Here is a 56,879-nt window from a genome sequence, read left to right on the forward strand (position 1 = left end):
TCGCCGATTCGGAGCTGTTCTACGGGCACCTCGCCCGCTGGCGTGTCGATCAGCGTGCCCTCGGCAAAGCAGATGACCTCTTCCTTGCTCTCGGCGGAGGAATAGTCGACATAGAAGGTCTTGTTGCCATCCGTGACCGTCATCGTGCCGTCTGTGCCACCTTCATTGTTGTCGGTGATGGTGTAGCCTTCACCCTGCACGATGATGGTGTCACTGCCCGCTCCCCCGGAGGCGTGGATAGTGCTGCCGTCCGGTATGTCATCGGCGATGATCGTGATGGTGTCGTTGTCCTCTTCGCCATACAGGTAATCGATCTTGTCGACACCGGTATCGCCAGAGGCAATCAGCTGATCGTTGCCCGCGCCACCATGCACGGCATCCGTGCCATTGCCGCCCTTCAGGGTGTCGCTGCCATCTCCACCCCGCATGGTATCATTGCCATCTCCTCCCTCCAGGATGTCATCGCCGGCATCACCATGCATGGTATCCGCGCCGGGGCCACCTGCCAGGGTGTCGTTGCCGATGCCACCGTGCAGGGTATCACCGCCGTTCCCCCCCTCCAGGATGTCATCGCCACCTTCCCCCCACAGGGTATCGCCACCATCGCCACCTCTCAGGGTGTCATTGCCGTCTCTCCCCTCCAGGGTATCATCGCCACCGAGTCCCTCGATGATGTCGTCCTCGGGAGTACCGATGATGTGGTCGCTGTCGGGGGTACCGTTTATTACAGCCATTTCTTTATCCCTTCAGTGGATGTCAGTGATCTAGAAGAAGCCTTTTATTTTCAGCAACTTACAATAATAAAGCACTCTCGGAAGCATTACCGAGGAGGTTCTAAACTGTCAGCGAAGAGGGGAATAAGAATGAAGCGGCCGTCCACTAACCTCTTCTATTGGACGGCCAGATGTTATGGAAGGCATTTTATAAACTTCGGACAGGCCGTCAACAAAGTTTACAATAATTAATAATTAACGAGGCAGTAAAACGAAACTATAAACTATGACATCTAGGGGAAGCCACCAAGAAATTTAACAAAAGTTCATCATTTTTCAGCAACAACGGCTTTTTAAGATTGTCAAAAGCGAAGGCATTCATGTTTTAATTAACACTGAATTAGCTAATACTTATCAAGATTCAGAGTAACTTGAATGCCTCGGCAACAAAACTCCCGTCAACCAACCGGCAGGACCTTTCTCCAGTCCTCAAATTCCACCTGTCTGCTTCCTGCGGTCAGTAGTGCTTTCAAGTTCCTGAGGCATACCAGTTGAATGCCGTGTCATCAGCGTGACGCTGCTGTCGTCCTCGTCCAATAGCACCTCCACGGAAGGTGTCTGATGGTACGGAAAGCCCGCCACCGTATCGGTGACGGGCCGATCCGATGGGTCAATTCGCGTTCTTGAAGGCATCGGCGATACGGTCACCGACTTCCTGATCGATGTTTCGCCAGTACTCGAAGGCACGCTCCAGCACAGGTTGACTCACGCCACCCGACAGGTGCCCCACCACATTGGAAACCAGCCGATCGCGCTGGGCATCGTCCATCACATGGCGAACGAGTGCATGTGCCTGCCCCCAATCGTCATCATCCTGGCGCAATGTATAGGCCTCACGCACGAGCTCACCGCTGTTGCTCCAGGTAGCGGATTCCGGGAACGCCTCGCTGTCGGCTTGTGGCCCGCCCTTGGAATTGGGGGCATAGACCGGATCGGAGACGTTCTGAACCCGCATTGCGCCATCCTTGCTGTAACTATGTACCGGCACCTTGGGCGCATTGACCGGAATCTGCTTGTAATTCACTCCCAGGCGGGCTCGATGGGCATCGGCATAGGCGAACACTCGCGCCAGCAACATCTTGTCGGGGCTGAACCCGGTCCCCGGCACCATGTTGCTCGGCTCGAAGGCGGCCTGCTCGATCTCGGTGTGATAATCGGTGGGATTGCGATCCAGCGTCAGCCGGCCAACTTCGATCAATGGATAGTCCTCATGCGGCCAGACTTTGGTCAGATCGAACGGATTGAACCGATACGTTTCGGCATCCTCGAACGGCATGATCTGCATGTAGAGCGTCCAACTGGGATAGTCGCCACGCTCGATCGCGTTGTACAGATCACGCTGATGGTAGTCGCCATCTTCTCCGGCAAGTCGGTCAGCTTCTTCCTGGGTGAGACATTCAATGCCTTGATCAGTCTTGAAGTGGTACTTGACCCAGAAGCGTTCCCCCGCATCATTGACCCACATATAGGTATGACTGGAATAGCCATTCATGTGGCGCCAGCTCTTGGGGATGCCTCGATCGCCCATCAACCAGGCCACCTGGTGAGCGGATTCCGGAGACAAGGTCCAGAAGTCCCACTGCATGTCATGATCGCGCAAGTTGGTATCTGCCCGACGCTTCTGTGAGCGTATGAAATGCTGGAACTTCATGGGATCACGCAGGAAGAATACCGGCGTGTTGTTCCCTACGATGTCGAAGTTGCCTTCCGAGGTATAGAACTTCAGTGCGAAACCTCGCGGATCGCGCCAGGTGTCCGGGCTGCCCCGCTCACCAGCCACGGTGGAAAAGCGAATCAAGGTTTCCGTTCTGGTGTTCGGCTGGAATACGGCCGCCTTGGTATATTGGCTGACGTCGCAGGTGACCTCGAAGTGGCCGAAAGCGCCGCCCCCCTTGGCGTGCGGTTGACGCTCGGGGATCCGCTCACGGTTGAAGTTCGCCATCTGCTCGATGAGATAGTGATCATGGAGCACTATCGGACCATCTCGCCCCACGGTCAGCGAGTGCTCATCACTGGCGATGGGGTTCCCGGCATCATTCGTGGTGGGCTTGCGATTATCGTTCGTCACGGTCGTTCCTCCTGATTGCTGCGGTTGCGACATCGGCTCTACGTCTCGACGCTTCGCATATCGGCCAGATACGCATGAGCGAGACGATATCGCTCTCGGCGACCCATCCCATGGGTCCATTAGCAGGCTATGGGCCTGAATAACAGGTTATAGAAATAAACAGAAGTGTTGTCCAACCCGCTCATCGCGGGATGAGCGGGCCGGCAATGGCGATGCTGCGCGGACCAATCCGGCCCGACACCCAGGATTCGCCATCGAGATTGCAGGGTTATTGCTTTCCCCCGATGCCCTTGCAGGCTACTCTGCGATAAGCCATACGGCTCGACGTGGTCCGATTACAGGAAATGCAGGGAACCGACATGAAGCCATGGATGATTGGCACATTTTGTCTGGTGCTGGGGGCAGGCATGCATGCCAATGGACAAGGCATGGATCATGCGGGCCAGTGCGAGAGAGCGTCCGACGTCGCCGCACACATCATGCAGAACCGTCAAAAGGGAGGCGCCAAGGACAACCTGCTGGAACGCCTCGACCAGACGCCCGCCACTCGCCTCCTGATAGAAAAGGCATTCGAGCAGCCTCGCTATCACACAAGCGTGATGCAGGATCGAGCCCGACAGGAATTCGCTCTTTCCCATTATCGGGACTGCCTCCAGAATGCGGGGTCATGAGGCCAAAGGCTTGCCTCGATGAGGAGGATTGTCCGTCGGCATCCATGCTAGACTGACGCGCGACTCACCGACGTTATATCGTGATCCTGTGATTTTCGAGAAAGTTGCACAAGAGAGTTGCATGACAAGCGCAACCCCGCTCATCGGCCCTGAGCATCGTCACGCAACCATGCCAAAGGCCGTGCGCACGGCTTTTCACCTTGCTCGGCGCATCCCTCCCGTCTGGAAGTGCGACAGGGTGGCCGCCCCATGATCCTGGCGCGGCTGCGCGACCCCTACTTCACGCATCGTCACCACCGCATGTTCCACGTCATGCGCGTTGGTCTGGCACTTTGCATCACCTATGGCGTCATCCAGTTCTTCACCATCCCGCACAGCGGTTGGGCACTGGTCAGCACGGCGATGGTGATGGGCAACCTCCCCCATATTGGAGGCGTGCTCGACAAGGGGCGGCAGCGCCTGCTCGGCACCGTCCTGGGCGCCCTGTGGGGACTGCTGCTGATCCTGCTGCCCACCGCCCTGACCTGGCTGATCCCGATCGGCAGCCTGCTCGGTATTGTCATCGTCACCTGGATCACCTTCGGTAAACGCTACGGTTACGGCGGGTTGATGTTCACCATCACCCTGCTGCTGGTGGTCGGGGGTGGCTCCCACGACCTCGCCGTCGCCCTGTGGCGCAGTTTCGACGTCCTGCTGGGCACCCTGATCGGCATTGTCGTGACCATTCTGGTACTGCCTCACAAGGCGACCGACAATCTGCGCTTCATGCTGGCCGACAACCTGGACCGCATGGCACGACTGTTTCATGCCCATACGTCAGCCACATCGGCACCGGATCTCGATACACGCGAGCTGCTCAAGCACTGCAGCGGGCTATTGACCAAGCAACGCGGCCTGGTCGATGCCATTCATCGTGAACGTCGCCTGCGACGCGGCGAACTCGATGATCTCATTTCCCTGCAACGCCGCATGCTGTCCACCATCGAACTGCTGCTGGAAACCCACTGGAACACTCGAGCCGGCCATGAACGCATCGAGGCCATGCATGGACTGCGCGATCAGCAGCATACCCTGGCGCGCAACCTCGGCACCCTGGCCTTCCAGGTCCGCACCGGCCAGCCGATCGATGTCGACATTGCTCCCTTCGACCTGCAGCGTCACGCCGCCCTTGCTGGCGATGCCTACGGAGAGGACGGTCGCAAGCTGTTCAGTCCCAGCGGCTATCTGTGGCTCAATCGCGAATTGGCCCGCTTGAGCGGCGAATTGATCACACGGCTCGGTGGCCTGGAACGTCTTCCCAGCCGCCGTCTACGCAAGCGCGCCCGGCGCCATGGCCTGGAGGCTCCGCATCGGGACAAGGCCCCTACGCCCCATCAAGGAGAGTCGGATGACCGAGAGCCATCATGATGTGCTGATCATCGGCGGTGGCGCCGCCGGCCTGGCGCTGGCACTGGAGATCGCCGATCGACGCGCCGTGACCCTCTTGCAACCCAGCCCGGACGCACGAGGCGCCAGCCGCTGGGCCCAGGGCGGCATCGCCGCGGTCCTGTCGCCCTGCGACGATGTCGAGGCCCATGTTGCCGACACGCTGGTGGCCGGAGACGGGCTGTGCGACGAAGCCGCCGTACGCTTCACCGTGGATCAGGGGCCAGCCGCCATCGAATGGCTACTGTCGCTGGGCGTCCCCTTCACTCCCGACCCAGACCCGAAGGCCGGCTATCCCTATCACCTTACCCGGGAAGGCGGCCACGGCGCGCGACGCATCATTCACGCCGACGACGCCACCGGTCGAGCGGTGATCGAGACTCTGGAACGCCATGTCGGCGCACACGCCAACATCACGGTGCGCCACGACCTGAGCGCCATCGAGCTGATGGCCGATACCGCCGGCCATTGCCGGGGCGCCCGCTGTCTCGACGCCACCGGCCAGTTGCATGCCCTGCTGGCCCGGGACACCGTGCTGGCGACCGGCGGCGCCAGCGGCCTCTATCGGCATACCACCAGCCCTCACCCTGCCAGCGGCGAAGGCATGATGATGGCCGCCGAGCTCGGCGCAGAGTTGATGAACCTCGAATTCCAGCAGTTTCACCCCACCTGCCTCTACGATCCGGAGGGGACACCCTTCCTGATCAGCGAAGCGGTACGCGGCGAAGGCGGTTACCTGCTCGGCGCCGACGGCGAACGCTTCATGCCCACCATCGATCCCAGGGCCGAGCTTGCCCCGCGCGATATCGTGGCTCGAGCCATCGACACGGAAATGCAACGCAGCGGCCTGGCGCATGTCTGGCTGGATATCCGCCACCTCGGCGAGGAGGCGATTCGTCACCACTTCCCCACCATTCACGCCCACTGTGCCGCACGTGGCCTCGATCTCGCCCGCGAACCGATCCCGGTAGTGCCGGCCGCTCACTATAGCTGTGGCGGTGTCGGCACCGATCTCGCAGGTGCCACCACGGTTCCCCATCTCTACGCCATCGGCGAGGTCGCCTGTACGGGCCTTCATGGCGCCAACCGCATGGCCAGCAACTCCTTGCTGGAGTGCCTGGCCTTCGCCCGCGGCTGCGCCCGTCGCCTTGCCGAGGGATCGACCGCCAGCACGGCGCCGCTGGTCGAGCGCTCCTGGGGAACGCAGCGCCCCTCCCGCGAGCAGATCGGCGAACTGCGTGATGCCATGCGTGGCGTGATGAGTACCAGGGTCGCCATCGTGCGCAGCGACGCCGGCCTGGACGAAGCCGCCCACGCGCTGGCCGAGATCCACGAATGCCTCGCTCCCCATCTGGCCGAAGCGGCCCCGGATGCCGAGGCCGCCAGCCTCTGGCATGCCCTTCGCCTCGCACGGCTGACCGTGTCCAGCGCAAGGGCTCGTCGAGAATCACGCGGCTTGCATCACAACCCTGACTGCCCGCTGCACGCCGATACGCCTCCGTCACCCTCGCGCATTCACCTGAGCGCATTGCACGTGCCTGCGGAAACACCTATCGGCAACGGATAGTACAACACAACGACGGGCAATCGAGCGGCGATCAACCAAGCGACAGCAAGGCTCGGCGCAACGCCCTCAAGCGGGCCGGGGGCGCACTGTCCGGCCACAGCCAGAGGCGCCCCTGCTCACCACGCAGTCCGATCAGCCACGGGCCGAGATAGTCACAGCGAAGCTCGATATCACGCCAGTCATCCTGACGGCGGTCACGCCAGCTCCAGGTTGGCGGCGTGCCATCCCGTGGCGAGAGACGAAGCTCGCCACGGGGAGTGGCTCGCACGATACAGGCCAGCATGCCGGCAACGGCCAGTCCTCCTGTCACAGCCAGCCAGGCTGGCGCCCACCAGCCCAAGGCCCCGACCACACCAGCCCCCAGGGCAGCATGCAGCCCCAACGAGAGTCTAGAGGCCGTGATAGGCACTGTTATCGGTGGACTCGGCATGCTCGACGATCATCTTCACGATGCGACGACGCTCGGGCTCCTCGGGCCAGTCGCGGCGCATCAGCCAGAAGAACAAGTCCTGGTCCTCCTCGCCGATCAGGGCGCGGTAGGCCGCTTGGTCCCGCTCATCGAGCTCGTCATAACGTTGTTCCAGAAAGGGAACCAGCAGCAGATCGAGTTCCCACATACCACGCCGGGAGTGCCAGTAGAGACGCTTGCGCTGAGCGCTTGCGGCGGACGCATCATCGTTCAAGGTCGGCCTCGTTGCATCGAGTGAGTGTTGCATCAGTATACCCGAGGCTCAGCGACACGAGCAGTAGCGGAATGCCCCTCGCCAGGACGCTGCCAGGGTGCCATCCGGAACACACCCGCAGGGCGTCCCTCCCGCCTGGCCAAGGCCGATGCTTGTGGCTAAGGTTGTAGTGCGTTGTTTTATCGAGAATTGCACAGTATGCTGAAGCAAACAATCCACTCGGCACAAGCCGACCCCGCCGGGCATCACGGAGAGAGCCGATGACCAAGTCCGAATTGATCGAACAGATTGCCATGCGACAACCGGAGCTATCGGTCAAGGATGTGGAAACCGCCGTTCGCATGATACTCGACGATATCACCGATACCCTGGCCGATGGCGGCCGAGTGGAGATCCGTGGTTTCGGCAGCTTCTCGCTGCATTATCGGGAGCCTCGCATCGGGCGCAATCCCAAAACCGGCGATCCGGTCGCGCTGAACGGCAAGTTCGTGCCACACTTCAAGCCCGGCAAGGAGCTGCGCGAGCAGGTCGATGCCAGCCGCGCCCTGGGCTACTGAACACCAGCCTCCGCCCGGCTGACCACTCTCAACCATATGACACGGGAACAAGCACATGCGTTGGCTCAAAGGCCTGATCATGGCCATCATCCTGCTGGCGGTGTTGCTGGTCGGCATCCTGTTTGCCGTCAATAACCAGCAGGCCCTGCCCCTCAACCTGATCTGGGTCGAACTCCCCGAGGCCTCGCTATCCGTCTGGCTGCTGGCTTCGCTGGCCATCGGCGTGCTGCTCGGCATGCTGGCCATGAGTGGCGTCTACCTGCGCCTGCGCGCCCTTCTGACTCGCGCACAACGCCATAACCAGCAGCAACGCAAGGAACTCGACCGGCTGCGTATCCAGGAGATGAAGGAACTCCCCTGACATGCCCGACGTTCTGCTGCTAGCCCTGTTGTTGGCAGCGGTCGCCATCGGATGGTGGCTGGGCCGCCGCGAACGCCGAGGCACCAGCGCGACGGGAACGTCGCCCACTCTGGCCCGGGATTACTTCGTGGGGCTCAACTACCTGCTCAACGATCAGCAGGATCGGGCCATCGAGACCTTCATCGGTGCCCTCGAGGTCAACAGCGACACCATCGAGACCCACATCGCCCTGGGCAACCTTTTCCGCAGTCGCGGCGAGGCCGACCGTGCCGTGAAGGTCCACCAGAATCTTCTCGCGCGGCCGACGCTCTCCGGCGACCAGGGCGACCGTGTCCAGCTGGAACTTTCCCGCGACTTCCTCCACCTGGGGCTGCTGGATCGCGCCGAGCGCCTGCTGCAAGGACTCGTCAAGGACGCCCAGAGCGATGGGCTACGCCGGTCGGCAAAGCGACTGCTGGTCGACCTGCTGGAGCGCGAGGGAGAATGGCAAGCCGCCCTCGACGTTGCCCTGCCCTCCCTGGTCCGGCAAGACGAGGACATTCGTCGCGCCGCTGCCCACTGGTTGTGCGAGCTGGCCGACCAGGAGCGCCATTCGGCAAGCCCCGTGCTGGCCCGTCGCCATCTCAAGCAGGCCCTGTCCACCGATGGACGTTGCGTGCGCGCCAACCTGCTGCTCGCCGACATGGCCCTGGATACCGGCCAGTACCGCCAGGCCATCCGCCTGCTGAGCCGCATACCGGAGCAGGACAAGGCCTTCGTGCCCACCATGCTGGAACCCTTGAGTCATGCCTACCGGCTGCTGGACGACGAGACCGGCCTGATCCAGCATCTTGAATCACTGCTGGAGAAGACCCCTTACACCAGCGTGATCATCCTGCTGGCCGAAACTCTGCGCCGCCATCATGGCGATGCCAATGCCGCGCTCGAGTTGGTGGCCCGGCAGCTCAACCGCGAACCCAGCCTGGGTGCCGTCGACTACCTGATGCGACTCTACCGCCAGGACACCGCCACCCAGGATGAACGCATCGACCTCTTGCAGCATCACACCGGCACCCTGCTCAAGGCGCTTCCTCGCCATCGCTGTCGCCGCTGCGGTTTCAGCGGCGAGCAACTCCATTGGCAGTGCCCCCGGTGTCGTAGCTGGGGCACCACCAAGCCGATTACCGGCATCGAAGGGGAATAGCGCCGTCAGTCCAGGGCGAGCTCACGCTCGATGGCCAGCAGGGCCGCCATGGGATCGCTGGCCTGGGTGACAGGACGCCCCACCACAAGATGCGTGCTTCCCGCCGCCATGGCAGCACTCGGCGTCATGATGCGGCGCTGATCGTCGGCCGCTGCCGAAGCCGGTCGAATGCCCGGTGTCACCTTGAGAAAGGAGGGGCCACACGACTCGCGCAAGCGCTCAGCCTCCTGGGACGAACAGACCACGCCATCCAACCCGCAATCCTTCGCCAAAGTCGCCAGCCGCGTCACCTGCTGCTCCATCGAGGACGTAATGCCCACTTCGGCCAGGTCCTGTTCCTCCATGCTGGTCAGCACCGTCACCGCAATCAGGTGGGTCGACAGGGCATGCTGCTCGAGACGCTCGCGCGCGGCCTCCATCATCCGTCGCCCCCCGGCGGCATGCACATTGACCATCCACACGCCCTGCTCGGCGGCGGCCTGCACGGCCCCCGCCACGGTATTGGGAATGTCGTGAAACTTGAGGTCGAGAAACACCTCGAAGCCACGCCCATGCAACGCCTCCAGTACATCGGGGCCACTGCGAGTGAACAGCTCCTTGCCGACCTTGAGCCGGCAACGCGTCGGATCGAGCCGATCAGCCATGCACAGAGCGGCATCCAGCGACGTGTAATCGAGCGCGATGATCAAGGGAGAGGCAGTGGACACGAGCGGGCTCCTGGACAGTGAGATGATCCGGAACAGTATATCAGCCATGGACTTCGCCGCACTTGGCTGATCTCGCGCGCCGCGTGTCCTCGATCACCGCGCCGCCGCTTCCACTTTCGCCTACGCCGATGTCGACCAGCCGGCACTAGCTTGAAGCATGGGCATATCGCCTTTCCGCAACCTTCCTGATCCTGAACGCCACAAGGAGGCCGGCATGCATATCGACATCAAGGGACTGACCACCAGCCTGGGCCTGGCACTGCTGCTGGGCATCGCGCAGCCCACACTGGCCGAGGACAGCAGCGACACGTCGACAACCGACCCCGCATCGACAGCCGAGCCCGCATCAACCTCGGCGGAGCACCTCGGCATCGCGCCCATCGACATCAATACGGCCGATGCCACCCTGCTCACCGAGCTGCCCGGCATCGGCGAGGTCAAGGCCAGCGCCATCGTCGAGGACCGCGATGCCAACGGCCCCTTCGAGAACGCCGACGACCTGACCCGGGTCAAGGGAATCGGCGAGGCGACCGTCGAGGCCTTGAAAGATGAGGTGACATACTGACCCGTGCATCCTGACACCTGCGCATGACGTCGCCGGCCCAGCCGGTGGCGTCGACTCGACGCTCCAGGCGCGTCTGAAGCTCGACGCACGAAGGGCCGTCGCCACGACACCTGCCTACAGCCGCAAGCCCCCGTCGCACTCCAGAATCCTGCCGGTGAAGTAATCGTTCTCGAAGATGAAGGCCACGCTCTCGGCGATGTCTTCCGGTTGCCCCAGCCGCTTCAGGGGCACCCCGGCGGTGATGCGTTCGAGCATGTCCTCACGGATCGAGGCGGTCATCTCCGTCTCGATGAAACCAGGGGCAACGCCTCCGACGCGAATGTCATGGCGCGCCAGCTCGCCGGCCCAGGTCACAGTCAGCGCCGCCACTCCGGCCTTGGCGGCCGAATAGTTGCTCTGCCCTCGGTTGCCTGCTCGGGAGATGCTGGAGATATTGACGATCACACCTGCTCGCCCTGCCTCGATCATTCGAGCCGCCGCTTCACGCCCGCAAAGAAAGACGCCCGTCAGGTTCACGTCGATGACACTTTGCCATTGCGACAGCGACATGGTCGTCTCCACTCGACCATCCCGTACCTTGACCAGCATGCCATCGCGAACGATGCCGGCATTGTTGACCAGCCCGTCGAGAGGGCCAAGCGACGACTCGATCGCGGAGAACGCCTCACGAACCGAGCCTTCCTCGGCCACATCGACCCCGAAGCCCTGGGCCTGGATGCCCGCATGCTCCAGGTTGCCAAGCGCCTCGTCGAGGCGTTCGCCATCCCTGTCGAGCAATGCCAGGCTCGCGCCTCGACGCCCCAGCCGCTCGGCCATGGCCAGCCCCAGCCCCTGGGCACCACCGGTAATGGCGATGACCTTGTTATCGAGTTGCATGCGCGCCCTCCCAGGCATGAATAACTGGATAGTGAACAACGCTAGAGTCTACGTTGCCCATCGCACGACGACATCCTTCCTTGGCAGTACCCCGTCTTGATTTTTCCCCTCCCGCCCCCATGTCATGGGCAACCGTCATACTGGAGTCATCATGCCGTTTCTTGTCATCTTTACCCTTTTCGCCTTGCTCGACTTCATCCTGCTGTTCTCGGTCGGCAGTCAGATCGGGCTGCTGACCACCCTGGTCCTGGTACTGGGTACCGGCTTCATCGGCCTGCACCTCATCCGCCGCGAGGGTGTTGCCACCTTCGCTCGGGCGCAAGAGCGCATGGCACGAGGCGAGGTACCTTCCGGAGAGTTGCTGACCGGCGCGGCCCTGATCTTCGGCGGCGCCCTGCTGATGGCGCCGGGCTTTCTGTCCGACGCCCTGGGCTTCATGTGCTTGATTCCCGACGCCCGTCGCTTGATGGGCAAACTGCTCGGCTGGCTCGGCCTGCGCATGGGCCACCTGCATGTCCAGGGAGCAAGCTGGCGAACGGAAGCCGATGCCGACTGGCAACAGGCCGACGCCCGCCAGCGCGAGGCAGACGGCACAAGTCGCCACGACAACACCGAAGGCCCCTTGGAAGGGGATTTCATCGGTCGCGACGAACATCGTCGAGGCTGAAGAATTTTTTTGTCGCCGGGGACTTGAAAGCCGTTCAGCAAGCCCCACCTATCCGTCAGCAACGAGCTTCGACCCCGGCGAGCCGGGGTCATTCACACGGAAGGCGAAGGCCGCCTTCACCCGCGGGCCGATCCGCGGGTTGATGATGTCAACCGCCGTGGCAGCGACGCCCGGCACAGCAAACCATCAGGAGAACGTGAGCAATGAACATCCGTCCCTTGCACGATCGCGTCGTCATCCGTCGCGTTGAAGAAGAGCAAAAGACCGCAGGCGGCATCGTGCTCCCGGGCAGCGCCCAGGAAAAGCCGACACGGGGCGAAGTGCTCGCCGTCGGTAACGGCCGGATTCTGGAAAGCGGCGATGTCCGTCCGCTCGACGTCAAGGTCGGCGACACCGTGATCTTCAAGGAAGGCTTCGGCGTCGAGAAGCAGAAAGTCGACGGCGAAGAAGTCCTGATCATGAGTGAATCCGACATCCTGGCCGTCGTCGAGGGCTGAGCCGCGACGCCGTACACCGCTCGAATTCTGACGTTCACGAACTCACAGGAAGCATACGAAAATGGCAGCGAAACAAGTCAAGTTCTCCAGTGATGCACGCACTCGCATGGCGAAGGGCGTCGACACCCTGGCCAACGCCGTCAAGGCGACCCTGGGTCCGAAAGGCCGCAACGTGGTGCTGGAAAAGTCCTTCGGCGCGCCGACCGTGACCAAGGACGGCGTTTCCGTCGCCAAGGAGATCGAACTCAAGGACAAGTTCGAGAACATGGGCGCCCAGATGGTCAAGGAAGTCGCTTCCAAGACCTCCGACGTCGCCGGTGACGGCACCACCACCGCCACCGTGCTGGCTCAGTCCATCGTCACCGAGGGCCTGAAAGGCGTCATCGCCGGCATGAACCCGATGGACCTGAAGCGCGGCATCGACCAGGCCGTCGAGGCCGCCGTCAAGGAAATCGGCGAGCTGTCCGTGCCGTGCACCGACTCCAGCGCCATCGCTCAGGTCGGCACCATCTCCGCCAACGGCGACAAGCGCATCGGCCAGATCATCGCCGACGCCATGGAGAAGGTCGGCAAGGAAGGCGTCATCACCGTCGATGAAGGTCGTGGCTTCGACGACGAGCTGGATGTCGTGGAAGGCATGCAGTTCGACCGCGGCTACCTCTCGCCGTACTTCGTGACCAACCAGGACACCATGGCCGTGGAACTGGAAGACCCGTTCATCCTGCTGGTGGACAAGAAGGTCTCCAACATCCGCGAACTGCTGCCGACCCTGGAAGCCGTGGCCAAGGCAGGCAAGCCGCTGGTCATCATCGCCGAGGACATCGAGGGCGAAGCCCTGGCAACCCTGGTGGTGAACAACATGCGCGGCATCGTCAAGGTCGCCGCTGCCAAGGCACCCGGCTTCGGTGATCGTCGCAAGGCCATGCTGCAGGACATCGCCATCCTCACCGGCGGCACCGTGATCTCCGAGGAAGTGGGCCTGGATCTCGAGCAGACCACCCTGGACCACCTGGGCACCGCCAAGCGCGTGACCATGTCCAAGGAGAACACCACCATCATCGATGGCGCCGGCCAGGACAGCGACATCGAGGCTCGCGTCAGCCAGATCCGTGCCCAGATCGAGGAGACCTCCTCCGACTACGATCGTGAGAAGCTCCAGGAGCGCGTCGCCAAGCTGGCCGGCGGCGTGGCCGTGATCCGCGTCGGTGCCGCCACCGAAGTGGAGATGAAAGAGAAGAAGGCACGCGTCGAGGACGCCCTTCACTCCACTCGCGCCGCCGTCGAGGAAGGCGTGGTGCCCGGCGGTGGTACCGCCCTGATCCGTGTGCTGACCAAGATCGCCGACCTCAAGGGCGAGAACGAGGATCAGACCCACGGCATCGCCATCGCCGTGCGTGCCATGGAAGCCCCGCTGCGCCAGATCGTCACCAACGCCGGCCAGGAAGCGTCCGTGATCCTGAACCGCGTCAAGGACGGTGAAGGCAACTTCGGCTACAACGCTCAGACCGGCGAGTTCGGCGACCTGTTCGAAATGGGCGTGCTGGACCCGGCCAAGGTCACTCGCAGCGCCGTGCAGTCTGCTGGCTCCATCGCCGGCCTGATGATCACCACCGAGTGCATGATCGCCGACGATCCGGACGAGAAAGACTCCGGTGGCGGCGACATGGGTGGCATGGGCGGCATGGGAGGCATGGGCGGCATGATGTAAGCCGTCCCCCCTTCCCAGGCCCAGCCTGAGACAGACCCTCGCCGGGAAACCGGCGGGGGTTTCTTTTATGCGAGCAGAGAAGAAGTCAGAAGGACCATGTAGAATTCCTGCCCATACGGAGCATCCGGCCCGTCGCTCGCTTCTCTTTCCCCTTACCTCTTGCCTCCTTTGTCTATGCTGTCGAACATCCGCATCGTTCTCGTTCAGACCTATCATCCCGGTAACATCGGCGCCTCGGCGCGGGCCATGAAGACCATGGGCCTCACCGACCTGGTGCTGGTCAACCCGCGCTGCTATCCCGACCCCGAGGCCTCCCGGCTTGCTGCCGGAGCCGAGGATGTCGTCAACAACGCCACCGTCGTCTCGTCGCTGGCCGAGGCAGTGACCGACTGCGTGCAGGTGGTCGGCGCCAGTGCCCGACTGCGCAGTTATCCCCTGCCCCACTACGACGAGCCGTCGGAGATGGCCACAAGCCTGGTCGACAATGCCAGCGAAGCGCCCGTTGCCCTGGTCTTCGGACGCGAACGCTTCGGCCTGACCAACGACGAGATCCGCGACTGCAGCCACCAGGTCAGCATCCCTGCCAACCCGGACTATGGCGTGCTCAACCTGTCCCAGGCCGTGCAGGTGCTGGCCTACGAGACCTTCGGTGCCTGGCGGCGTCGTCCCGACAGCGATTATCAGGCGCCCCGGCATGCCTCAGCGCCCTTGCCGACCCGCCAGCAGATCGATCACTTCCATGAGCACCTCTCGCGGGTCATGCATGCCAGCGGTTTCATCACCCAGCCCCATGCCCGCACCGAGGAACAGTTGCGTGCCCTGTTCGACCGCGCCCAACCGACCCGACGTGACATTTCGTTGCTGCGCGGCCTGTTGAGTTCGCTGGAAGACGGCATTCGCGACACGTGACCCATCGTCAACGAAACGTCATTTACGCGACACACCACTGTCATCTCGATGCGTGATAGTGCACATGTCCGAGGATGGGACGGGGGCAAGGGACACTGCCATTATCGTTGCCAGGGACGCCAAGGGGCAGGACGCCCCTCAAGGAAATCGGCATCAGGACGATGCCCAGGGAGGACTGGAATCGCTCGCCACGGTGGGGGTCACCGTGGCGTTTTTCTTGGCTGATTAACAAGCATAATGGCAAAGTGCGATGCAGATCGGCCAGGAGAAATGCCATGAGCACGGACCCCGAAGCTCGCCAGGAGCCACACCATAGACTCGTCCACGACGAACTCCCCGAGGAACACGTCGATCCGTTGATCGGCATCCTGCATCGCGTCATCCGCATCGGCGTCAAGATACTGGCAGTGCTGATGGTGCTGGTGATCCTGTGGGGCATCTTCGACGTCATCTACGTCCTTTACCAACAGCTCGCCTCTCCGCCCTACCTGCTGCTGGAGGTCGGCGATATTTTCCGGCTGTTCGGCGCCTTCATGGTGGTGCTGATCGCCATCGAGATCTTTATCAACATTCGTCTCTATCTCGGCACCAGCGTCCTGCCGATCCAATTGGTCATCGCCACGGCGTTGATGGCCATCGCCCGGAAGGTGATCGTGCTGGACATCGAAACCGTCTCGGCCGAGTACGTCTTTGCCATCGCCACCGTGGTCCTGGCGCTGGGCGTCACCCACTGGCTCGTCGCCCGCAAGTACTGAGCCTCCGGCGAGCCTCGCAGCCCGACACCCTGCGCCGAACTCGCCGTGCGGCCCCGAGCTCGGCGATCTGCCAAGCGGGCGCTTCAAGCGCCGCCTGCTCTCCGGCGGCCTTCCCAGACCTCGATGGCCGCCGCCAGGTCCTCCAGCGACGCCCCCACCGACTTGAAGACCGTGATCGCCTCGGGACCACTGCGCCCGGGCTCGCTCCCCGAGAGCAACTCGGCGAGCTCGGCACGGATGTCCTCGAACGCGAAGGCGCCCTCGTCGATGGCCTGATGGATATCTCCAGCTTCGCCCCGTGCGCCGGCATAGGTATCCACGAAGACTTCGCCGCGCCGCAGGCACTCGCCATCACTCTCGCGCATGTCTGGCTTGAAGGCACCGATCAGGTCAAGATGCGCTCCCGGCGCCAGCCACGCGCCACGCACCAGCGGCTCGGTGGAAAGCGTCACGCAGCTGACCAGATCGGCCTCGCCACACGCCCCTTGCAGGTCGCTTACCACCGCGGTATCGAAGCGCTCGGCGTATTCGTCGGCCAGCCGGCGAGCCTTGTCCGGGTGGCGCCCCCAGATACGGACGCGACGAATCGGCCGCACCGAGGCATGTGCCTCGATAACCATCGGCGCCAGCTTGCCGGTGCCCACCACCAGCAGCGTCTCGGCGTCCTCGCGGGCCAGTTCACGGGCGGCCAATGCCGAAGCGGCGGCGGTGCGACGGCGCGTCAGCTCGCTGCCGTCGATACAGGCCAGCGGTTGCCCATGGTCGCCCTCGCTGAGCAGGTAGACGCCGGCGATCGCCGGCAGGCCATGCGTGGCGTTCTGGGGAAAGACATTGACCATCTTCACCCCGATATAACCGTCCTGCTCCCAGGCCGGCATCAGCAACAGGGTCGCCTCGCCGTCGTGACGCTGCACGCCATGGTGGTGACGGGGCGGCGAGACCACGCCCTGGCGAAACGTATGAGCCAATCGGTCCACCAGCGCCGGCCAGGCCAGGCCGACGGCAACTTCCTCGGCGTCGATGATGCGCATGTCACTCCTCCCGTGATCATTGGCAAGTTCCTTCTCGGACACCGGCGAAGCCGGCCATGAAAGCCGCCAGGTTATGGCCCAGCTCATCGGTGGGGTAGCCGCCCTCCTGTACCAGCACCGTGGGCAGGTCGAGTTCGGCGAGCTGGAGGCCCATTGCCGTGAAGTCTCCGGTCTCCAGGGCCAGCCCCGCCAGGGGATCGGCCTTGTGGGCATCCAGGCCGAGCGCTACCACCATGGCCTGGGGCTCGTAATCGGCCAGCCGGGCGAGCAGCGATTCCAGGCCATCGAGAAAGACCCGGCCACCGCTTCCCAGAGGCAACGGCAGATTGACGTTGGCACCCTCGCCTTCTCCCTCGCCGGTCTCCTCGGCCCCACCCCAGAAGAAGGGATAGAAGTCCGCCGGATCGGCATGCAGCGAGCCCGTCCAGACATCGCGACGGGCATAGAAGATGTCCTGGGTGCCATTGCCGTGGTGCAGGTCCACATCGACGATGGCCACCCGCGCGAAACTCTCACGCAGCACCGTGGCGGCCAGGGCGGCGTTATTGAGAAAGCAGAAGCCCCCGGCACGCTCCGGGCCGGCGTGATGTCCCGGTGGCCGGCACAGGGCATAGGCATGATGCTCGCTGCCGTTGACCGCCTCGGCCGCAGCCTGGGCGGAGGCCGCGCTGGCCAGGATGCCGGCAAAGCTGTCGGCGGTGATCGGGCAGGCCATGTCATGCAGATGCCAACCGGCCTGGCCGACCGGATGCCGCGGATAATGATGGCCGCCACCACAGGGGTGCACATTGGGCGCGACGATCTCGGCGGCATTCGGCAATGCCTGCCAGCGCTCGTGAATGGTCGCCAGAAAATCGAGATAGCGCGGCGCATGAATCCGCGCCAGGCGCGTTCTCAGGCGCTCGCTGTCGACGATGCCAGGCGCGGTCAGCGACATCCCGACCTCGGCCAGGCCCTGCGCCAGCAACTCGGCGCGCACCGGTCCTTCCGGTGAAGGGGCCGGCCGTCCTCGCAACAGGAAGTGCTCCGGTGCATGACGTTCCTGATCGGGGTGATAGAAAAGCCTCATGCGCGCCTCCTTGCGTCGTCCCTCAGCCAAGCAGCGAGGGAATCCAGGTGGAAAGGAACGGAAAAGCGGCCAGCAGCACCACCACGGCGATGAAGGCACAGTAGAACGGTAGGGAGGCCAGGATCGCCCGTTCATAGGGCACCTCGGCGATACGCGCCGCCGTCATCAGGGTCATGCCCACGGGAGGCGTGACATTGGCGATGTTGAGCGTGACGATCATGACGATGGCGAAATGCAGCGGATCGAAACCGAGCGATACCATGGCCGGAACCACCACCGGGCCGATCACCACCAGCGCCGGCAACACATCCATCACCGTGCCGAGCACGACCAGCAACAGGCACACCAGCATGATCTGCACGAAGGGCACATCGCTCAACGTGGCAATGGCCGTGGCGGCCTCCCGGGCGATGCCGGAGCGCGTCACGAACCAGCCGAGTACCGCCGAGGTCGCCAGTAGGAAGAACACCACCCCGGAGAACTTCACCGTGGTCACCAGGGCATTCCAGATCTTCTTCGGGCTCAGGTTGCGATAGAAGACCGCGCCGATGAAGATCGCGTAGACGGCCGCAAACCCCGAGGCCTCGGTGATGGTCGTCATGCCCGAGAGAATACCGCCGAGAATGATCAATGGCACCAGCATGGCCGGCAGCGCCGAGAAGAACGCCAGGACGGCCACGCGAATCGGCGTGCCGGCCTGCTTCGGATACCCTCGTAGCCAGGCCAGCACAATGCTGGTCAGCAGCAATGCGGCGGTCATGAGCACACCGGGCAGGATACCGCCGGCGAACAGGTCGATCACCGAGATGTCGCGCAGCAGGGTCGCATAGACCACCATCACCACGCTGGGCGGAATGATCGGCCCGATGATCGATGAACAGGCCGTGATGGCGGCGGCATACTCGGCGTCATATCCCTGCTTTTTCATCTCGGGAATCATGATCTTGCCGATCGCCACGGTATCGGTGATGGCCGCCCCGGTCAGGCCGGCGAAGAACAACGACACCGTGACGTTGACGTGGGAAAGAGCCCCGCGAATGCGACCGAACAAGGCATTGTTGAAGGCGATCAGTTTCTGGGTCAGCCCGCCCTGGTTCATCAACTCGGCGGTGAAGATGAAGTACGGCACGGCGATCAGCATGTAGCCGGAGACACCGGCAAACATGCGATCGACGATGATGCCGACCAGGCGCTCGCCGCCCAGCGAATAGACACCGGCGACCCCGGAGATCGCCATGACCACGGCGACCGGAGCCCCGATCAACAGCACGACGACGAAGGCGATGATGGCGGGCGTCATGAGCGGGATTCCTCGTCCTGGCGGATCACCTCCTCGATCACCGCGGACTCGTCGGTGAAATGCTCCAGCAGGCTGAAGCCGTGTACCAGGTGCAGCAGGAAGATGACGCCGGAGATCGGCACGGCGATGGCCGTCCACTTGCGCGAGATCTGGATGGCATCCGAGACCATGTAGACCTGGGTGGCGTTCTGGAAGAAGCTCCAGCCGTACCAGATCACCAGCAGCGCGAAGAAGGCGATCACCGCCAGAGTGAGCACGGCGGCCACCTTGACCAGGGCCTCGGGCAGCACGCGCATCAGCAGTGTCATGGCCACGTGCTCGCCGGCATGCAGGGCAATGGTCGACGACAGCATGCCGATCCATGGCAGAAACAGTCTGGCCAGCGAATAGGTCCAGCTCAGGGCCCCACCGGTGAACAGCGTGTACAGAAACCCCGTGAAGGAAATGGCCAGCATGCCGAGGATGCAGGTCACGCAAATCACGATGGCGACCTGGTTGACGGCATCACTGAAGCGGCGGGCCTGGGTCAGTCGCGACATGATCGATATCCGAATGAGCGAACCAGAGACATTGGCCGTGGCGGAACCCTGTCCCACCACGGCTATCGCACAACGTATCGGGCCTTACTGGCCATAACGCTGGAAGGCCTCCTCCGGCAGCGAATCGCGCAGCGCATCGACCTTGGCCAGCATGTCCTCGACCAGTTGCTCATCGGCGCCGAAGTCCTCGACGATCCATTGCTTCCAGGCCGGTCGGGCGATCTCGGCCATCCGCTGGCGTTCCTCGGTGGGCATGATGTAGCACTCCTCGAACAGCTCGCAGGACGTCTGCCAACTGGCTGTGGCAAGCATTGCCGAGGCGCCGTGACTCAACTCCACCGCTTCCCGGGCCGCCTCGGTGACGATGCGCTGGTAGTCCTCGGGCAACGTCTGAAACCAGGTCTCGCTGACCACCCAGGACGCACTGTTGTAGACATGGCCGGTCAGGGTGGTGTAGTCGGTCACTTCGTCCAGGCCATAGGTGGTATTGATCACCGGCGCGTTGAACTGGCCATCGGCCAGACCGGTTTCCAGGGCAGTGATCAGCTCCCCCCAGGGCAACGGCGTGGCCGAGGCGCCCAACGCCTTCATGGTGGCCACGTGAGCGGGATTTTCCTCGGTGCGGATGTTGAGTCCTTCGAGATCGTCGACGGTCTTGATCAGGCGCTCGTTGTTGGTGAAGGCCACGAAGCCGCCACCGTCATCGAAAGTTCCCAGATAGCGCATGTCGGCCGCCTCGATGGCGCCGGACATGAAATCCGCGAACCACTGGCTGTCGAAGAAGGCCCAGGCCTGCCGCCAGTTGTCGAACAGGAAGGGCGCGGTGACCACCTGGTAATCCTCGTAGAAGGACGACATCGCCCCGGAAGTGAGTACGCTCGACTGAAGGGCGCGGCCGCCGGCCTGCACCTGCGAGCCGGTTTCCACCTCGGAGCCCATCTGACCGCCACCGAAGATGTTGACCGCCAGATCGCCACTGGTGAGCGATTCGACCCGTTCCTTGAAGTGCACCAGGGCAGGATAGATGCTGTTGTTCTCGAGGTTTTCGGGAATCAGGGTGGCAATGGCCATCTCGTGGGACTGGGCCTGCACCTGGGCGCTGACCATGGCCAACGGCAAGGCGGCCAGTGCCGTCAGGCGGCCGAAGGAATGGCTCGGCATCGTATCGTCCTCGCGTCTTTGCTGTTGTTATCGCCCATCGTGAGACGATGTCCACGACAGGCCGCTGTACAGCAATGTAGGAAGCGATACGGCATCATGCTTGCCTGCGAATGAGAACTTCTTGCCCCAGGCTCACGCGTCTCAGCTCAACCGCCGCTCGCTCGACGGCGACACTTCGAAGGCGCGTCGATAGGCGCGCGAGAAACTGCCTTGGTCGCGGAATCCCACCAGCGCCGCGATCTGCCCGAGACTCAGGCCGCTATGGTTGACCAGCGTTCGGGCGTGTTCGAGACGACGCTGCTGGACATAGGCCAGAGGCGTCATCTCCATGCGCTCGCGAAAACAGGCATGAAAGTGCCCGACACTCAGGGCGCACCGGGCCGCCAGATGCTCGACGCGAATCTCCTCGGCCAGGTGGCGATCGATCCAGTCATCCAGTTGGGCCATGTCGAGCCGGCCATCGCGCCCGGCCACGTATGCCTCCCCTTCCCCGGAAAGCGGTTGCGACTCCAGATGCAGGTAAAGCGCCCGCAGCAACAGGGCGGCGATCTCGCTGTGCAGGGCCGGACAGTGCTCGAGCTGCTGCATCAGGCTGTCGGCCAGCCGATTCAGGCGCGGGGGCACGCCGAAGAAGCGCGGGCGATCGAACAGTCGCTCCATGTCGTTGGCATTGCGCAACGCAGGCAGCGTGGCGACAGGGATGTCGAGCACGAAGGTGCGGTTTCGCCCATCGCCCATGTATTCATGATGATGGGCACAGGGAATCAGGCATCCTCGACTGCCGGTGACCCGCTCGCCGTTGCCTTCGATGGAAAGCTCGGTGGCACCTCGAGTCGCCAGGATCAACTGATGATGCCCATGCACATGGGCCACATGTTCGCGTGCGAGATTGGTGGCGCGTAGATCGATCAGCGACATCGCGCGGGCCTCGGCATGCTGAGTGGTTAACGCCCTTTTACCATGGCGCCGAGGCACGAGTAGCGCAAGTGAGTCGGGGCAATCCGAGTCAACGCTTGGGGGCCGGCGCCATCACCATCGGGAGCGCACCGAAAAAACGCCCCCTCCAGGGCCTGCAAATCGGAAAAAAACCCCACTGGCCAAGCCGCGGTTCTTTGCTATCGTCGGCGCTTTAATCCCCAATGCAAGGAGCACGCCGATGGGCTTCACCCCTCTGCCGGAGACGGTCCCCACGACCATGTCGGCCATGCTGCTGACCGGGCATGGCGACGTCGACAAGCTGGTCTATCGCCAGGACGTGGCCACACCGAGCCCTGCCGCCGGCGAGGTCCTGGTCAAGGTGACCGCCACGGCCAAGAACAACACCGACCGCAAGGCACGCGAGGGACTCTACCCCACCAAGGACAAGGGAGAGGTGGCCTCCTTCGCCATGGGAGGTTCACCGACCCTGACCTTTCCGCGCATCCAGGGTGCCGATGTGGTCGGCACGGTGGTGGCCGTAGGCGATGGCGTCGATGCCTCGCGCCTTGGCGAACGCGGCCTGCTGGACTTCAATCTCTACGCCGACGATCGTCGCCACATCAACCTGACGCCGGACTATTACGGCCACGGCGCCGACGGCGGTTACGCCGAGTACATCGCCGTGCCGTCCGACCAGTTCCATCATGTGCCCAACTCCGAGCTGAGCGATGCCGAACTGGCCGCCATGGGCATGTGCTCCTACCAGACCGCCTACCACATGATGACCTCGGCGGGCATCCAGGCCGGGGAACGTGTCCTGGTTACCGGTGCCAGCGGCGGCGTGGGAACCGCCCTGATCCAGCTCTGCCGGATCGTCGGCGCCGTGCCCTATGCCCTGAGCCAGCGCGACAAGGCCCAGGCCCTGCTGAACCTCGGCGCCGAGGCGGTGCTCGACCGCTCCGACATGAGCGACTTCACCGAACAGGTCAAGGCCGTGACCGGCGGTGCCCCCATCGACGCGGTCATGGACCTGGTCGGCGGCGAGATGACCGACCGCTTCATCGACACCATGATCTTCGACATGAAGGCCCGCGACAGCTATCCTCGGCTCTCCATCGCCGGTGCCAGCGGCGGCAACGTCAGCGAGATCATGTGGACGCGGATCTACCTCTATCAGGTGCAGATCTTCGGCGTCTCCCACGGTACCCGCGAAGAAGCCGAGCAACTGGTCGACTGGATTCGCGACGGCAAACTCAAGCCCGTGCTGCATGCAGCCTTCAAGCTCTCCGAGCTGCACGAGGCCGAACGTTACTTCGTCAATCGCGGCAGCAACTATCTGGGCAAGATCGTCATCGTGCCGGACAGCGAATGGTCGCAGCACGGCGCCCCCCACGCCCTCGAGGGACACCAATGACCCAGACACCCAGGTCCCAGACACTCGGCATCCGCCTGATGGACACCCACGCCGGCGGCGATGTCAGCCGCATCGTGCTCGGTGGCATCACGCCCCTGCCGGGCGACACCGTGCGAGCGCAGATGGAGTACCTGCGCGACGACGCCGACGGGCTGCGCAAGCTGCTCCTTGAGGAACCCTATGGCATCCCCGAGATGTCGGTGGATCTGATCGTGCCGGCCAGCGACCCGAGAGCCGCTGCCGGCTACATCATCATGGAAGTGATGGGCTACCCCATCTACTCCGGCTCCAACACCATCTGCACCGCCACCGCCGTGCTCGAAGCCGGCCTGGTTCCCAAGCAGGAAGGTCGCCAGCGCTTCATGCTCGAGGCACCTGCCGGGCTGGTCCAGATCGAGGCGCTGGTCGAGAATGACGTGGTCGAGGCCATCACCTGCGAGGGCCTTCCCAGCTACATCGACACCCACAAGGCCAGTATCCATGTCCCCTCGATCGGCGACGTGACCTACAGCGTGGCCTACAGCGGCGGTTTCTATGCCCTGGTCGACGCCACCGAGCTTGGCTTCTTGCTGGTCGCGGAAGAAGAGCGCCACCTCTCCGAATGCGCCCACAAGATCGTCGAGGCGATCCAGGCCGAACGCGGCTTCTCCCACTACACCCTGGGCGACGTCGGCCCCCTGCCCTTCCTGCACTTCATGGGGCCGGTGGAGCAGGTCGCCGACGACTTCTATCGCTCGCGCTCGGCAACCTACGTTCACCCTGGCGTGATCTGTCGCAGCACCACCGGGACCGGGACCTCGGCCCGCCTGGCACTGATGCACCATGAAGGCCGCATCCAGCCCGGCGACAAGCTCGAGACGGTATCCCTGCGCGAGACCGGTTTCATCGGCGAGTTCACCGGCACTCGCCAGGAAGGCACCCACCAAGTCGTGGAGAACACCATCACCGGCAAGAGCTACGTCCTGGCGCACTCCGACATCGTCGTCAATCACGAGGACCCGATGGTGAAAGACTGGAGCTTCCATCATATCCTCGAGACACACCACCACGGTTCCACCTGAACCGTTCGCGCCGGTCTCGGCCGGCGCTTTTCCTCTCGTCCGGGCAAGCGCCCGGCAGCCACCAAGGGGCTCGCATGCCGACGGCGCTGATCCTGCTGGACATCCAGAACCTGTACTACACCAGTCGCCACACCTATCGGCGCAACGTCGACTACAACGCCCTGTGGGCGCGCGCCACCGAGGGGCGACGCGTTGCCCGGGCCATCGCCTATGCCATCGACCGGGGAGATGCCAAGCAACGCCAGTTCCAGAACATCCTGCGCGCCATCGGCTTCGAGGTGAAGTTAAAGCCCTTCATCCAGCGGGCCGATGGCTCGGCCAAGGGCGACTGGGATGTCGGCATCACCCTGGATGCCGTCGCCCACGCCCCCGAGGTGGACGTGGTCGTGCTGGCCTCGGGGGATGGCGATTTCGCCCTGCTGGCCGAACGGCTCCGACACGACCATGGTGTCGAGGTAGAGGTCTACGGCGTCCCGGCCCTCACCGCCGACGCCTTGATCCGCTCGGCCTCGCGCTTCATTCCCATCGAAGGCGATCTGCTGCTGGGTACAGCGCCCTAACGGTGCCCTCGGTCGTTTCGACCGTGCAGGCAACGATCACCTGCGTCTACACTGCACTGCAACATGCCAGGTTCGACCGGAGGGGACATGTCGCAGGAACGCAAACGCATCGATCTTGCCTTGCAAGGCGGCGGCTCCCATGGGGCACTGACCTGGGGCGTGCTGGACCGCCTGCTGGAAGACGAGCGACTGGAGATCGTCGGCATCAGCGGCACCAGTGCCGGCGCCATGAACGCCGTGGTACTCGCCGACGGTCTCCACCGCAACGGTCGTGACGGAGCCCGCGAGGCCCTGCGCACCTTCTGGGAAGCCGTCAGCGCGGCGGCTCGCTTCTCGCCCTTCCAGCGCAGCTTCTGGGACAGGCTGATGGGCAACGACAACCTGGACCATTCCCCGGGCTATCTGTTCTTCGAAGGCCTCACCCGCCTGGTCGCCCCCTCGCAGCTCAATCCCATGGGATTCAATCCACTACGCAATCTCGTCGAGCGCCAGATCGACTTCGAACGGGTCAACGCCTGCCGAGGCGTCAAGGTCTTCGTCACCGCCACCAACGTGCGCACCGGACGTGCCACGATCTTTCGTCAACCTGGCCTTTCGGTCGACTCGCTGATGGCCTCGGCCTGCCTGCCCTCGATCTTTCCCGCCGTGGAGATCGACGGCGAGGCCTATTGGGACGGCGGCTTCAGCGGCAACCCGGCCCTCTACCCGCTGGTCGACGACCAGGACTGCCGTGACCTGGTCGTGGTCCAGGTCAACCCGCTCGTGCGCCAACGGCTTCCCGATTGCGCCCGGGATGTCATCAACCGCATCAACGAGATCACCTTCAACTCCAGCTTGATCAAGGAACTGCGCAGTATTCAGCTACTTCAGCGCCTGATCGAAGCAGAAGGCCTGGAACTCGAGAATTATCGCGCCATGCGCCTGCACCTGATCCACACCGAGCAGGATATCGAGTCACTCGGCGCCTCGAGCAAGATGAACGCCGAATGGCGCTTCATCTCGCGGCTCCATGAACTGGGCCGACGCTGGGCCGACCAATGGCTGGACGAGCACTTCGACGCCATCGGCCAGCACTCCACCTTCGACCTGGATGCCGTCTTCGACGACACCTTTCGTCCCCTCGGTCGCACCGAGGGCGCCTTTCGGGCTCGCCGACAACAAGAGTGAACGCTTCGCGGAGCCGTTCACGTCGCCTTCAGCCCCAAGCGTCTGGCCAGCCGATGCAGATTGCCCGGATCCATGCCCAGTGACCGGGCCGCCGCCGCCCAGTTGCCATCATGGTCACGCAGGCTTGCCTGGATGTGACGACGCTGGAACGCCTCGGTGGCCTCCTTCAGCGACAGCGACGGCTCGAGAGACGCCGACGATTCGCTCGAACCCTGCCGAACGTCCAGGCAGGCCGAGGCGGTCGCGTCATCGGGCAGATCGAGATGCTCGCGCGTGATCAACGCCACGGCCTGGCGCCGATCGCTGGTTGCCACCAGGCCTTGCTCGCCCAGCGCACGCAGTGCCGCCCTGGCCAGCGTATGCTCGAGTTCACGCACATTGCCCGGCCAGCGCCAGGCCAACAGCGCCGTTTCGGCCTCCGCCTGCAACCGCAGGTTGTGAAGCCCCAAGCGCACCCGATTGACCTCAAGGAAGTGGCCGACCAGCAGGGGAATATCCTCGGGACGCTCCCGCAAGGGCGGCACATGCAGGGGAAAGGCACTCAGGCGGTGATAGAGATCCGCGCGAAAACGACCGGCCTCGACCTCGACATGGAGATCGCGATTGGTGACGGCAACGACCCGTACATCGACCTTGCGCGGCGTCTCGCACCCCAGCGGCTGGATCTCCCCCTCCTGCAGCACACGCAGCAGCTTGGGCTGGAGTGCCAGCGGCAGCTCCCCGATCTCGTCAAGCATCAGGGTGCCTCCGTCCGCCATCGCGAAGTGGCCGCGCCGGTCCTCTGTCGCGCCGGAAAAGGCACCGCGTCGGTGACCGAACAGCTCGCTCTCGATCAGACTCTCCGGCAAGGCCGCGCAGTTGACCTGGACCAGGGGGCCCTGGTGGCGACGCGAACGTCGGTGCAAGGCCCGCACCGCCAGCTCCTTGCCGACACCGGTCTCTCCGTGCAGGAGCACGCTCATGTCAGTGGGCGCCACCAGCTCGATGGCACGGTCGAACTGGCGCATGGCACGACTGTTCCAGCGCCAGTTGATCTCGGAGGGAGACGCCTGGGCCAGCACCTCGTTGAGGCGGGTGCGCGTGGTGCGCAGTCGCTCGGCCAGGTGCAGACAGGTACCCAGCAGCCGCGCGATGCTCAGCAGTTGATCGTCATCGAGGCCATCCAGGCGCCCCGGTTCGAGCGCATCCAGTGTCAGCAGGCCGGTCAGGCGCTCATCATCGCGCAAGGCGACGCCGAGGCAATCGTGCACATCGCTGAGATCCTCGTCGATCAAGCCATCGAAGGGGTCCGGCAGCGGACTGTCATGGGGGAATCGGCACACCCCGGCGTGGCTGGCGATCGCGGCGAGCCGGGGGTGATCCTGCAATGCAAAGCGCCGCCCGCGCACCTCGTCATCCAGTCCCAGCAGGGCCACCGGTCGCAAGGCTTCGCCATCCATCACCATCAAGGTACTGGCATCGGCGGGAAAATCGCCGACCAGCGCCTGCAATAGGTCGCCCCAATGCGCCTCGGATGCCTCATATTCCGAGAGCTGTGCCAGAAGCGTACGAAGCGCCTTGAGAAATTCCGTCATGGGTCACCTTCCCGAACGACAGCATTGTGCACGCCCCGATGCGCATGCCAGGGCGTGCAATGTAGTGTCACAACGACACTATAAGTCGTCATATTGACTATTGTCATTACAACATCGGTGATGCTTAAACTGTGAACCCAGCCCTGCATGCTGTCGCGACACATGTCTATATATCTTTTAATAACAGATAGTTGCCAACCAGCATGCGGCAAGGTGTCGCAATGACAGCGATATGGAACATGCCTTGCTCCTACAGGGTGTCATCAATCACATCCCCCGAACGAGGCTGACGCGAACCATGCTGACAAACAAACAGGAAGGCATCATCGAGGCGACCGCTCCCGTCGTGGCCGAACATCTCACCACCATTACCCAACACTTTTACCCCTTGATGTTCGAGCGCTATCCCGATGTCGCTCCCCTCTTCAACCAGGCCCACCAGGCCAACGGAGGCCAGCCACGTGCTCTGGCCAACTCGGTGCTGGCCTATGTCCAACTGCGCAAGGAGCCCGCCAAGGCTCGTCACGCGCTGGAAACCGTCGTCAACAAGCACGTCTCGCTGAACATTCAGCCCGACCAGTACCCGATCGTCGGCGAATGCCTGATGGCCGCTATCGGCGATGTCCTGGGTGAGGCCGTCACCGAAGAGGTCGCCGATGCCTGGGGCGCACTGTATCAGGAACTGGCTGACCTGCTGATCGACCTCGAGGGCCAGCGCTATCGCGAATTCGCCGATTCCCCCGGAGGCTGGCGCGGTGTCAGGGCCTTTCGAATCGCCGATATTCGTCAGGAAAGCGCTGTCATCCGCTCCTTTCTTCTGGAGCCCGAGGATGGCCAGCCCGTTGCCGACTTCCGCCCCGGCCAGTTCATCGGCGTCCGCCTCATGATCGATGGCCAGCCGGTGTATCGGCACTACAGCCTGTCGGCCTTCCCCAATGGACGCAGCTACCGGATCTCCATCAAGCGAGAAACCGACGGTCTCGTCAGCCGCCATTTCCATGACGTGCTGAACGTCGGCGACCGTGTCGAGCTGCTGCCGCCGGCCGGCGACCTGACGCTGCCGGAGGAGGGCCACGACCCGGTCATGCTGCTCAGCGGTGGCGTCGGTCAGACTCCCATGCTGTCGCTGCTCCGCCAGGCACTGGAGCAGGGGCGGCAGGTCGTCTACCTGCATGCGGCGCTGGACAAGGATCATCATGCCTTCGGCAACGACGTGCAGGCCCTGGCCCGCGACTATCCCGACCAACTGCGGGTGGTCACCGTCTACGAGCAGGCCGGCGAGGCCAGCCATGTCGACCATATCGGGCGTGTGGACCGTGAGCTGATCGCCCGCTACCTCCCTGCAGGCGCTCCGCACTGCTATTACGTCGGTCCACAGGGGTTCATGGTCGCCGTCGATGGCTATCTACAGGCGCTGGGCGTGCCCGAAGCGCGCCGGCACTTCGAACACTTCGGCCCCTCACGCGCGCTAGAAGCCGCCTGATACGCGCTACCACCGGTCGAGGATAGCCGCCACTCGGCGGCTATCCGGCCACGCCACGCCTCCATCATGAAACCCGCCATGCACGCTCTTCCTGACGATGCTGCAGCGGCGAGGTTCCGAAGTAACGCTTGTAGTCGCGACTGAACTGGGAGGCACTACGATACCCCACCGCCGAGGCCGCCTGGTTCACGTTACAGGTCTTCTGGGCCAGCAATTGCTGCGCCTTGAGCAACCGCAACTGTTTCAGATACTGCAGCGGCGAGGCCTGCACGATGTCCCGGAAATGCTGATGGAAGGTCGACGGGCTCATGTTCGCCTGGCGGGCCAACGCCTCCACCGAGACGTCTTCCGCATAGCGGGCATGCAGCCGCGACAGTACCTGAACGATGCGCGAGTAATGCCCCTGGTGCAGTACCAGAGCACGCAGCGCCGGACCTTGCTCGCCCCGCAAGGCCTCGAAGACCACGTCTCTCACCCGCGACGCTCCCATGGCGGCCGTCTCGGCGGGATCATGCAGACTCCGCAACAAGCGCTCCACCGCCCCCTGCATGCCATCGGTCATCGACACCGAGGCCATGGGCACCGGCGACGCCTCGCCCTCTCCGCTCCCCTGACCGATGCCATCGCCGATGGTCGTCACCAGTTCGCCGAGCAAGGCCGGATCGAGATGCACCGCCACCCCCAGCAAGGGCGCCTCCGGGGAAGCGTGGGTTTCGCACTCGAAAGGCAACGGCAACGTCTGTACTAAGTATTGACCGGGACCATAGTGAATTTCCCGGTCGCCCAGATAGCCGATCTTGTAGCCCTGGGCCACGATGATCAGGCTCGGTTCGTAGATCATCGGGGTACGACCGCTCGGTCGATGCATGGCCATCAGGGACACCGCCGACAGCCGGGTCGGGGTATAGCCATCGCCCTCGATCAGGGGTGCCATCAACTCGATCAACGAGTCGGTGCGGGAGCTTGCAGCATGCATCATGGAATCCTTCATCAGTGCCCGGGCCCGGACACTCATTCATCACGGCCACTTTCATCGGCGAGCAACATAGCTCGTAGAAACTAGCAAAACAGGGAAGACACATAGTGTCATGATCAGCGCCTTTAACCACGATGATGCCTCATCATGGCGGAACAGTATGATGGCGAAAACGGTGCCTGCATGTCATGGCAAGACGCCCCCTTTCGGAGAAACGTGCAAAAAATCCGGAGGAACGTCAGTCCTCACCGCCCTTCTGCCCATCCATAATGGCCCAGGCCTCGCACCGAGGCATCACTGACCGACAGGAGAGCCATTCATGAGTCAGACTCGTGCCTATGCGGCCCACGCGGCCGATCAGCCCCTGGCCCCTTTCACCTTCGAGCGCCGTCAACCGCGACCGGACGACGTCGCCATCGAAATCCTCTACTGCGGCGTCTGCCACAGCGACCTGCACTTCGCCCGCAACGACTGGGGCATGACGCGTTTCCCCATCGTGCCCGGCCACGAGATCGTCGGTCGCGTCACCGCCGTGGGTGATGACGTCAGCCGCTTCCAGGTCGGCGACATGGTCGGTGTCGGCTGTATGGTCGACTCCTGCCGCCACTGCCAGCCCTGCCAGGACGGCGTCGAGCAGTTCTGCCTCGAAGGCTTCACCATGACCTACGGCAGCGACGACCGCCAGGACGGCACCATGACCCAGGGCGGCTACTCGGACAGCGTCGTGGTCAGCGAGCATTTCGTGCTGCGCATGCCCGAAGGCCTCGATCCGGCCGCCGCCGCCCCGATCCTCTGCGCCGGCATCACCACCTATTCGCCGCTCCGGCACTATGGCGTCAAGGCCGGCCACAAGGTCGGCGTGATCGGCATGGGTGGCCTCGGCCACATGGGCGTCAAGCTGGCCAAGGCATTGGGTGCCGAAGTCACCGTCTTCACCCGCTCCGACGCCAAGGTCGAGGAAGCCCGACGCCACGGCGCCGACCACGTGGTCGTCTCTTCCGATCAGGCGCAGATGGACGCGGTCGCCGAGACCTATGACTTCATGCTCGATACCGTGCCGGTCCAGCATGACCTCAATCCCTATCTGGCGGCCCTCAAGTACGACGGCACCCACATCCTGGTCGGCCTGCTCGATCCCATCGAACCGGCCATCGAAGGCTTCAACCTGGTCTTCAAGCGTCGCGTGCTGGCCGGCTCGCTGATCGGCGGCATCCCCGAGACCCAGGAGCTGCTCGACTTCTGCGCCGAGCACGACATCACCTGCGATATCGAAACCATCGACATCCAGGACATCAACACCGCCTATGAGCGCATGGAGAAAGGCGACGTGCGCTACCGCTTCGTCATCGACATGGCGTCGCTGAAAAACGCCAGCGCCGACTGACGGCTCGCGCCTGCCGAGGGCTCCCCTCGGCGGGCTCTTCTTTTGCCACACCCCGCAGGCACGCGTCCTCTTTCGTCCTCCTTTCCCGCCATACAGACCTCGCCAAAGCGGCGACGAGGCTGTTCCATCTTCCGCTTTCGACGCTGTGACATCGGGAAACTGCTGCCATACTGACCGAGCAAGGTTCCCGAGACACCGTGGAGGCACCACCAATGCATTATGAGGGAAGCTGTCACTGTGGCCAGATAACGTTCGAGGTAGAGGGCGAGCTGGAGAAGGTCATGGAGTGCAATTGTTCGCATTGCAGCCGCAAGGGCTACCTTCTCTGGTTCGTGCCACTCGCCGACTTCACCTTGAACAGCCCCGAGTCGGCATTGTCCACCTACACCTTCAACCAGCACGTCATCAAGCACCATTTCTGCCCGACGTGCGGCTGCGCGCCCTTCGGATTCGGCGCCGACCGCTCGGGTGCCGAAACGGCGGCCATCAACGTGCGGTGTCTGGAAGGCGTGGAACTGTCGGATCTGGAACGAATTCCAGTCGATGGCCGTTCTTTGTAGGCACGTATGTCCCATTGCCTTCATGCCCCCAGCTCCTGCACCTCATCCAGATCCACATGGACGACAACGCGATCCTGGTCGTCCAGCAGATGACGTGCACTGCGATTGAGCACGTCCACGTTGAGCAGCAACTCGCCGCATGCCACTTCGTAGCGAACGACGTTGCCCAGCAGCCGTCGGCGGCGGATGATGCCGTGGCAGCCGGGCCCCGCGTTGGGGGGCAGTTCGGCTGACTTGACGGGATCACGTCCCTGCGCGACGAGATAGAGCGCCTCGGGGCGCAGCGCCACCTGGCCTTGTTCGCCATGGTGCCCCAGCAGCGGCCTCGCCTGCTGGGCATCGAGCAGGTTGTAGTGCCCCATGAACCCTGCGGCATGTCGACCGGCGGGACGGGTGTACAACTGCTCGGCATCGCCCTGCTGGAGGATCTGCCCCTGGTGCATCAGGAAGATGCGATCCGATAGCATCATCGCTTCCTCCTGGTCATGGGTCACGAACAGCGTCGTCAGCCCCAGCGTCTTCTGGATGTCGCGAATCTGGTCGCGCAGATGCCGACGAATCCGAGCATCCAGCGCCGACAGCGGTTCGTCCATCAAAAGGATCTGCGGCTCCACGACCAGCGCCCTGGCCAACGCCACTCGCTGACATTGTCCGCCGGAAAGCTGGTGAGGGTACTTGTCGGCATGTGCCTCGAGCTCGACCAGCCTCAGCACCTCCTCGACCCGCTGCCGGCGGGCTTCGCGCTCCACCCGCTGCATGCGAAGCCCAAAGGCGACGTTATCGGCGACCCGCATGTTGGGAAACAGAGCATAGTGCTGGAAGACCATGCCGATGCCCCGCTTGCGGGGCGGAAGCTGGGTGATGTCTTCCCCGGCGATTCGCACGCTTCCCTCGTCCAGCGCGGTCAGCCCGGCGATGCTGCGCAGCAGGGTCGACTTGCCGCAGCCGGAAGGCCCCAGCAAGGTGATGAACTCGCCCTGGGCGATATCCGCCTGGATATCCTGGAAGACCCGAGTGGCGCCGAACGCCTTGGCCAGCCCCTCCAGTTGCAGATAATCCGAGCGCGGAGGACTGACGGCATCCACGACGTCACGCGCCGACGTCGCCTCCCCGCGGCTCTGCGGCGAGTTGAAGGGCATGGATGCAGGCCCTTCCTTGTAGACCGGGGAGCCCATGGCTGTTGACGGCATCATGAGGCAGACTCCTTGGCAAGGTCCTGGCCCGACTGACGATTGCCCAGCCAGGTCAGTACGAGAGTGAAGGCGAACAAGGTAATCACCAGGGCACTGGTGAAATGGCCACTGGCGCCACGCATGTTGTTGAGATATACCTGCAGGGTCTCGAAGCGCGTGCCCACCAGCAGGTTGGCGAAGACGAACTCGCCGACCAGGAAGGAAAACGACAGAAAGATCGCGATCTGCACGCCGACCCGAATATTGGGCAACACCACCAGGAAGAAGGCCTGCAACGGGCCGGCTCCCAGCAGTCGCGCTGCATCCATCAGCGAGGCCACATCGATGGACCTCAGGCTGTTGGCGATGGCGCGGTACATGAACGGCAGCACGATGGTGAAGTAGGTCGGAATCAGGATCCAGGGCGTCCCCACCAGGGGCAGCGGCCCGCCGGCATAGAGTTGCAGCAGCCCCACCGACGAGACCACTGGCGGCACGGCAAAGGGCATCAGGATCAAGCCATTCATCCAGCCATCCAGACGTGGGTAACGGGTCTGGGCCAGGAAGGCCACCGGCAGGATCAGCACCAATGACAAGGCCAGCGCACCGACGGCCACCAGCAGCGAGCGCACGAAGGCAGCCTGGAAGCGCGGCGTGGCCCACAGCTCGACGAACCACTTCAGGGTCAGCGAGTCCGGCAACAGGCTGGCCCCCCAGTGCCCGGCCAGGGCATAGCCCAGGGTCACCACCAACGGCAAGGCCAGGATGGTGAACACGCCCAGCACCACCAGCCTGTGCGGGTCGAACCGCCAGCGAGGCCTCGCCGTAGAAGACGGTCCCGAAGCCATCGTGACAGTATCAGCGCTCTGCGACATGATAACTCCTGCGAAGTAGCCACTGCTGGATCAAGGTGACCATGGCCAGCAGCAGCACGAGAATCAGCGCCAGCGCACTGGCCAGGTTGGGCTGCAGAAAGAGATCCCCCGACACCAGGTTGGCGATGCGAATGGTCATCAGGTTGTAGCTGGTGTTGACCAGGGCATAGACCGTCGCATAGGCCCCCATCGCATTGGCAATCAGGATGGTCAGGGTGCCCAGCAGGGCCGGCCACAACACCGGCAGGCCAATATGCCGCCAGTAGGCCAGACGCCCCGCTCCCAGCAGGCTGGCCGCTTCCTGCCACTCCGTACGCAAGCCCGCCAGCGCCGGGAACAGTAGCAACACGCCCAGCGGAATCTGGAACCAGGTGTAGATGACGATCAGCCCCGTCTTCGAGTAGAGGTTGAAATCCTCGATGATCCCCAGACGCTGCAGGGCCAGGGTCAGCACGCCATTGGTCCCCATCAGGATGATGAAAGCAAAGGCCAGCGGCACGCCGGCGAAATTGCTGGTCATGTTGGTGAAGGCCACCATCCAGCGACGCAGAGGCCCTCGCGTATGGGCGAGGCTATGGCAGGTCAGAGCGGCAATGGTCAGACCGAGCAGGCTGGACACCAGCGAGATTTCCAGGCTGCGCCCAATGGCCTGACGAAAGAAGGGTGACGTGACGATCTCGCGGAAATGCCCCAGGCCCCAGCCGTCATCCACGCGAAACGCACTGATCGCGACCCATGCCAACGGCGCCAACTGGAAAGCCGCGAACACCACCACGAAAGGCAGCAACCACAACAAGGCCGGCGAAGCAGCGTGAAGCCCTCTCATGACTCCCCCTCCTCCTGGACAAGCAATTCGCCATGGAACGGCTTGTGATGCTCCAGTCCCATCAAGGTGGCCAGGGTCCCGCATAAGCGCCTCTGTTCAACGAGTGGCACCGGACGCCGAGAGAATCCGTCCCCCAGCGTCCAGAGCGGTACCCCGCGCTCGACTTCCAGCGAGCCCGAGTGAGAGCGATCGGCATTCATGCCATGATCGGCGGTTACCATCACTTGATAGCCTGCCTCCAGCCAGCGCGGCAGGTAATCGGACAGGGCAATATCGGCACGACGTGCCGCATTGCGATACTGGGGCGAATCTCCCCCATGGCGATGCCCGGCATCATCGATATTCATGCTGTGCACCAGCAGAAAATCCGGATCGTTCAGTTGACGGAGCATCTCGGCATCGCTGAATAGATGGTCGTCCGGATAGTGATCCTGCCAATAGAAAAGCCCGGCCTGGATGGCGGCATCCGGCGCTTGCCGAAACCGGTGCCGCGTGCGGTCGAAGGGCGCCTCGAGGTAAAGCTCGCTTACCCAATGATAGGCCGCGGCCGCCGTGCGCTTGCCTTGCCGGCTAGCCAGGTCAAACAGGCTGGTGCCATGGGAACGGCGCACCACATCGTTGTTGACCACGCCGGAATCGACCGGGCGGTCGCCGGTCAGCAGGCACTCGTAAAGCGGCCGCGACATGGCCGGTAACTCGCAGCTCAACGTGTAGTAACGACCCCGCCCCGCCTCGCAGAGCGCATTGAGATAGCCCATGGCATGATGACCGACAAGGTGGTTGAGACCGTCGAGCACAATGAGTATCACGCGGTGTGACATGGTAACTCCTGGCCGCTACCCGGCACGGATAGCGGCAACGCTGACATGACGGGTTACTGCTGATGGATCAGCACCTGGGACTGCCACTGGCGGGGCAGTTCGCGGGCGCTCTGCTCCCAGGCAGCGAAGTCCTGGATCGGCCGGGCGTTGGCATACTGCTCGTTGGGCAGCAGCCTGGCCGCAATCTCGTCGGGCATCTCCAGATGCTCGGCCCGGATCGGACGCGCATACCCTTCCGCCAGATTGAGCTGCCCCTGATCGGAGAGAATGAACTCACGGGTCAGCTTGGCCGCATTGGGATGCACGGCATGCCGATTGATGATGGTGGCATAGCCTGACGTCACCGACGCATCGGCAGGAATCACCACCTCGAAGGCATCGGGATCGATCTGGTCGCGATAGTTCAGGGCATTGAAGTCCCACATCAGCGCCACCTCGATCTCGCCCTTCTCGAGATTGGCAATGCTGGGCTCGGCCAGCGAAAGCCGCCCTTGGCGAGCCAGTTCGGCAAACACCTCGAAACCGGGGGCCAAATCCGCCTCGCTGCCGCCGTTGGCATAGGCAGCCGCCAGCACGGCATTGTTGGCCTGGGACGCCTGGCCCACGGCGCCAGCCGAGACCTTGTAGTCACCCTCGCTGAGATCAGCGAAGGCGTCGGGACGCTGGTCTTCCGGCACCAGTTCCTTGTTGATCATGAAGGCGATGGTGCCGGTATAGCCGAGCATCCAGTGGCCTTCCTCGTCCTTGGCCCACTCGGGAATCTCATCCCAGGTACTCGGCTTGTACGGTTGCGTGACACCCTGCTCCACCGCGATGGGACCGAACGCGAATCCTACATCGCCGATATCGGCCGTGGCGTTTTCGCCCTCGGCCTTGAACTTGGCCACTTCCTCGGCCGAGCTCATGTCGGTATCCATGTGCTCCAGGCCATACTCGGTCTTCAGGTCATGCCAGGTATCCTTCCAGTTGGCCCAGGAGTCCGGCATCCCGACGCTATCGACACGCCCTTCCTGCTGAGCGGCTTCGATGAGGGCCGGCAGATCCGACGGATCGGCCTGGACACTACCGGCCATGAGTGTGGCACCCAGGGCACAGCCCAGCGCCAGACGGGGAAGGGGCGATCGACGCGGCAACATGGTGTGACTCCTTGCAAGAATCGTGAGAAGCAAAACGTCGCCTGGTCTAGTTCAGGCAGTGGCAAGGAGGACTCTAGAGACGCTTTATGACGCCATGGTGTCAAATACGTGGCAGCCACGTTGCGCGTGACAACGGCGTATTTCATCCTGTTGAAACAGACAGGACGCTAGACTGAGATGGAAAGATTCACGTCATTAACCAAGCAAACTGAACTAGACCAAGAAACCCTCTCGAGATCCCATGCCTTCAATGCCAGCAGCTTCCACAAACCCGCTTCGCTCATCAGCCATGCCCGCCAGTCAGCAAGCCCATGACCTGCGGATGACATTGTGGGAACTGCTGACCCAGCACACCCTGCGCCCCGGTGACCGCTTGCCCTCCGAGCGGCAACTGCTGGAGCACCTGAACACGACGCGCATCACCCTGCGCGAGGCGCTTTCACAACTGGAAGCCGAGGGACGCATCTACCGGGAAAGCCGCCGCGGCTGGTTCCTCTCTCCCCCACGCCTGCGCTACGATCTGCTCGCCGGCCTGCCCTTCCACGAAATGGTCGAATCGCAACGGCGCCGCGCCGCCACCGAGCTGCTGGAAGCCCATGAAACGGCCGCCTCGGCGACAGTCGCCAGACGCCTGGGCATGGCGGAAGGAACGCCGGTCTACCGGATCGTCAGAGCCAGAAGCATCGACGGCCGTCGAGTGCTCTATGTCGAACACCACCTCAGGGTCGACTGCTTTCCCGACATCCTCGCGTTCGACCTTGCTGCCTGCTCATTGACCGAACTCTATCGGCGGGAATACGCCATCCGGGTCAGCCGCGTCAGCTTCGAGCTGGGGTCCACGGGGCTGGGCCATCGAGCCGCCTCCGCCCTGCACGCCGCGCCGGGCAGCCCGGTGCAGCGCATCACCCGCATCAATCATGACCAGAACGGCCGCATGGTGGATTGCGACGATGAATACTGGCGACACGACGCCATCGAACTCACCCTGAGCGCTGCCCCGCAATCCTGAGCGATCACGTCAGGCGGGCGCGCGACTCCCCGGTACACTTCCCAGCATTGTCGCTACACATCGGAACGTGCCGCATAGATCGAGGTGATCCAGTCCAGGAAGACTCGCACGCGGGGCGATAGCTGCCGCCGCTGAGGATAGACCGCGTGCAGCGGCAGCGTCGGTTTGGGCCACTCTGGCAGGACTTCCACGAGCTCTCCCCGCTCGATCAGGGGCGCGACATGAAAGCGCGGCAATTGAATCATGCCGCATCCCTGGCGAGCACTCTCCACATAGGTCGAGGCATCGTTGACCGTGATCCAGCCACCGACCTCGAAAGCCCGGGAACGGCCATCCACGATCACATCCAGGGTGCTGTCCACCGCATTGTTGCCAGAGAAGAAATTGACCACCTGGTGCTTGTGAAGCTCGTCGGGATGACGCGGATACCCGGCGCTCTCCAGGTATGTCGGGCTGGCACAGATCGTCTGGGGCATTTCAGCCAGCTTGCGGGCGACCAGGCTGGAATCCGCTGGGGCTCCGGAGCGCAGCGCACAATCCACGCCCTCTCCCACCAGATCCACGAACCGGTCTCCACTGGTCAGAATCAGCTCCAAGCGCGGATAACGGCGATGGAACTCCTGAATGCGCGGCAACACGATCAGCCGGGCCTGGGCGCCATGCATCTCGACACGCAAGACACCGTCGGGATTATCGGCGACCGGCTTCAGGGTTGCTTCGGCATCCTCCAGTTCCGCCAGCAGACGCACGCAACGCTCGTGGAACGCCTTTCCCTCGGGGGTGGGACGTACCTGTCGCGTCGTGCGTTCCAGCAGGCGTACACCCAACCGACTTTCCATCCGCTGAATGGCCAGGGTGGCGGTCGCTCGGGGAATATCGAGCCCGTTGGCCGCCTTGGTGAAGCTACCGCTCTCCACGATGCGCACGAAAAGGGTCATCGCCTCGAACCGGTCCATACGAATTGTTTTTCCTGGCTGAATAGTCTTTGCAGATTAGCTGATTTATTCGCGTGATTGGAATGCCAATACTGGGCAGCGTCAACTCAACGAGGAACGGATCAATGACCGACACAACGCAGCAAGTCGCACTGGTGACCGGCGCTTCCCGTGGCATCGGCCGTGCCATCGCTCTCAAGCTCGCCGAGGATGGCTTCGCCGTGGTGGTGAACTATGCCGGCAATGCGGAGCTGGCAAACCAGACTGTGGCCGAAATCGAGACGAACGGTGGCCGCGGAGTGGCACTACAGGCCGATATCGGCAATTCGGCGTCCGTCATTCGGCTTTTCGACCAAGCGCTGGAGGCGTTTGGACGCCTCGACGTCGTGGTCAACAATGCCGGCACCCTGCAGATGGCGAACATCACCACCGACAATGTCGAGGTCCTCGACCGTACGCTCGCCACCAACCTCCGCGGCAGTTGGCTGGTGATGGCCAAGGCTGCCGAAACATTACGCGAGGGTGGGCGCATCATCGCCCTGTCATCGAGCGTGCTGGCGAAATCCTTCCCCGCCTACGGTGCCTACATTGCCAGCAAGGCCGGTGTCGAGGGGCTGATCAAGGTACTGGCCAATGAACTGCGCGGGCGTAACATCACCGTCAACGGCGTGGCCCCCGGCCCCGTGGCCACAGAGCTGTTCTTCGAAGGCAAGAGCGACGAGCAGATCGCCTCGATCGCTGCCATGGCCCCCCTCGAGCGTTTGGGACAACCGGAGGAAATTGCCGATGCCGTCGCCTTCCTGGCCGGGCCGCAAGGCGGCTGGATCAATGGGCAGGTGCTACGCGCCAACGGCGGTTTCGCCTGAGGCGGTCCCGACGACGCACGATCCGGCTCACTCCGACGAACGCAAACGCGTCACCAGGTCGACCAGGGCCGTCTCGAGTTCCAGTTCGGGCACAGCCTGGCGCAGGGCGATATGGGCGTCCGGCTGGAACCGCTGCGGGTCGTCGACGACCTCCTGGAAGGCGTTGACCACCTCGACCAGCATCGACGGTTCCCCATCGACCTGCATGGCACCATGCACCAACAGCGCCATGTCGCGGCTACCCTTCACGCGGCGCCAGCGCTGGGCAGTGCCGACCAGCTTGCAGCCGGCGATGCGCACGTTGAAGCGGCCATCGCAATAGGCACCGGCCACCTCGCCGAGATCCGCCTCGGCCACGCCCAGGGAGGCCAACCAGTCACACCAGGGGTCGCCCAGGCGATGATAGCCCCACTCGAGATGCGCCGCCGAACTGCGTACCTCACAGCGCACCACCAGAGCCAGGTTGACCACCATCGGCCCCTGAGGCACCGGCGTACCCCCGGTGGCACGGAACAGTACCGGCCAGCCCTGCCCCTCCAGGCGTGACCGTGCCTCGTCAAAGCCTTCGAGACGAGCGTGACGACGCGGCATCACCAGAGCCCGGTCATGCGGCGACCATGCCAGGCACGCCAGATGGCTCTCGCCCCGACACACCGCCTCCAGCAACGCCTCTTCGGCGGCGAGGCCCTCTTGCACCGAGGGGCGGTACAGAACCGTGTCGCTCGTCATCATATCGCTCGCTCCAGGGTGAAGCGCCCAGCTTACGTCGTCGCTTGCACCTGGCGCCATCGCTGCTCAGGCAAATTGCGACTATCCGCGCGCCCGAACTCACCACCTTGGTCGAACCTCAATCCCATGACCTTTACGTTAACGTAAACCTGTCTTAGTCTTGGCATCATCACCTCGATGAATGATCGGGTGCGCCTCGTGGCGCGCCATCAGACCAGCGGAGTTCACCATGCACGCGCCCTACCAGCCCCTCGACTTCGGTCTCGATGACGAACTGAACATGCTGCGCGACCAGGTTCACGCCTTCGCCCGCGATGAGATCGCACCTCGCGCCGCCGAGATCGACGCGCAAAACGCGTTCCCCGACGACCTCTGGCAGAAGTTCGGCGACATGGGCCTGCTCGGCATCACCGTGCCCGAGGAAGACGGCGGCAGCGGCATGGGCTATCTCGCCCACTGCATCGCCATGGAAGAGATCTCGCGGGCCAGCGCCTCGGTGGCGCTCTCCTACGGCGCCCATTCCAATCTCTGCGTGAACCAGATCAAGCTCAACGGCAATGCGCAGCAGAAAGCCAGGTACCTGCCCGGCCTGATCAGCGGGGAGCACGTCGGTGCACTGGCCATGTCCGAGCCCGGCGCCGGTTCCGACGTGGTCTCCATGAAGCTCAAGGCCGAGAAGCGCGGTGACCGCTATGTGCTCAACGGCAACAAGATGTGGATCACCAACGGGCCCGATGCCGACGTGCTGGTGGTCTACGCCAAGACCGACCCCGACGCCGGCTCCAAGGGCATTACCGCTTTCATCATCGAGAAGGGATTCGCCGGCTTTTCCACGGCACAGAAGCTCGACAAGCTGGGCATGCGCGGCTCCAACACCTGCGAGCTGGTGTTCGAGGACTGCGAAGTGCCCGAGGAGAACGTCCTCGGCGAGGTGAACAAGGGCGCCCGGGTGCTGATGAGCGGCCTCGACTTCGAACGTACCGTGCTGGCCGCCGGACCGATCGGCATCATGCAGGCGGCCATGGACGTGGTGGTGCCCTACCTCCACGAACGCAAGCAATTCGGTCAGTCCATCGGCGAGTTCCAGTTGGTGCAAGGCAAGGTGGCCGACATGTACACCACCCTGAACGCCTGCCGGGCCTATCTGTACGCCGTCGCCGGCGCCTGCGACCGCGGCCGCACCTCACGCAAGGACGCCGCCGGCGTGATCCTCTACTGCGCCGAAAAGGCTACCCAGATGGCACTCGACGCCATTCAGCTGCTCGGCGGCAATGGCTACATCAACGAATACCCCACCGGGCGATTGCTGCGCGACGCCAAGCTCTACGAGATCGGCGCCGGCACCAGCGAGATCCGCCGCATGCTGATCGGCCGCGAAATCTTTAACGAGTCAAAATAAGCCGGAAGCTGAAAGCCAGAAGCTGGAAGAGCTCACGCCCATGGTTGGGTGGTTTTTCTTCAAGCTTCCGGCTTCGAGCTTCAAGCTTTTATCCCGGAGGGATAAATGAGCGTTCTAACATCCCAAATCAATCCGCGCAGCGAGGGTTTCCAGACCAACGAGGCGTCGATGCGCGCCGAGGTAGGCCGGTTACGCGAGCTGACCGCGGCAATCCACCAGGGCGGTGGCGAGAAGGCGCGCGCCCGGCATGAGTCGCGCGGCAAGCTGTTCGTCCGCGACCGTATCGATCACCTGCTCGACGAGGGCTCGCCCTTTCTCGAGTTCTCGGCGCTGGCCGCCCATGAGGTCTACGACAGTCCGGTGCCCGCCGCCGGTGTGGTCACCGGCATCGGCCGGGTCTCCGGCGTGGAATGCGTGATCGTCGCCAACGACGCCACGGTCAAGGGCGGCACTTACTTCCCGCTGACCGTGAAGAAGCACCTGCGCGCCCAGGAAATCGCCCGCAAGCATCGCCTGCCCTGCCTCTACTTGGTGGACTCCGGCGGTGCCTACCTGCCGTGCCAGGACGAGGTCTTCCCCGACCGCGACCACTTCGGGCGCATCTTCTACAACCAGGCCACCCTCTCCGCCGAGGGCATTCCGCAGATCGCCGTGGTCATGGGCTCGTGCACCGCCGGCGGCGCCTATGTGCCGGCCATGGCCGACGAGTCGATCATCGTGCGCGAACAGGGCACCATCTTCCTCGGTGGTCCGCCACTGGTGAAGGCCGCCACGGGCGAGTCGATCAGCGCCGAGGACCTGGGCGGCGCCGATGTGCACGCCAAGGTCAGCGGTGTGGCCGATCACTACGCCGAGAACGACGCCCATGCCCTGCAACTGGCGCGACGCTGCGTGGCTCGGCTCAACTGGCAGAAGCACGGTCAGCTGGCCATGGCCGAACCCAAGCCGCCGCGCCTCGATCCCGAGGAGCTCTACGGCATCGTCGGCACCGATCTCAGAAAGCCCTTCGAGGTTCGCGAAGTGATCGGCCGCATCGTCGACGACTCCGCCTTCGACGAATTCAAGCGCACCTACGGCGACACCCTGGTCACCGGCTTCGCACATATCCACGGCCACCCGGTGGGCATCGTCGCCAACAACGGCGTACTGTTCTCGGAATCCGCCATGAAGGGCGCGCATTTCATCGAGCTGTGCGCTCAACGCAAGATTCCGCTGGTGTTCCTGCAGAACATCACCGGCTTCATGGTCGGCTCCAAGTACGAGCACGAAGGCATCGCCAAGCACGGCGCCAAGCTGGTCACCGCCGTGGCCTGCGCCCGCGTGCCCAAGTTCACCGTGCTGATCGGCGGCAGCTTCGGCGCCGGCAACTACGGTATGTGCGGTCGCGCCTATGATCCCAACCTGCTGTTCATGTGGCCCAACGCGCGCATCTCGGTGATGGGCGGCGAACAGGCGGCCGGCGTGCTGGCCCAGGTCAAGCGTGAGCAGCTGGAGCGCGAGGGGCGCGAATGGTCCGCCGAAGAGGAAGCTGCCTTCAAGCAGCCGACCCGCGACCAGTACGAGCACCAGGGCCACCCCTACTACGCCAGCGCGCGACTCTGGGACGACGGCGTCATCGACCCGGCCCAGACCCGCGACGTGCTCAGCCTATCGCTCGCCGCCGCCATGAACGCCGAGATAGAAGACACCAAATTCGGCGTGTTCAGGATGTGACCCCTTGCTGCGCAAGGGAGCCGGAAGCTTGAAGCTGTAAGCTGGAAGTCACTACCGCACGCCCCAGAGGCAAGCTGCCGAGGTTTCTTCAAGCGTCCAGCTTCTGGCTTCAAGCTCTGCTAACGAGGTCTGAGATGTCAGATACCCCCACTTATTCACGATTGGCAATCGATACCCGCGGCGTTGCGTGGCTGACGCTGGATCGCCCGGATGTGCTCAACGCTTTCGACGATGCCTTGATCGGTGAGCTCAACGGGCACCTTCAGCATGTTCGGGAGGCCGCCGAGCGTGACGAGATTCACCTGCTGGTGCTGGGTTCCGAAGGCAAGCATTTCTCCGCCGGGGCGGATCTGGGCTGGATGAAGCGCATGGTCGACTACGACCTCGAGGACAATCTGGCCGACTCCCGCCAGCTCGCAGCGCTGATGCACGGGCTCGACACCCTGCCCTGCCCCACGCTCTGCCGGGTGCAGGGGGCAGCCTTCGGTGGTGCCGTGGGCCTGGCCGCCTGCTGCGATATCGTCATCGCCTCGGAGAAGGCTCGCTTCTGCCTCTCCGAGGTCAAGATCGGCCTCTCGCCGGCGGTGATCAGCCCCTATGTGCAACGCGCCCTGGGCGAGCGGCAAATGCGCCGCTACGCGCTGACCGCCGAGGTCATCGATGCGTCCACTGCCGAGGCCCTGGGGCTCGCGCACCGTGTGGTCGAGCCGGATGCCCTGGACGAGGCGGTCGACGCCATGGTCGAGACGCTGCTCGCCACCTCGCCGCAATCCAGCCGCGCCACCAAGGCGTTGCTCGCCGAGGTTGCACGCGAGCCCGACAGCGCCGCGACCCGCGAGCGTACCTGCCAGGTGATCGCCGAGCTGCGCGTCAGCGACGAAGGCCAGGAAGGCCTGGCCAGTTTCTTCGACAAGCGCCGCCCCCGTTGGGCGCCCGAACCACCCTCCACTACGGAGCGCTCCTCATGAGCCACGCTTTCGATACCCTGCTGGTGGCCAACCGCGGTGAGATCGCCTGCCGCGTGATGCGCACTGCCCGCCGCATGGGCCTGCGCACCGTGGCCGTCTATTCCGACGCCGATGCCAGCGCCCGCCACGTGCGCGAGGCCGATGAAGCCGTGCGCCTCGGCCCGGCCGCCGCCCAGGCCAGCTATCTCGACATCCAGGCGGTGATCGCCGCCGCCCGGCGCACCGGCGCCGGTGCCGTGCATCCCGGCTACGGCTTCCTCTCCGAGAATGGCGATTTCGTCGCCGCCCTGGCCGAGGCCGGTATCACCTTCGTTGGCCCGCCTGCCTCGGCCATCGCCGCCATGGGCGACAAGTCCGCCGCCAAGGCCCGCATGCATGACGCCGGCGTACCGCTGGTGCCCGGCTACCACGGCGACGACCAGGATGACGCCCTGCTCAAGGCCGAGGCTGACCGCATCGGCTATCCGGTACTGCTCAAGGCCAGCGCCGGCGGTGGCGGCAAGGGCATGCGCGTAGTGGAATCCGCCGAGGCCTTCCAGGCCGCGCTGGACGGCTGCCGCCGCGAATCCCGCGCCGCCTTCGGCGACGATCGCATGCTGATCGAGAAATACCTGACCCAGCCGCGCCATGTCGAGGTGCAGGTGTTCTGCGACAGCCAGGGCCACGGCGTCTATCTCTTCGAGCGCGACTGCAGCGTGCAGCGCCGCCACCAGAAGGTGCTGGAAGAAGCCCCCGCCCCGGGCATGACCGAGGCCTTGCGCCGCGAGATGGGCGACGCCGCCGTACGCGCCGCCCGCGAGATCGGCTATGTGGGCGCCGGCACGGTCGAGTTCCTGCTGGACTCTTCACAAGGTCAGGACGGGTCCTTCTACTTCATGGAGATGAACACGCGTCTCCAGGTGGAGCACCCCGTGACCGAGATGATCACCGGCCAGGACCTCGTCGAATGGCAACTGCGCGTCGCCATGGGCGAGGCGCTCCCCATGGCGCAGGAGGCGTTGACCATCACCGGCCACAGCTTCGAGGCACGTCTCTACGCCGAGGACCCGGCGCAGGGCTTCCTGCCCGCCACCGGCACCCTGAACCGCTTCGAGCTGGATCTCGCCGGCGCCGGGCTCGAGCCGGCCCAGGTACGCCTGGACAGCGGCGTGGCCAGCGGCGATGCCGTCTCCATGCACTACGATCCGATGCTGGCCAAGCTGATCGTCCACGGTGATGACCGCGAACAGGCGCTCGCCACCCTCAACCGCGCCCTGGCCGCCCTCGACGTTCAAGGCGTGACCACCAACCGCGACTTCCTGCAACGCCTGGCAACGCACCCCGCCTTTCGCGCCGCCGAGCTGGACACCCGCTTCATCGAGCACCACGAGGCGGAACTGTTCGCGCCGCGACACTATACGGCCGAAGAATATGCCAGCGCCGCCCTGGTCGGCCTCCACCAGCTCGGTCAGGAACGCGAGAGCGACTCGCCCTGGGACCGCCACGACGGCTTCCGGCTCAACGCCGAACACACCATCCGCATCGCCCTCTGCGCCCCGGACCGAATCGACGACGCAGACGCCCTGGTCACCGTCGAGGGCAAGCGGGCAGCGCCTGGCGACCCCTGGCGCCTGCGCATCGGCGACCAAGCCTTCGATGCCACACTGCAACCGCTCGACGGCGACGCCGTGGCGGTAACCCTGGACGGCCATCGCCGCCGCCTGCAGACTCGACTGGTCGGCGAAGGACGAGAACGCAACCTGGTGGTGATGGTCGACCCGCGGCGCGAAACCCGGCTGTTCTGGCGACGCATCGACGCCATCGACCACGGTCGTCACGAGGCCGAATCCACGCTCACCGCGCCCATGCACGGCACCGTGGTGACCCTGCTGGTGCAACCCGGCGAACGCGTCGAGAAAGGCATGGCGCTGATGGTCATGGAAGCCATGAAGATGGAACACACCCTGACCGCCCCCGCCAACGGCCAGGTCGAAAGCTTCCACTTCCAGGCCGGCGACACCGTCGGACAAGGCGACGTGCTGCTGGAATTCGCTGCAGACGAGTAACCACCGTGCCCCTGGCAAGCAGCGTCCAAGGTAAGCGGCGCCGGGGGGGCAGGCCGTAGCGAAGGTCATTCGCCATGGATGGCAAATGTAGCGTCCAGGGAAGGATTCACAGCGCCTTCGCCAAGGCCTGCCGCCGGATCAGCCGCTGCTCTGGATTCTCTCGAATGATTGGAGCTCTGCAATGGCATTCCCCAAGCAAATCCGCCTGGTCGACGTCGCCCCCCGCGACGGGCTGCAGAACGAACCCGAGGCCATCGACACCGACACCAAACTCGAACTGATCGACCGCCTCGCCGATGCCGGCCTGCGACATATCGAAGCCGCCAGCTTCGTCTCGCCCAAGTGGGTACCGCAGATGGCCGACCACCGCGAAGTAATGACCGGCCTCAAGCGCCGCCCCGGCATTACCTACTCCGCCCTCACCCCCAACCTCAAAGGGCTCGAGGCAGCACTGGAATGCGGTGTCGAAGAAGTCGCGGTGTTCGGCGCCGCCAGTGAGGCCTTCTCGCACAAGAACATCAACTGCTCCATCGCCGAATCCCTGGAACGCTTCGCCCCGGTGCTGGAACGCGCGCAACAGGCCGGCATCCGCGTGCGCGGCTATGTCTCCTGCGTGCTCGGCTGCCCCTACGAAGGCGAGATCGCCCCCGCCAAGGTCGCGGAGGTCGCCAAGGCCCTGTTCGAGATGGGCTGCTTCGAGGTCTCGCTGGGCGACACCATCGGCACCGGCACCCCGCTCAAGGCCAAGCGCATGCTCGAGGCCGTAGCCCGCGACGTTCCCATGGACAAGCTCGCCGCCCACTTCCACGACACCTACGGCCAGGCACTCGCCAACCTCTACGCCGTGCTCGAGGAAGGCATCGCCGTGATCGACAGCTCCGTCGCCGGCCTGGGTGGCTGCCCCTATGCCAAGGGCGCCGCCGGCAACGTCGCCAGCGAAGACGTCGTCTACCTGCTCAACGGCCTGGGCATCGACAGCGGCGTCGACCTCGACAAACTCGCCGCCACCGGCGACTGGATCACCCAGGCCATCGGCCGACCCAACCGCTCCAAGGCTGGCGTTGCCACTGCCACGAAGCTATCTGACACATCCGGCTGACTACCAAAGGCACACATTGTGCTATCCTCACCTTATGAAGCCGATCACATGGAACACCGAGAAGAACCAACGCCTACAGGAGGAAAGGGGTATTTCCTTCGAGGCGGTGGTCTTCCACATGTCGGCGGGTGATCTTCTTGATACACTGGAACATCCAAACCAGAAGCGTTCCCAGGCCAGCAGATCCATGTGATCGACATAGAGGGGTACGCATACCTCGTACCTTTTGTCGAGTCGGATGATGAAATCTTCCTGAAGACCATTATCCCGAGCCGAAAAGCGACAAAGGCCTATCTGGGAGGTGGCAAATGAGCAAATTGGACAAGGAAGAGCGCGAGCTACTGGAAGCTTTCGAAGAAGGTGAGCTAAAACGGGTGCCGGACGCCGAACGTACACAGCAACGGCATCAGCAGTATGCAGAGGCCATGTTCAAGAAAGATGCACGCATCAACATTCGCCTTTCCTCCAGGGACCTTCGAGGCCTCCAGAAAAAGGCGCTGGCAGAGGGTATTCCCTACCAGACACTGGTTGCCAGCATCCTCCACAAATATGTGGAAGGTCGCCTGCACGAGGACTGATCGCCAGCGCCAAAACGCAAAGCCCCCGAGCCAGATCGCTGACTCGGGGGCTTTTCACGATGGGGCCGATGAAGCTATCTAATGAACATCAAGCCTCAGCGACCGCCATCTCCGCCCTGGCAGCCCGGTGGGCATGCAGCTTCTTGTAGCTCTCTATCAAACGCTGGTGCCGCTCGAGGCCTTCCAGTTGCATGTTGGTCGGCTCCAGGCCATGGAAGCGCACCTCGCCGTTCACTGAGCCAACCACGGCTTGCATGGTCGCTTCGCCGAACATGCGCGTGAAGTTGTAGAGGTAGTCGTCCAGCTCGAGTTCGTCGTCCAGGGCGATTTCCAGCACCGCGTTCACCGCCTGGTAGAAGAGCCCGCGCTCGACGGTGTTGTCGTTGAACTGCAGGAACATCTCGACCCGCTCCAGGGCTTGCTCGTGCTGGCCGAGCGCCAGGTTGATCAGCAGTTTCAGCTCGAGGATGGTGAGCTGCCCCCAGACGGTGTTCTCGTCGAACTCGATGCCGATCAGGGTGATGATGTCTTCGTGGTCATCGATCTGGGTCTCCTCCAGGCGCTCTAGCAGATCGCCCAGTTGCTCGTCGCTCAGCTCGTGGATGTGCAGGATATCCTCGCGGAACAACAGCGCCTTGTTGGTGTTGTCCCAGATCAGATCCTCCACCGGGTAGACCTCAGAATACCCCGGCACCAGGATGCGGCACACCGGCGCACCCAGGTCATCAAAGACAGCCATGTAGGCTTCCAGCCCCAGTTCCTTGAGGATACCGAACAGGCGCTCGGCTTCCTCCTCGTTCGTGCCCGAGAAATCCCACTCGACGAACTCGACATCGGCCCGGGCACTGAAGAAACGCCAGGACACCAGCCCCGAGGAATCGATGAAGTGCTCGACGAAGTTGTTCGGCTCGGTGACGGCCAGCGAATTGAAGGTCGGCGGCATGAAGTCGTTCAAGCCCTCGAAGCTGCGGCCCTGCAACAGCTCGGTCAGGCTGCGCTCCAGTGCCACCTCGAAGCTGGGATGCGCACCGAAGGACGCGAAGACCCCGCCCGTGCGCGGGTTCATCAGGGTGACGCACATCACCGGGAACTGGCCGCCCAGGGAGGCATCCTTGACCAGCACCGGGAAGCCCTGCTTCTCCAGCGCCTCGACGCCCTCGAGAATCTCGGGGTACTTCGCCAGCACTGCATGCGGCACGTCCGGCAGCGCGATCTCTTCCTCGATGATCTGTTTCTTAACTGCCCGCTCGAAGATCTCCGACAGGCACTGCACCTGCGCCTCATGCAGGGTGTTGCCGGCACTCATGCCGTTACTGAGGTAGAGGTTCTCGATCAGGTTAGAGGGGAAGTAGACCACCTCGCCATCCGACTGGCGCACGAACGGCAGCGAGACAATGCCGCGCTCCACCTTGCCGGAATTGGTGTCGATCAGGTTGGAGCCCCGCAGCTCGCCATCCGGGTCGTAGAACTCCCGGCAGTAGGCATCCAGGATGCCCTCCGGCAACTCGTCGTTCGGCCCCGGCTGGAACCACTTCTCGTCGGGATAGTGCACGAACTCGCTGTTGGCGATCTCTTCGCCGAAGAACTGATCGTTGTAGAAGAAGTTGCAGCTCAAGCGCTCGATGAACTCACCCAGCGCCGAGCACAGCGCGCTCTCCTTGGTCGAGCCCTTGCCGTTGGTGAAGCACATGTTGGAGTGGGCATCGCGAATGTGCAGCGACCACACATGCGGCACGATGTTGCGCCAGGAGGCGATCTCGATCTGCATGCCCAGCGACTCGAGAATGCTCGTCATGTTGGCGATGGTCTGCTCCAGCGGCAGATCCTTGCCTTCGATCCAGGTACTCGCACCCTCCTCCGGCTCGGCCATCAACAGCGCCTGGGCATCCTCGTCCAGGTTCTCGACCGTCTCGATCTGGAACTCAGGCACGTTCTGCACCACCCGCTTGACCGAGCAACGCTCGATGGAACGCATGATGCCCTGGCGATCCTTGTCGGACAGATCCTCCGGCAGCTCGACCTGGATCTTGAAGATCTGCTTGTAGCGGTTCTCCGGATCGACGATGTTGTTCTGCGACAGCCGGATATTCTCGGTGGGAATATCGCGCGCATTGCAGTAGACCTTGACGAAATACGCCGCGCACATCGCCGACGACGCCAGGAAGTAATCGAAGGGGCCAGGCGCCGAGCCATCGCCCTTGTAGCGGATGGGCTGGTCGGAGATGACCGTGAAGTCATCGAACTTGGCCTCCAGCCGGAGGTTGTCGAGATAGTTGACCTTGATTTCCATTGACAAAGCACCGGATTCGTGGTTTCGGTCGGCCGTAGCGCGTAGCCCGCCATTATCCAGCTTTTGAGGCGCTTCGTCTTGGGCGGGTGATCAAAAAATCGCCAGTGCGGGCGCAGCTATCAGCTAGTGGCAACCTCATGCACGCTGGCGATGCCTTGCGCGGTGTCCAGTATCAGCACGCCTTCCGAATCCGTTCCCATCTGGGCGAGCAGCTCACCCTCGGTATTCCAGGCCGCCGATCGCCCTGTACTGATGAAATCGCCACTCGGGCCCACAGCGTCAGCCAACAGCACGTGCATGCTGTGGCGTCGGGCGACGGATGAATAATGCTGCATGGCCCTGGGCAGGTTACTGGCCGACTCAGCCACGCTGGCGAGATAGAACCGAGCGCCCATCTCGGCAGCCGCGTTGGCGTGATCCGCCTGGAGCGATTCATAGCAAATGGCGGGAGCCAGCGTGCCGCCGTGGCTATCGAGCAACAGCTGGTGATCCCCAGCTGTAAAGTAGGCAAGCTCACTGGCATGTAGCCATTGCTTGGCATAGGTGCGAGGCGGCTCGTGGGGCAAAAACCAGACCATTCCGATCTGCACGCCAGCGTCGACGACCAAGGGCATGCCTACCCCGATTTGCAGACCGTGCGCATCGCTAAGCTCCTGGAGCTCGTTGAGACACCAGTGCTCCGCATCGCTGACGAGGGCGCTCGACAGGCGTGGCTGATACCCCGTAAGGGATAGCTCGGGGAAATACACCACGTCGGCTCGGTGGACCACTGCCTGCTTGATGAGCGCGAGGTGCTTTTCCGTATTTTTCGCCAGATCACCGGGCTCGGGACGCAACTGCGCGACACATACCCTCATACTTCACCTGTAGCTAAATTCAATCATGTGAAAATTCGCCCCGTTGGTATCCGGGCCATTCACACCGGCATCGGAATAGTGAAGAAACCGATAGCCCACGCCAGTGGCGCTGGGTGGTCAACGGACGCAACTTTTCAGATGTTATCTACGGCTTCCAGAATAAATGAAACGCGCTCACTGACATGAGTACGCGGCACCTCCAAGGTTTCATAGCTCCATTGCCGATACCACCTTTTCAGACCCTCGAACACCTCGACGGACTGTTCAAATGTCTGGTCACGCTCGGCATCGGTGCCATAGATCTCTTTCCATGGAGGCAGAAGAAAAACGCGCCTGTTGTAGGGAAAATCGTGAACGTATCGAGCCGCTTGATCATATGTCAGTGCATTCTCCGCATCCAGCATCCACAACGCGTCCAGCACACCTCGATCAAAGAACCCGGGACCATCACCGGCATCGGTTGCTCGATACTTTTCGATATCCGCACTCAGGACCTCATGGGCAAACAAGGCGGGCCCCGGCCTTGGCGACAACCCCGCTATTAACCGCTCCTGGATTATCCTCCGGGCAGACTCTGGTGCGAAACTGTACCCACGCTCCGCCAGAGCGGTAAGAACTGTTGTTTTACCTCCGCCGGGCCCGCCGGTGACTACGAATCGATTGTTCATTAAACGTCTAAGGCCTCCATCAGGTGCTTGTCGCGCACATGGAAAAGCTGGTCTCTCCTGGCAAAATGCTACCGGACACCAGACATCCGTAATATCTCGTCACTTGGAACAATCGCCAGGTCGGCGGCAGATAGCCCAGACGCCAAGATAGCCTGGTCTGCGATGTACGCCCCTGCCCGATATCCAATCCAACGCCGCCCATCCGGATGCCGAAACATCCAATGGCCGTAAGACGCCGAAACCGGAAGCTCCAGCAACTCGGCCACCCATGTCTGGACGTCGTCGGGGTATTGCCCCCACGGCGTCTCGCGCCCCGCGACATCTCGTTCGAAAACGGTTGCCAGCCCCTCACTGACAACGCCTTCCATGAAGGAGGTGCGCTCCGGCCCGCCATACATCACCCAGCCTCGTGCCAGATGATGGAGCTCATGGAACAACGTGAAGCGCAACTGCGTGCGAGCGATGCCGGCGATCCCTCTCGATCGCGCCTGATTGACCGTCCAGCCCACACGATGTGACGTGATCGCAGCGCCCACCTCCCCCGTTTCCGGGATAACGAACTGCCCCGTTTGGCATGCCAGCTCGATATCATGGGGCAACAGCGCACCAAGGTGGGCACGTATCTCCATATCCGCAGCAGCACAGATCTCCTCGACGGCTTGACGAGAATCGTCCGAGAAATGCCGACAATCGGTGGTATCGAGGAAAAGTGGGACGATCATCGGCTGAGATTCCTTTCGTCAAGACGGATGTTTGGCATAGCGCCTCAATCAGCCGACGCGTTAGCGGTCGGCTGCATTGATTTGTTAGCTTCTTTCTCGTCGAACACCTTTTTCAGTGACGAATCGCTGGGATACAAAACTTTTGCACTGGGAACATCCAATGCGGCTGTATCTAAATGCGAATCCTGATCATCAAAGAAAATATGCGGTTTGAAAGCTTTTAGGAACCTGCTTTTCTGTAAACCACCTAGGAAAAATGCCTGATCAATATATACGTTCCATTCTCTTATAGTATTTATTACCCTCATCTCAGCAGGGCTATTTCTTGCAGTCATAATCGCTAGTCGTACAGGGGAATACTCGATTCTTCCGGGCAGCCGCTCTTGAATCTTAGAAAGTTTTTTAAAAGGTTCGCGTGAGGCCCCTCTTGTAGAGGAGTTTCTTTCTGTAAATCTTCAGTTCCCCAGAATTTGTCGAGGCCTTCAGTCTGATTGATGAGCTCACTTTCTTCACTAAATAGTACTGCATCTGCATCAAAAGCAAACCTGACTTGGTCATCTCTCAGTTCATGAGAGGATATCGGCGGCTCCTTGACAATAGCCCCGGCACAAACCTTGGTATCGACCACACTTTGAGCATCCTTTTCATCTGTTGTCAGAAATAAATCAACATAAAATGCTTCTAAATAGTCATAGCTCGGCTCTCCAGCAGTGAATGCCGACCGCGTGATTGCAAGTCCTCGCCGCCTTATTTCCTTCAAAACTCTAAAGCCAGTTTCCGGACTATTTTTTGAAATTATGACGACCTCAACTATTGGATTTTTATCGCCTTCGGCTTGATGTTTATTCAATCCAAGCAGCGCTTTCACCAAAGGCATACCAGTACCGTCCTCTAGAGGCTCATCTTCATGCTGAAGCATGTACTCTCGGTACTCAATAATCGCTGTTTCCGGGTCTTCTGCCTTCTTCTCCCTAAAAACCTTGTCGGCTTCTGAAAGATCGAAAAGTGCGGTCGCCGAAATTCCAATAACCAATGTTTCTGATAGATCGATTGGCATATATACTCCTTGCAAAGACCTAGCACTGCTAACGATTGGCTTGAGGCGCGACTTGTCCTAGATCGAAGCGGAAGGACAAGACGTCGACCTCAAAGCGTTTGCTAGCAAACGGCCGATTTGATGGCTTACGACCGACGCCGCACACCCGACATCAATATACCCACAGCGAGTGCGGCCACTACTGCGATCGCGAGTAAGAATGCAATAAGGCCCGACCATCTCGCACCCAAATCGGGATATGAGCCCAGAACGAATGGGCGAAACACAAGATCGGCCAGGCTTGCCGCTCCTACGAAACCAAAGACGACCACCAGCCAGCGATCCACGCGTGAACGTTTCTTCTCAGTCCGGTATCGGCGTTCATCGAGATGCCAGCGTGCATGCTCTTTCGCAGAGCCTACGAGCTTCGTCGTCCCAACTGCCTCCAACAGGTATTCAAGCGCCTCCGTGATCTCTCCTGCTTGGCCGGAGTGGTGGATTGCGGATTCCGCCGAGGCCAGCACCTCGTACGCTCGGATCAGATGTTCATCAGATGGAGGGGCGATGGCTGTCGCGCATGCGCGAACGATTCGAAGGTTATGGTATTCAAAGTGCTCCGCCCTCGCCTGATTCTCTAGGAGTCGAGACCTCGTGCTGGAATCTTCCCACGCATTATCTGGCGAATCAGCGGGTCGCAGTCATGTCCAAAGAAGGAGCGCCTGATTTCCGTGCAGGCAATAGTCTTCGAAAAGGCGCAGGTCCGGAGGCAGGTCCGGAGGCTGCTCGATAGACGAAGATCGCATCAGCACTGGCGATATCGTGGGGCTAAACCTTTCGACTAACCCATCCGTAGTATCTGGCTGGGCGGTAAAGCGCATCAACGAAATCGATGGGTGGCCTTGCCAAAGCTGGACTCGCCGGAACCGCTCAGCCTTCTTTCCGGCGCTTGGAACGATTAAACTTGTGACAGCACCTAGATATATCGAGCGGCAGAGATCGATATTGGCTTCCCAATCCGAATCGCCCTCGGATCCGGCGATTTGATGCAGTGTCCAAGAGTCCCCTCCAACCTCAAAGTTCCGCCCGTCCTTTCCTAGGGACCTATCGAGCACCACACGGCTCGCCCGATGCAGATCCTTCAGAAGTCTCCTATGCTTTCTCCCGGCGGCCGCTTGGCCAGCAATAGATAAATCGCCTGCAAATGCTTCTGGTAGAATGTGATTGGCATCTAGGCGCTGCACGTTCGCCTGCATCCAAATTTGATCAAAATATCGGTAGAAAAGATTGACTACATCACTAATAAAGTCCGCCTCGTTCAAGCTATCCCACGTCGTATCCAACTGAAAGCTTACATTCAGGATTCCATCAGAATAGACCTTAAGCCACGGGTATACTGGAAGAGTAAAGTCACCTCGCTCTAGGACTACCGGAGGCAGGACGGCCCGGAGATGAGGCGGAATCTGCCGTGATTCCGCGCCCTCGATCCGCTGTTCGTGAAATGAAAGCTCTAAGCAGAATAGGAGTTCCTCAGCGATTGGACGTGGTAGGTCGTCGCTAAATTGTACCATCCAGCTAGAGTCCCACTGCCGACCTTTCGGTTGAATCCATTCGAGCTGTATATCGCCGTTCGTATCAAGATAGAAGCTTTTCAAGTCAGAAAAACAAACTGCTCGGGCGACCCCCGACCGAAGAAGACGCACGGCAGTCTTGATTAGATCGACGTCGCCGACCTCTAGGCCAGCAGTATAATTATAGAAACAGTTTACTTGCTGTACCTCCAGCGCGGTCGGGCCCGGATTCATCACATCTCCCACCATAATCAGCTTCACTTATCTTTGATGCGCGCGGATTCTGGATCGCTAACGCCCTGAATAAGCCACCGTTTGGAGCTCCAGCGTAAAACGGTCGGCTTCATTCACTGGTTAAATCAGTTCAGCTCGGTAAGTCCAGAGCCGAGTATCTCATTCTTTAGTGAGTTGAGCCTATCTTCCACAGTTATGCCATTATTCATATCCGGAACATATGGCGCCCTTATAACTTCATAAGGAAAATTGTTACCAGCTAGTTGCTCATCAAATCAATCAGCAATCGACTTATAGTCGTCGGGCCACATCATAACGTCGCATTCGTAATTAAAAAATACTCACGCTTCCAAACGCTGTCCTCGTAATATTACTTCTTCCGATGATCCCGAACCTTGGCTCATCTCCTTTGTAAAGAATAAAAACTTTGGCATGCCACCGAAACCCATTCTTGCAGTAGCACTTTATCTTGCAACCTTGAGATCGCATATTGTCTCTAAAATTTCTACACGACTGCTTCCAGGAGCCGTTATGAATGCCAACTGTATTCATCTCTATTTTTGATTTAGCGACCTCGGTGGCAAAATTGGCTTCTAGGGAGGCTGGATACGCAGATCCTTTGAAATTCTCCTGAAAAAAACCAGAACATAACAAAGCATTGTCGCCTGCCTCTGTTTTCATAGACCCTATCAGCAAGTCTCTGAACCGATTTACAGGCAGTTGGTTTCTTAAAATTATTGCGAGTGCCAAAATACTTCCTTGAAGATTTAACAGTGACTCTATGCCCCGCGGCAAAACCTCAATGAACGCGACGGCGCATTGATTGAGGTTATCTAGACCGCCACATTGACGTAACTCATTGTTCTGACAACCACCGTTCCAATCACTAGGCAGTATATCCAAAATTCACGTACGCGCTCGCTTTGCTGATTTAATCATACTCTATTCATAAAATTGGCTTAGGTTACGCTCTAGACAGGAAAGTTTCTGAGTGCCCATAGAATCGGGCATGTACCAGCAACCAGCGTTGGTGAGCAGTGATGTGCTGTGGCAGCTTAGATCGCCCAATGAATTGGGCTCTTAAGACACCCCATGCAGCAGGCTCTGTAAGAGTTTGACTTCGTCGTGCGATGGTTTGCGGTGGCGGGAAAACTGCTAATCGCG

At 62.3% G+C, this 56,879-nt stretch carries 54 protein-coding genes and 1 pseudogene; 27 read left to right on the forward strand and 28 right to left on the reverse strand.

Translation table 11 applies throughout. The features are described from left to right. Together A9O65_RS15595 and A9O65_RS15600 are read right to left on the reverse strand one after the other, a co-directional pair. Positions 1-734 (reverse strand): calcium-binding protein (locus A9O65_RS15595; RefSeq protein ID WP_501161665.1); only part of this gene is annotated, 734 nt, incomplete at its 3' end. 649 nt (positions 735-1,383) lie between these two features. Next, entirely contained in the window at positions 1,384-2,841 is a 1,458-nt protein-coding gene (locus A9O65_RS15600; protein ID WP_064702597.1) for a catalase, read from the reverse strand. A gap of 359 nt (positions 2,842-3,200) precedes the next feature. Here A9O65_RS15600 and A9O65_RS15605 point away from each other — a divergent pair, with 359 nt between their 5' ends. The 3 genes from A9O65_RS15605 (at position 3,201) to nadB (ending at position 6,504) form a co-directional block, all read left to right on the forward strand. Continuing rightward, positions 3,201-3,512 (forward strand): hypothetical protein, encoded by a 312-nt coding sequence (locus A9O65_RS15605; RefSeq protein WP_139180697.1) that lies wholly within the window; start codon positions 3,201-3,203, stop codon positions 3,510-3,512. Positions 3,513-3,761: 249 nt separating this feature from the next. Beyond that, positions 3,762-4,919, forward strand: a complete 1,158-nt coding sequence (locus A9O65_RS15610; RefSeq protein WP_064700252.1) for an FUSC family protein — start codon at positions 3,762-3,764, stop codon at positions 4,917-4,919. Continuing rightward, a complete protein-coding gene (gene nadB / locus A9O65_RS15615) occupies positions 4,900-6,504 on the forward strand; it encodes an L-aspartate oxidase (RefSeq protein WP_064702598.1) in 1,605 nt (534 codons plus the stop codon). Before A9O65_RS15610 ends, nadB begins: the two co-directional genes overlap by 20 nt. A 31-nt stretch (positions 6,505-6,535) precedes the next feature. Here the strand turns inward: nadB and A9O65_RS15620 are convergent, their stop codons facing one another. Both A9O65_RS15620 and A9O65_RS15625 read right to left on the reverse strand, forming a co-directional pair. Then, on the reverse strand, positions 6,536-6,913 hold the full coding sequence (locus tag A9O65_RS15620; RefSeq protein WP_139180696.1) for a protein YgfX: 378 nt from the start codon (positions 6,911-6,913) through the stop codon (positions 6,536-6,538). Next, complete coding sequence (locus A9O65_RS15625; RefSeq protein WP_064700255.1) at positions 6,894-7,187, reverse strand: FAD assembly factor SdhE; 294 nt, start codon at positions 7,185-7,187, stop codon at positions 6,894-6,896. Before A9O65_RS15625 ends, A9O65_RS15620 begins: the two co-directional genes overlap by 20 nt. Positions 7,188-7,375: 188 nt before the next feature. On the opposite strand from A9O65_RS15625, the gene A9O65_RS15630 reads away from it, so the two are divergent. The 3 genes from A9O65_RS15630 to lapB are packed head-to-tail and all read left to right on the forward strand — an operon-like array spanning position 7,376 to position 9,288. After that, positions 7,376-7,744, forward strand: a complete 369-nt coding sequence (locus A9O65_RS15630) for an integration host factor subunit beta (RefSeq protein ID WP_258027411.1) — start codon at positions 7,376-7,378, stop codon at positions 7,742-7,744. 55 nt (positions 7,745-7,799) lie between these two features. Continuing rightward, positions 7,800-8,105, forward strand: coding sequence for a LapA family protein (locus tag A9O65_RS15635; RefSeq protein WP_064700257.1), 306 nt, complete (start codon positions 7,800-7,802; stop codon positions 8,103-8,105). A 1-nt stretch (position 8,106) separates the two neighbouring features. Continuing rightward, entirely contained in the window at positions 8,107-9,288 is a 1,182-nt protein-coding gene (gene lapB / locus A9O65_RS15640) for a lipopolysaccharide assembly protein LapB (RefSeq protein WP_064702599.1), read from the forward strand. 5 nt (positions 9,289-9,293) lie between these two features. On the opposite strand, the gene pyrF is transcribed toward lapB, so the two are convergent. Next, positions 9,294-9,995: an orotidine-5'-phosphate decarboxylase gene (gene pyrF / locus A9O65_RS15645; RefSeq protein ID WP_064702600.1), complete on the reverse strand. Its 702-nt coding sequence runs from the start codon at positions 9,993-9,995 to the stop codon at positions 9,294-9,296. A gap of 214 nt (positions 9,996-10,209) precedes the next feature. On the opposite strand from pyrF, the gene A9O65_RS15650 reads away from it, so the two are divergent. Continuing rightward, complete coding sequence (locus A9O65_RS15650; protein ID WP_082920034.1) at positions 10,210-10,560, forward strand: ComEA family DNA-binding protein; 351 nt, start codon at positions 10,210-10,212, stop codon at positions 10,558-10,560. A 114-nt stretch (positions 10,561-10,674) separates the two neighbouring features. On the opposite strand, the gene A9O65_RS15655 is transcribed toward A9O65_RS15650, so the two are convergent. Continuing rightward, complete coding sequence (locus A9O65_RS15655; RefSeq protein WP_064702601.1) at positions 10,675-11,436, reverse strand: SDR family oxidoreductase; 762 nt, start codon at positions 11,434-11,436, stop codon at positions 10,675-10,677. Between the two features lie 151 nt (positions 11,437-11,587). Between A9O65_RS15655 and A9O65_RS15660 the strand changes: the two genes are divergently transcribed. The 5 genes from A9O65_RS15660 (at position 11,588) to A9O65_RS15680 (ending at position 15,972) form a co-directional block, all read left to right on the forward strand. Beyond that, positions 11,588-12,103: an FxsA family protein gene (locus A9O65_RS15660; protein ID WP_064700261.1), complete on the forward strand. Its 516-nt coding sequence runs from the start codon at positions 11,588-11,590 to the stop codon at positions 12,101-12,103. A 203-nt stretch (positions 12,104-12,306) separates the two neighbouring features. Then, positions 12,307-12,600 (forward strand): co-chaperone GroES, encoded by a 294-nt coding sequence (locus tag A9O65_RS15665; RefSeq protein WP_013332630.1) that lies wholly within the window; start codon positions 12,307-12,309, stop codon positions 12,598-12,600. A 61-nt stretch (positions 12,601-12,661) separates the two neighbouring features. Continuing rightward, on the forward strand, positions 12,662-14,308 hold the full coding sequence (gene groL, locus A9O65_RS15670; protein WP_064700262.1) for a chaperonin GroEL: 1,647 nt from the start codon (positions 12,662-12,664) through the stop codon (positions 14,306-14,308). Positions 14,309-14,482: 174 nt separating this feature from the next. After that, positions 14,483-15,217, forward strand: coding sequence for an RNA methyltransferase (locus A9O65_RS15675; protein ID WP_064702602.1), 735 nt, complete (start codon positions 14,483-14,485; stop codon positions 15,215-15,217). A gap of 275 nt (positions 15,218-15,492) precedes the next feature. After that, entirely contained in the window at positions 15,493-15,972 is a 480-nt protein-coding gene (locus A9O65_RS15680; RefSeq protein WP_064702603.1) for a phosphate-starvation-inducible PsiE family protein, read from the forward strand. Between the two features lie 83 nt (positions 15,973-16,055). Here the strand turns inward: A9O65_RS15680 and lhpI are convergent, their stop codons facing one another. The 6 genes from lhpI to A9O65_RS15710 form a co-directional block, all read right to left on the reverse strand. Beyond that, a complete protein-coding gene (gene lhpI / locus A9O65_RS15685) occupies positions 16,056-17,003 on the reverse strand; it encodes a bifunctional Delta(1)-pyrroline-2-carboxylate/Delta(1)-piperideine-2-carboxylate reductase (RefSeq protein ID WP_064702604.1) in 948 nt (315 codons plus the stop codon). A 16-nt stretch (positions 17,004-17,019) separates the two neighbouring features. After that, complete coding sequence (locus tag A9O65_RS15690; RefSeq protein WP_064702605.1) at positions 17,020-18,072, reverse strand: histone deacetylase family protein; 1,053 nt, start codon at positions 18,070-18,072, stop codon at positions 17,020-17,022. A 22-nt stretch (positions 18,073-18,094) separates the two neighbouring features. Then, positions 18,095-19,372: a TRAP transporter large permease gene (locus A9O65_RS15695; protein WP_064702606.1), complete on the reverse strand. Its 1,278-nt coding sequence runs from the start codon at positions 19,370-19,372 to the stop codon at positions 18,095-18,097. Then, complete coding sequence (locus tag A9O65_RS15700) at positions 19,369-19,911, reverse strand: TRAP transporter small permease (RefSeq protein ID WP_064700268.1); 543 nt, start codon at positions 19,909-19,911, stop codon at positions 19,369-19,371. The genes A9O65_RS15695 and A9O65_RS15700 overlap by 4 nt, the downstream gene beginning before the upstream one ends. A gap of 84 nt (positions 19,912-19,995) precedes the next feature. After that, a complete protein-coding gene (locus tag A9O65_RS15705) occupies positions 19,996-21,072 on the reverse strand; it encodes a TRAP transporter substrate-binding protein (RefSeq protein ID WP_064702607.1) in 1,077 nt (358 codons plus the stop codon). Between the two features lie 141 nt (positions 21,073-21,213). After that, complete coding sequence (locus A9O65_RS15710; RefSeq protein WP_064702608.1) at positions 21,214-21,990, reverse strand: helix-turn-helix domain-containing protein; 777 nt, start codon at positions 21,988-21,990, stop codon at positions 21,214-21,216. A 238-nt stretch (positions 21,991-22,228) separates the two neighbouring features. On the opposite strand from A9O65_RS15710, the gene A9O65_RS15715 reads away from it, so the two are divergent. The 4 genes from A9O65_RS15715 to A9O65_RS15730 all read left to right on the forward strand — a co-directional run bounded on the left by A9O65_RS15715 (position 22,229) and on the right by A9O65_RS15730 (position 26,192). After that, entirely contained in the window at positions 22,229-23,404 is a 1,176-nt protein-coding gene (locus tag A9O65_RS15715; RefSeq protein ID WP_064700271.1) for a zinc-binding dehydrogenase, read from the forward strand. Further along, positions 23,401-24,465, forward strand: a complete 1,065-nt coding sequence (locus tag A9O65_RS15720) for a proline racemase family protein (RefSeq protein ID WP_064700272.1) — start codon at positions 23,401-23,403, stop codon at positions 24,463-24,465. The genes A9O65_RS15715 and A9O65_RS15720 overlap by 4 nt, the downstream gene beginning before the upstream one ends. Before the next feature lie 74 nt (positions 24,466-24,539). Beyond that, entirely contained in the window at positions 24,540-25,025 is a 486-nt protein-coding gene (locus tag A9O65_RS15725; protein ID WP_064700273.1) for a LabA-like NYN domain-containing protein, read from the forward strand. An 87-nt stretch (positions 25,026-25,112) separates the two neighbouring features. After that, positions 25,113-26,192 (forward strand): patatin-like phospholipase family protein, encoded by a 1,080-nt coding sequence (locus tag A9O65_RS15730; RefSeq protein ID WP_064702609.1) that lies wholly within the window; start codon positions 25,113-25,115, stop codon positions 26,190-26,192. A gap of 17 nt (positions 26,193-26,209) precedes the next feature. Here A9O65_RS15730 and norR read toward each other — a convergent pair whose 3' ends face one another. Beyond that, positions 26,210-27,766, reverse strand: coding sequence for a nitric oxide reductase transcriptional regulator NorR (norR, locus tag A9O65_RS15735; RefSeq protein ID WP_064702610.1), 1,557 nt, complete (start codon positions 27,764-27,766; stop codon positions 26,210-26,212). 298 nt (positions 27,767-28,064) lie between these two features. Here norR and hmpA point away from each other — a divergent pair, with 298 nt between their 5' ends. Then, positions 28,065-29,249: an NO-inducible flavohemoprotein gene (gene hmpA / locus A9O65_RS15740; protein ID WP_064702636.1), complete on the forward strand. Its 1,185-nt coding sequence runs from the start codon at positions 28,065-28,067 to the stop codon at positions 29,247-29,249. Between the two features lie 64 nt (positions 29,250-29,313). Here the strand turns inward: hmpA and A9O65_RS15745 are convergent, their stop codons facing one another. Further along, positions 29,314-30,225: an AraC family transcriptional regulator gene (locus A9O65_RS15745; protein ID WP_064700276.1), complete on the reverse strand. Its 912-nt coding sequence runs from the start codon at positions 30,223-30,225 to the stop codon at positions 29,314-29,316. Positions 30,226-30,544: 319 nt separating this feature from the next. On the opposite strand from A9O65_RS15745, the gene A9O65_RS15750 reads away from it, so the two are divergent. Together A9O65_RS15750 and A9O65_RS15755 are read left to right on the forward strand one after the other, a co-directional pair. Next, positions 30,545-31,609, forward strand: coding sequence for an NAD(P)-dependent alcohol dehydrogenase (locus tag A9O65_RS15750; RefSeq protein ID WP_064700277.1), 1,065 nt, complete (start codon positions 30,545-30,547; stop codon positions 31,607-31,609). A gap of 212 nt (positions 31,610-31,821) precedes the next feature. Next, entirely contained in the window at positions 31,822-32,169 is a 348-nt protein-coding gene (locus A9O65_RS15755; RefSeq protein ID WP_064702611.1) for a GFA family protein, read from the forward strand. Positions 32,170-32,189: 20 nt separating this feature from the next. On the opposite strand, the gene A9O65_RS15760 is transcribed toward A9O65_RS15755, so the two are convergent. The 5 genes from A9O65_RS15760 to A9O65_RS15780 are packed head-to-tail and all read right to left on the reverse strand — an operon-like array spanning position 32,190 to position 36,999. After that, entirely contained in the window at positions 32,190-33,362 is a 1,173-nt protein-coding gene (locus A9O65_RS15760; RefSeq protein WP_139180695.1) for an ABC transporter ATP-binding protein, read from the reverse strand. Beyond that, complete coding sequence (locus A9O65_RS15765) at positions 33,359-34,216, reverse strand: ABC transporter permease (RefSeq protein WP_211612793.1); 858 nt, start codon at positions 34,214-34,216, stop codon at positions 33,359-33,361. Before A9O65_RS15765 ends, A9O65_RS15760 begins: the two co-directional genes overlap by 4 nt. After that, positions 34,200-35,042 (reverse strand): ABC transporter permease, encoded by an 843-nt coding sequence (locus tag A9O65_RS15770; protein ID WP_064702612.1) that lies wholly within the window; start codon positions 35,040-35,042, stop codon positions 34,200-34,202. The genes A9O65_RS15765 and A9O65_RS15770 overlap by 17 nt, the downstream gene beginning before the upstream one ends. Then, the gene (locus A9O65_RS15775; protein WP_064702613.1) at positions 35,039-35,863 is read right to left on the reverse strand and encodes an alkaline phosphatase family protein; all 825 of its coding nucleotides are present in this window, start codon (positions 35,861-35,863) and stop codon (positions 35,039-35,041) included. Before A9O65_RS15775 ends, A9O65_RS15770 begins: the two co-directional genes overlap by 4 nt. A gap of 53 nt (positions 35,864-35,916) precedes the next feature. Further along, complete coding sequence (locus A9O65_RS15780; RefSeq protein ID WP_139180694.1) at positions 35,917-36,999, reverse strand: ABC transporter substrate-binding protein; 1,083 nt, start codon at positions 36,997-36,999, stop codon at positions 35,917-35,919. Between the two features lie 322 nt (positions 37,000-37,321). Here A9O65_RS15780 and A9O65_RS15785 point away from each other — a divergent pair, with 322 nt between their 5' ends. Beyond that, entirely contained in the window at positions 37,322-38,008 is a 687-nt protein-coding gene (locus tag A9O65_RS15785) for a UTRA domain-containing protein (RefSeq protein ID WP_244534456.1), read from the forward strand. A gap of 53 nt (positions 38,009-38,061) precedes the next feature. Here A9O65_RS15785 and A9O65_RS15790 read toward each other — a convergent pair whose 3' ends face one another. Then, on the reverse strand, positions 38,062-38,964 hold the full coding sequence (locus tag A9O65_RS15790; protein WP_064702614.1) for a LysR family transcriptional regulator: 903 nt from the start codon (positions 38,962-38,964) through the stop codon (positions 38,062-38,064). Between the two features lie 104 nt (positions 38,965-39,068). Between A9O65_RS15790 and A9O65_RS15795 the strand changes: the two genes are divergently transcribed. Then, on the forward strand, positions 39,069-39,809 hold the full coding sequence (locus tag A9O65_RS15795) for an SDR family oxidoreductase (protein ID WP_064702615.1): 741 nt from the start codon (positions 39,069-39,071) through the stop codon (positions 39,807-39,809). 27 nt (positions 39,810-39,836) lie between these two features. Here A9O65_RS15795 and A9O65_RS15800 read toward each other — a convergent pair whose 3' ends face one another. Beyond that, complete coding sequence (locus tag A9O65_RS15800) at positions 39,837-40,541, reverse strand: lipoyl protein ligase domain-containing protein (RefSeq protein ID WP_082920201.1); 705 nt, start codon at positions 40,539-40,541, stop codon at positions 39,837-39,839. A gap of 226 nt (positions 40,542-40,767) precedes the next feature. Between A9O65_RS15800 and A9O65_RS15805 the strand changes: the two genes are divergently transcribed. The 6 genes from A9O65_RS15805 to A9O65_RS15835 all read left to right on the forward strand — a co-directional run bounded on the left by A9O65_RS15805 (position 40,768) and on the right by A9O65_RS15835 (position 48,340). Continuing rightward, positions 40,768-41,937, forward strand: coding sequence for an isovaleryl-CoA dehydrogenase (locus A9O65_RS15805; RefSeq protein ID WP_064702616.1), 1,170 nt, complete (start codon positions 40,768-40,770; stop codon positions 41,935-41,937). Positions 41,938-42,042: 105 nt separating this feature from the next. Then, positions 42,043-43,650 carry a carboxyl transferase domain-containing protein gene (locus tag A9O65_RS15810; RefSeq protein WP_064702617.1) on the forward strand — a complete coding sequence of 536 codons (1,608 nt, stop codon included), beginning with the start codon at positions 42,043-42,045 and terminating at the stop codon, positions 43,648-43,650. A 134-nt stretch (positions 43,651-43,784) separates the two neighbouring features. Beyond that, the gene (locus A9O65_RS15815) at positions 43,785-44,618 is read left to right on the forward strand and encodes an enoyl-CoA hydratase-related protein (RefSeq protein WP_064702618.1); all 834 of its coding nucleotides are present in this window, start codon (positions 43,785-43,787) and stop codon (positions 44,616-44,618) included. Next, the gene (locus A9O65_RS15820; protein ID WP_064702619.1) at positions 44,615-46,663 is read left to right on the forward strand and encodes an acetyl/propionyl/methylcrotonyl-CoA carboxylase subunit alpha; all 2,049 of its coding nucleotides are present in this window, start codon (positions 44,615-44,617) and stop codon (positions 46,661-46,663) included. The genes A9O65_RS15815 and A9O65_RS15820 overlap by 4 nt, the downstream gene beginning before the upstream one ends. A 181-nt stretch (positions 46,664-46,844) precedes the next feature. Continuing rightward, complete coding sequence (locus tag A9O65_RS15825) at positions 46,845-47,762, forward strand: hydroxymethylglutaryl-CoA lyase (RefSeq protein WP_064702620.1); 918 nt, start codon at positions 46,845-46,847, stop codon at positions 47,760-47,762. Between the two features lie 308 nt (positions 47,763-48,070). After that, entirely contained in the window at positions 48,071-48,340 is a 270-nt protein-coding gene (locus A9O65_RS15835; protein ID WP_064702621.1) for a hypothetical protein, read from the forward strand. Positions 48,341-48,428: 88 nt separating this feature from the next. Here A9O65_RS15835 and A9O65_RS15840 read toward each other — a convergent pair whose 3' ends face one another. The 7 genes and pseudogenes from A9O65_RS15840 to A9O65_RS15865 form a co-directional block, all read right to left on the reverse strand. After that, positions 48,429-50,630 carry an OsmC domain/YcaO domain-containing protein gene (locus A9O65_RS15840; protein ID WP_064702622.1) on the reverse strand — a complete coding sequence of 734 codons (2,202 nt, stop codon included), beginning with the start codon at positions 50,628-50,630 and terminating at the stop codon, positions 48,429-48,431. A 119-nt stretch (positions 50,631-50,749) separates the two neighbouring features. Then, positions 50,750-51,487, reverse strand: a complete 738-nt coding sequence (locus tag A9O65_RS15845) for a carbon-nitrogen hydrolase family protein (RefSeq protein WP_064702623.1) — start codon at positions 51,485-51,487, stop codon at positions 50,750-50,752. A 3-nt stretch (positions 51,488-51,490) separates the two neighbouring features. After that, positions 51,491-51,586 (reverse strand): acyloxyacyl hydrolase, encoded by a 96-nt coding sequence (locus tag A9O65_RS17615; protein WP_074749335.1) that lies wholly within the window; start codon positions 51,584-51,586, stop codon positions 51,491-51,493. Positions 51,587-51,621: 35 nt separating this feature from the next. Continuing rightward, entirely contained in the window at positions 51,622-52,155 is a 534-nt protein-coding gene (locus tag A9O65_RS15850) for an AAA family ATPase (RefSeq protein WP_064702624.1), read from the reverse strand. 68 nt (positions 52,156-52,223) lie between these two features. Then, positions 52,224-52,877, reverse strand: coding sequence for a DUF2268 domain-containing putative Zn-dependent protease (locus A9O65_RS15855; protein ID WP_064702625.1), 654 nt, complete (start codon positions 52,875-52,877; stop codon positions 52,224-52,226). A 44-nt stretch (positions 52,878-52,921) separates the two neighbouring features. Next, positions 52,922-53,934 (reverse strand): annotated as a pseudogene (locus A9O65_RS15860) (5'-nucleotidase). A 677-nt stretch (positions 53,935-54,611) separates the two neighbouring features. Further along, on the reverse strand, positions 54,612-55,742 hold the full coding sequence (locus A9O65_RS15865; RefSeq protein ID WP_139180693.1) for a hypothetical protein: 1,131 nt from the start codon (positions 55,740-55,742) through the stop codon (positions 54,612-54,614). Positions 55,743-56,879 lie beyond the last annotated feature (1,137 nt).

This window comes from Halomonas caseinilytica, assembly GCF_001662305.1.
Classification (GTDB): domain Bacteria; phylum Pseudomonadota; class Gammaproteobacteria; order Pseudomonadales; family Halomonadaceae; genus Halomonas; species Halomonas caseinilytica.

Excerpts from the sequence above, each read along its gene's own strand:
- A9O65_RS15605 (WP_139180697.1), top strand. The coding sequence starts at position 3,201 with ATGAAGCCATGGATGATTGGCACATTTTGTCTGGTGCTGGGGGCAGGC.
- A9O65_RS15610 (WP_064700252.1), top strand. The coding sequence starts at position 3,762 with ATGATCCTGGCGCGGCTGCGCGACCCCTACTTCACGCATCGTCACCAC.
- nadB (WP_064702598.1), top strand. The coding sequence starts at position 4,900 with ATGACCGAGAGCCATCATGATGTGCTGATCATCGGCGGTGGCGCCGCC.
- A9O65_RS15635 (WP_064700257.1), top strand. The coding sequence starts at position 7,800 with ATGCGTTGGCTCAAAGGCCTGATCATGGCCATCATCCTGCTGGCGGTG.
- lapB (WP_064702599.1), top strand. The coding sequence starts at position 8,107 with ATGCCCGACGTTCTGCTGCTAGCCCTGTTGTTGGCAGCGGTCGCCATC.
- A9O65_RS15650 (WP_082920034.1), top strand. The coding sequence starts at position 10,210 with ATGCATATCGACATCAAGGGACTGACCACCAGCCTGGGCCTGGCACTG.
- A9O65_RS15655 (WP_064702601.1), bottom strand. The coding sequence starts at position 11,436 with ATGCAACTCGATAACAAGGTCATCGCCATTACCGGTGGTGCCCAGGGG.
- A9O65_RS15660 (WP_064700261.1), top strand. The coding sequence starts at position 11,588 with ATGCCGTTTCTTGTCATCTTTACCCTTTTCGCCTTGCTCGACTTCATC.
- A9O65_RS15665 (WP_013332630.1), top strand. The coding sequence starts at position 12,307 with ATGAACATCCGTCCCTTGCACGATCGCGTCGTCATCCGTCGCGTTGAA.
- groL (WP_064700262.1), top strand. The coding sequence starts at position 12,662 with ATGGCAGCGAAACAAGTCAAGTTCTCCAGTGATGCACGCACTCGCATG.
- A9O65_RS15675 (WP_064702602.1), top strand. The coding sequence starts at position 14,483 with ATGCTGTCGAACATCCGCATCGTTCTCGTTCAGACCTATCATCCCGGT.
- A9O65_RS15680 (WP_064702603.1), top strand. The coding sequence starts at position 15,493 with ATGAGCACGGACCCCGAAGCTCGCCAGGAGCCACACCATAGACTCGTC.
- lhpI (WP_064702604.1), bottom strand. The coding sequence starts at position 17,003 with ATGCGCATCATCGACGCCGAGGAAGTTGCCGTCGGCCTGGCCTGGCCG.
- A9O65_RS15690 (WP_064702605.1), bottom strand. The coding sequence starts at position 18,072 with ATGAGGCTTTTCTATCACCCCGATCAGGAACGTCATGCACCGGAGCAC.
- A9O65_RS15695 (WP_064702606.1), bottom strand. The coding sequence starts at position 19,372 with ATGACGCCCGCCATCATCGCCTTCGTCGTCGTGCTGTTGATCGGGGCT.
- A9O65_RS15700 (WP_064700268.1), bottom strand. The coding sequence starts at position 19,911 with ATGTCGCGACTGACCCAGGCCCGCCGCTTCAGTGATGCCGTCAACCAG.
- A9O65_RS15705 (WP_064702607.1), bottom strand. The coding sequence starts at position 21,072 with ATGCCGAGCCATTCCTTCGGCCGCCTGACGGCACTGGCCGCCTTGCCG.
- A9O65_RS15710 (WP_064702608.1), bottom strand. The coding sequence starts at position 21,990 with ATGTCGCTGATCGATCTACGCGCCACCAATCTCGCACGCGAACATGTG.
- A9O65_RS15715 (WP_064700271.1), top strand. The coding sequence starts at position 22,229 with ATGGGCTTCACCCCTCTGCCGGAGACGGTCCCCACGACCATGTCGGCC.
- A9O65_RS15720 (WP_064700272.1), top strand. The coding sequence starts at position 23,401 with ATGACCCAGACACCCAGGTCCCAGACACTCGGCATCCGCCTGATGGAC.
- A9O65_RS15725 (WP_064700273.1), top strand. The coding sequence starts at position 24,540 with ATGCCGACGGCGCTGATCCTGCTGGACATCCAGAACCTGTACTACACC.
- A9O65_RS15730 (WP_064702609.1), top strand. The coding sequence starts at position 25,113 with ATGTCGCAGGAACGCAAACGCATCGATCTTGCCTTGCAAGGCGGCGGC.
- norR (WP_064702610.1), bottom strand. The coding sequence starts at position 27,766 with ATGACGGAATTTCTCAAGGCGCTTCGTACGCTTCTGGCACAGCTCTCG.
- hmpA (WP_064702636.1), top strand. The coding sequence starts at position 28,065 with ATGCTGACAAACAAACAGGAAGGCATCATCGAGGCGACCGCTCCCGTC.
- A9O65_RS15745 (WP_064700276.1), bottom strand. The coding sequence starts at position 30,225 with ATGCATGCTGCAAGCTCCCGCACCGACTCGTTGATCGAGTTGATGGCA.
- A9O65_RS15750 (WP_064700277.1), top strand. The coding sequence starts at position 30,545 with ATGAGTCAGACTCGTGCCTATGCGGCCCACGCGGCCGATCAGCCCCTG.
- A9O65_RS15755 (WP_064702611.1), top strand. The coding sequence starts at position 31,822 with ATGCATTATGAGGGAAGCTGTCACTGTGGCCAGATAACGTTCGAGGTA.
- A9O65_RS15760 (WP_139180695.1), bottom strand. The coding sequence starts at position 33,362 with ATGATGCCGTCAACAGCCATGGGCTCCCCGGTCTACAAGGAAGGGCCT.
- A9O65_RS15765 (WP_211612793.1), bottom strand. The coding sequence starts at position 34,216 with ATGTCGCAGAGCGCTGATACTGTCACGATGGCTTCGGGACCGTCTTCT.
- A9O65_RS15770 (WP_064702612.1), bottom strand. The coding sequence starts at position 35,042 with ATGAGAGGGCTTCACGCTGCTTCGCCGGCCTTGTTGTGGTTGCTGCCT.
- A9O65_RS15775 (WP_064702613.1), bottom strand. The coding sequence starts at position 35,863 with ATGTCACACCGCGTGATACTCATTGTGCTCGACGGTCTCAACCACCTT.
- A9O65_RS15780 (WP_139180694.1), bottom strand. The coding sequence starts at position 36,999 with ATGTTGCCGCGTCGATCGCCCCTTCCCCGTCTGGCGCTGGGCTGTGCC.
- A9O65_RS15785 (WP_244534456.1), top strand. The coding sequence starts at position 37,322 with ATGACATTGTGGGAACTGCTGACCCAGCACACCCTGCGCCCCGGTGAC.
- A9O65_RS15790 (WP_064702614.1), bottom strand. The coding sequence starts at position 38,964 with ATGGACCGGTTCGAGGCGATGACCCTTTTCGTGCGCATCGTGGAGAGC.
- A9O65_RS15795 (WP_064702615.1), top strand. The coding sequence starts at position 39,069 with ATGACCGACACAACGCAGCAAGTCGCACTGGTGACCGGCGCTTCCCGT.
- A9O65_RS15800 (WP_082920201.1), bottom strand. The coding sequence starts at position 40,541 with ATGATGACGAGCGACACGGTTCTGTACCGCCCCTCGGTGCAAGAGGGC.
- A9O65_RS15805 (WP_064702616.1), top strand. The coding sequence starts at position 40,768 with ATGCACGCGCCCTACCAGCCCCTCGACTTCGGTCTCGATGACGAACTG.
- A9O65_RS15810 (WP_064702617.1), top strand. The coding sequence starts at position 42,043 with ATGAGCGTTCTAACATCCCAAATCAATCCGCGCAGCGAGGGTTTCCAG.
- A9O65_RS15815 (WP_064702618.1), top strand. The coding sequence starts at position 43,785 with ATGTCAGATACCCCCACTTATTCACGATTGGCAATCGATACCCGCGGC.
- A9O65_RS15820 (WP_064702619.1), top strand. The coding sequence starts at position 44,615 with ATGAGCCACGCTTTCGATACCCTGCTGGTGGCCAACCGCGGTGAGATC.
- A9O65_RS15825 (WP_064702620.1), top strand. The coding sequence starts at position 46,845 with ATGGCATTCCCCAAGCAAATCCGCCTGGTCGACGTCGCCCCCCGCGAC.
- A9O65_RS15835 (WP_064702621.1), top strand. The coding sequence starts at position 48,071 with ATGAGCAAATTGGACAAGGAAGAGCGCGAGCTACTGGAAGCTTTCGAA.
- A9O65_RS15840 (WP_064702622.1), bottom strand. The coding sequence starts at position 50,630 with ATGGAAATCAAGGTCAACTATCTCGACAACCTCCGGCTGGAGGCCAAG.
- A9O65_RS15845 (WP_064702623.1), bottom strand. The coding sequence starts at position 51,487 with ATGAGGGTATGTGTCGCGCAGTTGCGTCCCGAGCCCGGTGATCTGGCG.
- A9O65_RS15850 (WP_064702624.1), bottom strand. The coding sequence starts at position 52,155 with ATGAACAATCGATTCGTAGTCACCGGCGGGCCCGGCGGAGGTAAAACA.
- A9O65_RS15855 (WP_064702625.1), bottom strand. The coding sequence starts at position 52,877 with ATGATCGTCCCACTTTTCCTCGATACCACCGATTGTCGGCATTTCTCG.